This window comes from Streptomyces sp. NRRL WC-3605, assembly GCF_001509795.1.
Taxonomy (GTDB): domain Bacteria; phylum Actinomycetota; class Actinomycetes; order Streptomycetales; family Streptomycetaceae; genus Streptomyces; species Streptomyces viridochromogenes.
Window position 1 is genome coordinate 55,569 of sequence record NZ_LLZN01000064.1, and the last position, 56,685, is coordinate 112,253.

The 56,685-nt window shown below is 71.7% G+C and carries 50 protein-coding genes and 2 pseudogenes (2 of these 52 running past the window's edge); 30 read left to right on the plus strand and 22 right to left on the minus strand.

The features are described 5' to 3' along the window. Window positions 1-94, plus strand: the end of a protein-coding gene (locus ADL34_RS21095) for a class I SAM-dependent methyltransferase (protein ID WP_062671025.1). 698 nt of this gene lie to the left of the window's left edge; the window shows 94 of its 792 coding nt (coding positions 699-792); its start codon lies off the left edge, out of view; it ends in the stop codon at window positions 92-94. 143 nt (window positions 95-237) lie between these two features. Next, a complete protein-coding gene (locus tag ADL34_RS21100) occupies window positions 238-735 on the plus strand; it encodes an Ohr family peroxiredoxin (protein WP_062671027.1) in 498 nt (165 codons plus the stop codon). A gap of 79 nt (window positions 736-814) precedes the next feature. Here the strand turns inward: ADL34_RS21100 and fdxA are convergent. The 4 genes and pseudogenes from fdxA to ADL34_RS21120 all read right to left on the minus strand — a co-directional run. Next, window positions 815-1,126 (minus strand): annotated as a pseudogene (fdxA, locus tag ADL34_RS21105) (ferredoxin); the annotation flags it as partial. Between the two features lie 101 nt (window positions 1,127-1,227). Next, entirely contained in the window at window positions 1,228-2,586 is a 1,359-nt protein-coding gene (locus tag ADL34_RS21110) for an NAD(P)/FAD-dependent oxidoreductase (protein ID WP_062671029.1), read from the minus strand. 110 nt (window positions 2,587-2,696) lie between these two features. Then, window positions 2,697-3,482, minus strand: a complete 786-nt coding sequence (locus ADL34_RS21115) for an SDR family NAD(P)-dependent oxidoreductase (RefSeq protein WP_062671031.1) — start codon at window positions 3,480-3,482, stop codon at window positions 2,697-2,699. A 238-nt stretch (window positions 3,483-3,720) separates the two neighbouring features. Beyond that, window positions 3,721-6,501, minus strand: coding sequence for a helix-turn-helix transcriptional regulator (locus ADL34_RS21120; RefSeq protein ID WP_062671033.1), 2,781 nt, complete (start codon window positions 6,499-6,501; stop codon window positions 3,721-3,723). Window positions 6,502-6,886: 385 nt separating this feature from the next. Here ADL34_RS21120 and ADL34_RS21125 point away from each other — a divergent pair, with 385 nt between their 5' ends. From ADL34_RS21125 to ADL34_RS21135, 3 genes are all read left to right on the plus strand, one after another. Next, a complete protein-coding gene (locus ADL34_RS21125; RefSeq protein ID WP_062671035.1) occupies window positions 6,887-7,630 on the plus strand; it encodes an SDR family oxidoreductase in 744 nt (247 codons plus the stop codon). Window positions 7,631-7,715: 85 nt separating this feature from the next. Further along, window positions 7,716-8,186: a carboxymuconolactone decarboxylase family protein gene (locus ADL34_RS21130; protein ID WP_062671037.1), complete on the plus strand. Its 471-nt coding sequence runs from the start codon at window positions 7,716-7,718 to the stop codon at window positions 8,184-8,186. Window positions 8,187-8,476: 290 nt separating this feature from the next. Next, complete coding sequence (locus tag ADL34_RS21135; RefSeq protein ID WP_062671039.1) at window positions 8,477-10,009, plus strand: MFS transporter; 1,533 nt, start codon at window positions 8,477-8,479, stop codon at window positions 10,007-10,009. A gap of 169 nt (window positions 10,010-10,178) precedes the next feature. Here ADL34_RS21135 and ADL34_RS21140 read toward each other — a convergent pair whose 3' ends face one another. Further along, entirely contained in the window at window positions 10,179-11,324 is a 1,146-nt protein-coding gene (locus ADL34_RS21140) for a PP2C family protein-serine/threonine phosphatase (protein WP_159038956.1), read from the minus strand. Window positions 11,325-11,729: 405 nt separating this feature from the next. Between ADL34_RS21140 and ADL34_RS21145 the strand changes: the two genes are divergently transcribed. Together ADL34_RS21145 and ADL34_RS21150 are read left to right on the plus strand one after the other, a co-directional pair. Then, window positions 11,730-11,987 carry a hypothetical protein gene (locus ADL34_RS21145; RefSeq protein WP_062671043.1) on the plus strand — a complete coding sequence of 86 codons (258 nt, stop codon included), beginning with the start codon at window positions 11,730-11,732 and terminating at the stop codon, window positions 11,985-11,987. Window positions 11,988-12,138: 151 nt separating this feature from the next. Continuing rightward, entirely contained in the window at window positions 12,139-12,372 is a 234-nt protein-coding gene (locus tag ADL34_RS21150; protein ID WP_063892347.1) for a hypothetical protein, read from the plus strand. Window positions 12,373-12,387: 15 nt separating this feature from the next. On the opposite strand, the gene ADL34_RS21155 is transcribed toward ADL34_RS21150, so the two are convergent. Together ADL34_RS21155 and ADL34_RS21160 are read right to left on the minus strand one after the other, a co-directional pair. After that, window positions 12,388-12,822: a VOC family protein gene (locus ADL34_RS21155; RefSeq protein WP_062671184.1), complete on the minus strand. Its 435-nt coding sequence runs from the start codon at window positions 12,820-12,822 to the stop codon at window positions 12,388-12,390. A 547-nt stretch (window positions 12,823-13,369) separates the two neighbouring features. After that, a complete protein-coding gene (locus tag ADL34_RS21160; protein WP_063892342.1) occupies window positions 13,370-14,017 on the minus strand; it encodes a GNAT family N-acetyltransferase in 648 nt (215 codons plus the stop codon). Window positions 14,018-14,251: 234 nt separating this feature from the next. On the opposite strand from ADL34_RS21160, the gene ADL34_RS21165 reads away from it, so the two are divergent. Both ADL34_RS21165 and ADL34_RS21170 read left to right on the plus strand, forming a co-directional pair. Next, complete coding sequence (locus tag ADL34_RS21165; protein ID WP_062671046.1) at window positions 14,252-15,352, plus strand: AMP-binding protein; 1,101 nt, start codon at window positions 14,252-14,254, stop codon at window positions 15,350-15,352. Continuing rightward, window positions 15,352-16,746: an aldehyde dehydrogenase family protein gene (locus ADL34_RS21170; RefSeq protein ID WP_062671048.1), complete on the plus strand. Its 1,395-nt coding sequence runs from the start codon at window positions 15,352-15,354 to the stop codon at window positions 16,744-16,746. Before ADL34_RS21165 ends, ADL34_RS21170 begins: the two co-directional genes overlap by 1 nt. 109 nt (window positions 16,747-16,855) lie before the next feature. Here ADL34_RS21170 and ADL34_RS21175 read toward each other — a convergent pair whose 3' ends face one another. Beyond that, window positions 16,856-17,476 carry a DUF5134 domain-containing protein gene (locus tag ADL34_RS21175; RefSeq protein WP_062671050.1) on the minus strand — a complete coding sequence of 207 codons (621 nt, stop codon included), beginning with the start codon at window positions 17,474-17,476 and terminating at the stop codon, window positions 16,856-16,858. Window positions 17,477-17,498: 22 nt separating this feature from the next. Continuing rightward, on the minus strand, window positions 17,499-17,954 hold the full coding sequence (locus tag ADL34_RS21180; protein WP_062671186.1) for a cupin domain-containing protein: 456 nt from the start codon (window positions 17,952-17,954) through the stop codon (window positions 17,499-17,501). 301 nt (window positions 17,955-18,255) lie between these two features. Between ADL34_RS21180 and ADL34_RS21185 the strand changes: the two genes are divergently transcribed. The 4 genes from ADL34_RS21185 (at window position 18,256) to ADL34_RS21200 (ending at window position 23,016) form a co-directional block, all read left to right on the plus strand. Beyond that, window positions 18,256-19,152 carry an RNA polymerase sigma-70 factor gene (locus ADL34_RS21185; protein ID WP_062671052.1) on the plus strand — a complete coding sequence of 299 codons (897 nt, stop codon included), beginning with the start codon at window positions 18,256-18,258 and terminating at the stop codon, window positions 19,150-19,152. A 70-nt stretch (window positions 19,153-19,222) separates the two neighbouring features. Beyond that, the gene (locus ADL34_RS21190) at window positions 19,223-20,965 is read left to right on the plus strand and encodes an L-aspartate oxidase (protein ID WP_062671054.1); all 1,743 of its coding nucleotides are present in this window, start codon (window positions 19,223-19,225) and stop codon (window positions 20,963-20,965) included. 118 nt (window positions 20,966-21,083) lie between these two features. After that, complete coding sequence (locus tag ADL34_RS21195; RefSeq protein ID WP_062671055.1) at window positions 21,084-21,830, plus strand: SDR family oxidoreductase; 747 nt, start codon at window positions 21,084-21,086, stop codon at window positions 21,828-21,830. Between the two features lie 187 nt (window positions 21,831-22,017). Continuing rightward, window positions 22,018-23,016: an RNA polymerase sigma-70 factor gene (locus ADL34_RS21200; protein WP_079034328.1), complete on the plus strand. Its 999-nt coding sequence runs from the start codon at window positions 22,018-22,020 to the stop codon at window positions 23,014-23,016. Here the strand turns inward: ADL34_RS21200 and ADL34_RS21205 are convergent. Then, a complete protein-coding gene (locus ADL34_RS21205; RefSeq protein ID WP_062671058.1) occupies window positions 22,970-23,689 on the minus strand; it encodes a hypothetical protein in 720 nt (239 codons plus the stop codon). The genes ADL34_RS21200 and ADL34_RS21205 overlap by 47 nt on opposite strands. A 156-nt stretch (window positions 23,690-23,845) precedes the next feature. Then, the gene (locus ADL34_RS21210) at window positions 23,846-24,502 is read right to left on the minus strand and encodes a TetR/AcrR family transcriptional regulator (protein WP_063892343.1); all 657 of its coding nucleotides are present in this window, start codon (window positions 24,500-24,502) and stop codon (window positions 23,846-23,848) included. Between the two features lie 170 nt (window positions 24,503-24,672). On the opposite strand from ADL34_RS21210, the gene ADL34_RS21215 reads away from it, so the two are divergent. Together ADL34_RS21215 and ADL34_RS21220 are read left to right on the plus strand one after the other, a co-directional pair. Next, entirely contained in the window at window positions 24,673-25,410 is a 738-nt protein-coding gene (locus ADL34_RS21215; protein WP_062671062.1) for an SDR family NAD(P)-dependent oxidoreductase, read from the plus strand. A gap of 158 nt (window positions 25,411-25,568) precedes the next feature. Further along, entirely contained in the window at window positions 25,569-25,973 is a 405-nt protein-coding gene (locus ADL34_RS21220) for an OsmC family protein (protein WP_062671064.1), read from the plus strand. 95 nt (window positions 25,974-26,068) lie between these two features. On the opposite strand, the gene ADL34_RS21225 is transcribed toward ADL34_RS21220, so the two are convergent. From ADL34_RS21225 to ADL34_RS21235, 3 genes are all read right to left on the minus strand, one after another. Further along, a complete protein-coding gene (locus ADL34_RS21225) occupies window positions 26,069-26,788 on the minus strand; it encodes an alpha/beta fold hydrolase (protein WP_062671066.1) in 720 nt (239 codons plus the stop codon). A 46-nt stretch (window positions 26,789-26,834) separates the two neighbouring features. Continuing rightward, complete coding sequence (locus tag ADL34_RS21230) at window positions 26,835-27,785, minus strand: alpha/beta hydrolase (RefSeq protein WP_062671068.1); 951 nt, start codon at window positions 27,783-27,785, stop codon at window positions 26,835-26,837. 143 nt (window positions 27,786-27,928) lie between these two features. Continuing rightward, window positions 27,929-28,699 carry a DUF427 domain-containing protein gene (locus ADL34_RS21235; protein ID WP_062671187.1) on the minus strand — a complete coding sequence of 257 codons (771 nt, stop codon included), beginning with the start codon at window positions 28,697-28,699 and terminating at the stop codon, window positions 27,929-27,931. A 396-nt stretch (window positions 28,700-29,095) separates the two neighbouring features. On the opposite strand from ADL34_RS21235, the gene ADL34_RS21240 reads away from it, so the two are divergent. The 7 genes from ADL34_RS21240 (at window position 29,096) to ADL34_RS21270 (ending at window position 39,469) form a co-directional block, all read left to right on the plus strand. Beyond that, window positions 29,096-30,043: an alpha/beta fold hydrolase gene (locus ADL34_RS21240; RefSeq protein WP_062671070.1), complete on the plus strand. Its 948-nt coding sequence runs from the start codon at window positions 29,096-29,098 to the stop codon at window positions 30,041-30,043. Window positions 30,044-30,164: 121 nt separating this feature from the next. Then, window positions 30,165-30,659, plus strand: coding sequence for a cupin domain-containing protein (locus ADL34_RS21245; RefSeq protein WP_062671072.1), 495 nt, complete (start codon window positions 30,165-30,167; stop codon window positions 30,657-30,659). A 248-nt stretch (window positions 30,660-30,907) separates the two neighbouring features. Next, a complete protein-coding gene (gene aceE, locus ADL34_RS21250) occupies window positions 30,908-33,595 on the plus strand; it encodes a pyruvate dehydrogenase (acetyl-transferring), homodimeric type (RefSeq protein WP_062671074.1) in 2,688 nt (895 codons plus the stop codon). 17 nt (window positions 33,596-33,612) lie between these two features. Continuing rightward, window positions 33,613-34,869 carry a 2-oxo acid dehydrogenase subunit E2 gene (locus ADL34_RS21255; RefSeq protein ID WP_062671076.1) on the plus strand — a complete coding sequence of 419 codons (1,257 nt, stop codon included), beginning with the start codon at window positions 33,613-33,615 and terminating at the stop codon, window positions 34,867-34,869. Between the two features lie 124 nt (window positions 34,870-34,993). Then, complete coding sequence (locus ADL34_RS21260) at window positions 34,994-37,759, plus strand: ATP-binding protein (RefSeq protein ID WP_062671189.1); 2,766 nt, start codon at window positions 34,994-34,996, stop codon at window positions 37,757-37,759. 460 nt (window positions 37,760-38,219) lie between these two features. Further along, window positions 38,220-38,951: a sigma-70 family RNA polymerase sigma factor gene (locus ADL34_RS21265; RefSeq protein ID WP_159038957.1), complete on the plus strand. Its 732-nt coding sequence runs from the start codon at window positions 38,220-38,222 to the stop codon at window positions 38,949-38,951. After that, window positions 38,948-39,469, plus strand: coding sequence for a MarR family winged helix-turn-helix transcriptional regulator (locus ADL34_RS21270; protein ID WP_079034329.1), 522 nt, complete (start codon window positions 38,948-38,950; stop codon window positions 39,467-39,469). Before ADL34_RS21265 ends, ADL34_RS21270 begins: the two co-directional genes overlap by 4 nt. Here the strand turns inward: ADL34_RS21270 and ADL34_RS21275 are convergent. Further along, on the minus strand, window positions 39,459-40,385 hold the full coding sequence (locus ADL34_RS21275; protein ID WP_062671082.1) for an alpha/beta fold hydrolase: 927 nt from the start codon (window positions 40,383-40,385) through the stop codon (window positions 39,459-39,461). The genes ADL34_RS21270 and ADL34_RS21275 overlap by 11 nt on opposite strands. Before the next feature lie 161 nt (window positions 40,386-40,546). Here ADL34_RS21275 and ADL34_RS21280 point away from each other — a divergent pair, with 161 nt between their 5' ends. Beyond that, a complete protein-coding gene (locus ADL34_RS21280; protein ID WP_062671084.1) occupies window positions 40,547-40,813 on the plus strand; it encodes a WhiB family transcriptional regulator in 267 nt (88 codons plus the stop codon). 153 nt (window positions 40,814-40,966) lie between these two features. Here the strand turns inward: ADL34_RS21280 and ADL34_RS21285 are convergent, their stop codons facing one another. Together ADL34_RS21285 and ADL34_RS21290 are read right to left on the minus strand one after the other, a co-directional pair. Beyond that, the gene (locus ADL34_RS21285; protein ID WP_062671086.1) at window positions 40,967-42,025 is read right to left on the minus strand and encodes a ferritin-like domain-containing protein; all 1,059 of its coding nucleotides are present in this window, start codon (window positions 42,023-42,025) and stop codon (window positions 40,967-40,969) included. A gap of 122 nt (window positions 42,026-42,147) precedes the next feature. Beyond that, the gene (locus ADL34_RS21290) at window positions 42,148-42,720 is read right to left on the minus strand and encodes a YceI family protein (protein WP_062671088.1); all 573 of its coding nucleotides are present in this window, start codon (window positions 42,718-42,720) and stop codon (window positions 42,148-42,150) included. A gap of 387 nt (window positions 42,721-43,107) precedes the next feature. On the opposite strand from ADL34_RS21290, the gene ADL34_RS21295 reads away from it, so the two are divergent. The 4 genes from ADL34_RS21295 to ADL34_RS21310 all read left to right on the plus strand — a co-directional run bounded on the left by ADL34_RS21295 (window position 43,108) and on the right by ADL34_RS21310 (window position 47,629). Next, window positions 43,108-43,974, plus strand: a complete 867-nt coding sequence (locus ADL34_RS21295; RefSeq protein ID WP_062671191.1) for a sigma factor — start codon at window positions 43,108-43,110, stop codon at window positions 43,972-43,974. Window positions 43,975-44,189: 215 nt separating this feature from the next. Further along, window positions 44,190-44,738, plus strand: a complete 549-nt coding sequence (locus ADL34_RS21300) for a hypothetical protein (RefSeq protein ID WP_062671090.1) — start codon at window positions 44,190-44,192, stop codon at window positions 44,736-44,738. A 493-nt stretch (window positions 44,739-45,231) separates the two neighbouring features. Continuing rightward, complete coding sequence (locus tag ADL34_RS21305; protein ID WP_062671092.1) at window positions 45,232-47,160, plus strand: N-acetylmuramoyl-L-alanine amidase; 1,929 nt, start codon at window positions 45,232-45,234, stop codon at window positions 47,158-47,160. 115 nt (window positions 47,161-47,275) lie between these two features. Then, window positions 47,276-47,629 (plus strand): antibiotic biosynthesis monooxygenase family protein, encoded by a 354-nt coding sequence (locus ADL34_RS21310; RefSeq protein WP_062671093.1) that lies wholly within the window; start codon window positions 47,276-47,278, stop codon window positions 47,627-47,629. A gap of 79 nt (window positions 47,630-47,708) precedes the next feature. Here the strand turns inward: ADL34_RS21310 and ADL34_RS21315 are convergent, their stop codons facing one another. After that, complete coding sequence (locus ADL34_RS21315) at window positions 47,709-49,139, minus strand: endo-1,4-beta-xylanase (RefSeq protein WP_062671095.1); 1,431 nt, start codon at window positions 49,137-49,139, stop codon at window positions 47,709-47,711. Window positions 49,140-49,791: 652 nt separating this feature from the next. Between ADL34_RS21315 and ADL34_RS21320 the strand changes: the two genes are divergently transcribed. Beyond that, window positions 49,792-51,273, plus strand: a complete 1,482-nt coding sequence (locus ADL34_RS21320) for a non-reducing end alpha-L-arabinofuranosidase family hydrolase (protein WP_062671097.1) — start codon at window positions 49,792-49,794, stop codon at window positions 51,271-51,273. 106 nt (window positions 51,274-51,379) lie between these two features. Here the strand turns inward: ADL34_RS21320 and ADL34_RS37120 are convergent. The 4 genes and pseudogenes from ADL34_RS37120 to ADL34_RS21340 all read right to left on the minus strand — a co-directional run. Next, window positions 51,380-51,907 (minus strand): annotated as a pseudogene (locus ADL34_RS37120) (TetR/AcrR family transcriptional regulator); the annotation flags it as partial. A gap of 60 nt (window positions 51,908-51,967) precedes the next feature. Beyond that, window positions 51,968-52,684, minus strand: coding sequence for an ABC transporter ATP-binding protein (locus tag ADL34_RS21330; protein ID WP_062671099.1), 717 nt, complete (start codon window positions 52,682-52,684; stop codon window positions 51,968-51,970). Beyond that, on the minus strand, window positions 52,681-53,808 hold the full coding sequence (locus ADL34_RS21335) for an ABC transporter permease (protein ID WP_062671101.1): 1,128 nt from the start codon (window positions 53,806-53,808) through the stop codon (window positions 52,681-52,683). Before ADL34_RS21335 ends, ADL34_RS21330 begins: the two co-directional genes overlap by 4 nt. A 311-nt stretch (window positions 53,809-54,119) precedes the next feature. Continuing rightward, the gene (locus tag ADL34_RS21340) at window positions 54,120-54,758 is read right to left on the minus strand and encodes a TetR family transcriptional regulator (protein ID WP_062671103.1); all 639 of its coding nucleotides are present in this window, start codon (window positions 54,756-54,758) and stop codon (window positions 54,120-54,122) included. Window positions 54,759-54,967: 209 nt separating this feature from the next. Between ADL34_RS21340 and ADL34_RS21345 the strand changes: the two genes are divergently transcribed. Together ADL34_RS21345 and ADL34_RS21350 are read left to right on the plus strand one after the other, a co-directional pair. Then, the gene (locus tag ADL34_RS21345) at window positions 54,968-56,332 is read left to right on the plus strand and encodes an MFS transporter (protein ID WP_062671105.1); all 1,365 of its coding nucleotides are present in this window, start codon (window positions 54,968-54,970) and stop codon (window positions 56,330-56,332) included. Between the two features lie 37 nt (window positions 56,333-56,369). Beyond that, window positions 56,370-56,685: the 5' portion of a 3-carboxyethylcatechol 2,3-dioxygenase gene (locus ADL34_RS21350; protein WP_062671106.1), read on the plus strand. Its footprint extends 620 nt past the window's final position; only the first 316 of its 936 coding nucleotides appear in the window; it begins with the start codon at window positions 56,370-56,372; the stop codon falls past the right edge of the window.

Sequence of the window (56,685 nt, forward strand, 5' to 3'; positions counted from 1 at the left end):
GTTCGTCCCGCTCCCGGGCTACGAGCAGTCGGAGCTGCTGGCCGTGACACTGCCCGTCGCCCCGCCCCTCCGGCCGGGGACGGGCATCCGGTGAATCGAGGCGAGCGGGCTGACGACGGTGCCGATCTCCGCGAGGCGGCGGACCGTCGTCACAGGAACAGCCGATTCCCGGTCATGCAGTAGTCCGGCCCGTACCGCGCGGCGGACGCCCCCACCACGACGCCCCGGAGCCATGCAGTGACCGATCCGATCCGACCGCCCGCCCTGTCCACCGGGAAGGACTTCACCGGGGACGCCTTCTCGCCCCTCTACACCACGACGGTGACCGTCGACGGCGGTGCGGTCGCGCACGGGCGGGCCTCCGGCCGGGCCCGGTCGTCCGACGGCGCCCTCGACCTGGACCTGCGGATGCCCGAGGAGCTCGGCGGCCCCGGTACGGGGACCAACCCCGAGCAGCTGTTCGCGGCCGGTTTCGCGGCCTGCTTCCATGGCGCGCTGAGTCTCCTGGCGCGCCAGGAGGCCCTTGATCCCGCCGCCGTCTCCGTCCTGGCGACCGTCGCGTTCGGACGTGATCCCGAGGACGGCGGCTATCTGCTCCACGTCGACCTGGTGGTGCGGTGGCCCGGTGTGCCGCGGGAGACGGCCACCCGCCTCATGGAGCGGGCCGACGCGCTGTGTCCGTACGCGCGCATGGCCTGGCGGGGCACGCCGACCACCATCACCCTCGCCCCATGACCGGTCAGAGAGGGAACCACGGGTCCACGTCGGCGGCCTCCTCCCCGCGGACGGCGAACCCGGCGATCTCCTTCTTGCGCACGTGCTGCGGCGGCAGTGCCGCGACCACGGGATGGTCCTCCGGCGCCGGGCGCGGTCCACTCCGGTGCGCCGAATTCCCCTCCGAGAACTCCTCGTTGACGGCCCGGTAGTGCGCCCAGTGCGGCGGCAGCTCCTCCTCGGGAAAGATGGCCTCCACGGGGCACACGGGCTCGCAGGCGTGGCAGTCCACGCATTCGCCGGGGTGGATGTACAGCGTGCGCACGCCCTCGTAGATGCAGTCCACGGGGCATTCGGCCAGGCACGCCCGGTCCTTGATGTCGACACAGGGCTGCGCGATGACGTAGGTCATCCCTTTGCTCCTCTCCGGGTTTCCGGCTCACCCAAGTGACCGACGACACGGCAAAGGTGTGACGGCGGACCGGCGGACCGGCCGCGGACGGTACCGCGGCTTCACCCCGTGAGCCGGTCTCCGGGCTGTGCGGGCTCCTCCGCCCGGCGCGGTTCACCACGGGAGACGAACGCCTCCCTCGGGTGCTGCACCGACGCCAGCGACACGATGTCGCGGCCGTAGAGAAGGGCCGTGGCCCATACGGCGAACACACGCGTCTTGCGTTCCCAGCTCGGGATGGCCAGGACGTGGTAGCCACGGTGCATCAGCCAGGCCGGGAATCCCTTGATGACCAGGCCCCGGTACTGGAAGATGCCACGGCCCAGGCCCAGTGTGGCGACCACGCCGAGACTGCGGTGCACATAGTCCTTGGCGGGACGGCCGCGCAGCGACGCCAGGATGTTCTTCGCCAGCCGCTTGCCCTGGCGGACGGCGTGCTGGGCGTTGGGCACGGTGTGCGCGCCCGGCCTGCCGGCCGCGAGATCGGGCACCGACGCGTCGTCTCCTGCCGCCCAGGCATCGGGGACCACCCCGGTGTCCGTGGTGACCCGCAGATCCGCCCGTACCGTGAGCAGGCCCCGCTCGTCGACGGGCAGGTCGCTGTGATTGTGCACGATCGGATTGGCGGCATTGCCGGCCGTCCACACCAGCAGGCCGGAGTCGTACTCGGTGCCGTCCGACAGTCGCACCCGGCCGTCCTCCGCGGAGACCAGCTGGGTGTTCAGGTGCACCCGCGCTCCCCGCTTCTCCAGTGAACGCACCACCCAGGCGCCCGGCCGGTCCGTGACCTCGGGCAGGATGCGATCCCGTGCCTCGACCAGGTGGAAGGACGGTTCGTCCGCGCCGATCTCCGGGTACTGCTTGAGCAACGCGGTCGCCAGGGCCAGCAGTTCACCGAATCCCTCCACTCCGGAGAATCCGCCGCCGACGACGGTGACGGTGAGCAGTCTGCTGCGTTCGGGCCCGCGCGGCAGACCGGCCGCACGGTCGAAGGAGGTGAGGAGGCGGTCGCGGATCGCCACCGCCTCCTCGACATGCTTGAGGCCGTACGCCTGATCGCTCAGCCCCGGGATGGGGAAGGTCCGGGTGACCGCCCCCGCCGTCACCACCAGTACGTCGTAGTGCAGGTCGAGGGACGGCCCGGACTCCGGGCGGACCGTGACCGTGCGCGCGCTGTGGCGGATCTCCGTCACCGAGCCCGCCACCAGACGCGTGCGGCGCAGGTGGCGGCGGAGGGAGACCGCCGCGTGCCGGGCCTCCACCGAACCGGCCACGACCTCGGGCAGGAAGGGCTGGTACGTCATGTACGGGCGGGGGTCGACCACGGTGACGCGCGCCTCGCCCGGCCGCAGCCTCTTCTCCAGACCCCACGCGGTGTAGAAGCCCGCGTACCCGCCGCCCACGATCAAGATCTCACGCACGGTGTCCCCTGTTCCTCTCGGTGCTCACCCTCTAGACCGGTCGACGACATTCGGTGTGACACGGTGGTCCGCCGCTTCCGCGCGGCCCCAGCGGCTGTGCCGGTACGGGCTCAGATCAGTTCGAGCCCGCCGTCGACCGTGATCACCTGGCCGGTCGCATGACGGCCGGCGGGTTCGGCCAGCCGCAGGACCCAGTGGGCCACCTCCTCCGCCCTGGCGATGTGGTGCGTCGGAATGCGCTCACGCTCGTAGGCGTACACGTCGTTGGCTGCTTCGGGGCTGAGGCCGGCGTGCACCATGACGTCCGTCTGGGTCGGGCCCGGAGCAACCGAGTTGACCCGGATTCCCTCGCCGGCGAGTTCCAGCGCCCAGCTGCGTGTCAGCTGCTCGATGGCCGCCTTCGTGGCCGCGTAGTGCGCACCGCCGGCCATGGGACGGTGCCCGTACGTACTGGACAGGTTGATGATCGTGCCGGAGCTCTCCCTGAGGTGGGGCAGGGCGGCGTGGGCCAGCAGGCTGGGCGCCACGACATTGAGCTCGAGAAGGCGGAGGACGACGTCCTTGTCGGTCTCGGCCAGCGGCATGACCGCAGTCGCTCCGGCGTTGTTGATCAGGTAGTCGAGGCGGCCCCACTTCTGTACGGCGGTGCTGACCACCTCAGCGGGTGCTCCGTCCTGGCAGACGTCGACGGCCAGAACCTCGATGTTCCCGTGAGCGGCCGCCGTCTCCTTCAGCGGCTGTTCACGGCGGCCCACCCCGAGGACATGTACCCCGGCTTCCGCGAACGCGACGGCGATGGCACGTCCGATGCCCGAGCCCGCCCCGGTGACGATCGCCACGTGCTTGCCGCTCCGGGCGGAGAGGTCGGCGTCAGCGTCGTAGAACAACTTGGCCATGGTGATTCCTTCACTCGTGGTCTTGTGGAACGGGGGGAGACCACCCGCCGTCGGGAAATCCAAACAACACTATCTCATCACACGGTGTGATTCGATTGCACTCTACAACGATGGTGTCGGTGGGCCGCACACGAAGCCGACGAAGCCCCGCCGGGTTGCCGGAAGACGCGCCGCTCCCCCCGAAGGCTCACCCGGTCGCGCCGACGCCGTCACCGCCCTGACGTCCGCCGGCTCCGGCTCACCGTGCCCGTGCGCCTTCGAGTACGCCCGGCAGGGCTCGGCGGGAGCTGATGCCGAGCTTCACGTAGACCTTCCGCAGGTGCCATTCCACGGTGTGGGGGCTGATGAACAGCTCGGCGCCGATCCGAGCGTTCGTCATGCCGTCCGCGGCGAGGGCCGCGACCTGCGACTCCTGCGGGGTGAGAGCGTTCGCCGGGGTGGTCTCCCGCGCGGTCACCTGCTCACCGGTGGCGATCAGCTCACGGCGGGCCCGTTCGGCGAACGCGTGCGCCGGCATCGCGTCGAACATGTCGTGGGCCGTGCGGAGATGCTCGCGGGCCTGCGCGCGGTGCCGTGCTCGCCGTAGCCACTCGCCGTACAGCAGGTGGGTGCGTGCCACCTCCACGACGACCCCGCCTCGGCCGAATTCCTCGATCGCCGTGCGGTACAGGCGGTCGGCCGCCTCACCGTCGGCCAGGAGGGCCTCACTGCGAGCGCTCGCGCCGCGTGCCCATCCGGAGTCGGCGGCGCGGGTGAGTTCGGTCAGGCGGGCCGACGAGGCGCGGGCCTGGTCGAGTTCACCGCATCGCGTCGCGGCCTCCACATGTTCGACCAGGGACAGACCGGTGAAGTTGAACCCGTCGTGCTCGATACCGGTGCGGGCGGCCTCCATCGCCTCCTCGTAGCGGGCCAGTCCGTTGAAGAGCACTCCCTGGATGTAGCCCATGGCACCGAGCAGGGACACCTCGCCCCGCTGCACGGCGCGCTCTCTGGCCTCTTCGATGATGCCGGCGGCGACGTCCGCCTCACCCCGCCACGCGGCCAGGACGAGCGTGGCGTACTTGTGCGGGGCGTGCCCGGTCGCGGCGGCGATCGCGTCGGCCTCGTCGATCATCCGGTCCGCCTCGGCGAAGTCGCCGTAGTGGATGTGCACCCCGCCGGCGTAGATCAGAGCCGGCGGCAGGGTGCCGAGCGCTCCGATGTCGCGGGCCAGGCGCACCGCGCGACTCGACAGTGTGTCCCAGGCCTGCAGGTCCCACGCCCAGTGGATGAACGCCTCGAGCGCGACCGGGGCCAGCAGCAGCCAGCGTACGGTCGCCTCCCGCGTGCGGAGCTCTTCGTGTTCGAGCAGGTCGAGCGCCTCGCGCAGCGCCGGGACGCCCGTCTGTGAGCCGTCCGCGAGCAGGGCCGCCACACCGTCCAGGAGAGCGTCGGCGGCCTTGGAACCCGAGGAGGGCGCCCCGGACGCGCGAGCCGCGGTCGCCGCTGCGCGGGCGCCGGTCGGACCATGGACCCGGCCGGCGAAGATCGTCGCGCTGATCGCCTCCAGGTACGTCTCCCGCGCCAGGGGAGATCCCGCCGCGGTGAACTGGGCGGCCGCGTTCAGCAGAAGGGGTGCCGCCTCGTCGCTGCGGCTGCGGGCGAACAGGATCCTGGCCCGCAGCCGGGCCAGGCGGGCCCGGTCCAGGACGCTGAGGGGGTACAGGTCGGCCACCGCCGCAAGTTCCGTGGCCCGTTCGGGCGCGGCGGCCGAGAAGTGCGCCTCGGCCGCCGCGAGGGCCCGGCGCCCGCGCGGCCAGGGATCGGGCGTCACCTCCACCGCCCGTTCCAGCAGAACCGCCTCCGCCGCGATGCCACCGCGCTGCCGGGCTCGGTCGGCGGCCTGTTCCAGTCCGGCGGCGACCTCCTCGTCCGGTCCGTCGGCCGCCTGCGCGGCGTGCCAGGCGCGCCGGTCGGGGTCCAGGAGAGGGTCCGTGGCCTCGGCCAGGGCCCGGTGCACCGCACGCCGTTCCTCCGGGTCGGCTCCGTGGTAGACCGCCGAGCGCACCAGCGGGTGCCGGAACCGTACGGGTTCGCCGAACTCGATCAGGCCGGCCGCCTTGGCCGGTGCGGCGTCCGGAGTGATGCCCAGGGACGCGGCCGCGCGGGTCAACAGGCGTACGTCGCCGACCGGTTCGGCCGCGGCGATCAGCAGCAGGGTGCGGGTCGCGGCCGGCAGCGCGCCGAGCCGCCCGGCGAAGTCACGCTCGACACGGCTGGCCACCGGTCCCTGGACGACCGGGGCGCTCGACGCGTCGACGCCGTAGGCCAGTTCGGCGGCGCTGCGGCCGCGGGAGAACTCCAGCAGCGCCAGCGGGTTGCCGTGCGTCTCGGCGACGAACCGATCCCGGACCCGCTCCTCGAGCCGTCCCCCCACAGCGCTCTCCAGGAGCTCTCCCGCCGCGGCGGCGTCGAGGCCGCTGAGTTGCAGCGCCGGCAGGCCCGCCAGCGCGGACCGCCCCTCGGGGTCGCGGACCGCGAACGCCATGGCGACCGGCTCCGCGAGCAGCCGTCGGGCGACGAACTCGAGTGTCTGCAGCGACACTTGGTCCAGCCACTGGGCGTCGTCGACCAGCACCAGCACCGGACGGGTCTCCGAGGCACGGGTGAGCAGGGTCAGGACGGCGAGGCCGACCAGGAAGCGGTCGGGCGGATCGCCGACCGCCGTTCCGAACGCCACGCGCAGCGCGTCACGCTGGGGTTGTGGCAGTTCCTCGACGCCGTCCATGAACGGCGCGCACACCTGGTGCAGGCTCGCGTAGGGCAGTTCCATGTCGGCCTCGACACCGCGTGCCCAGGTCACCCGCACCCGCGACGCCCGCGCGGCCACGTACTCCAGCAGCACCGACTTGCCGATGCCCGCCTCGCCCCGGACGACCAGGGCGCGGGAACCGCCGTCCCGCAGGCCGGCCAGCAGGTCGTCGAGCGCCGCGCACTCACGCTGCCGACCGACCAGGTCGGGAAGCGGGCTGGCGATCATGCGACTCGGCTCCTCGGCGTGATCCGGGGGAACAGGGCTCCCACAGCGGTGTTCGGAAGGATCCCGGCCACGATACCCGCGAGCCCTCGCCCTCCGGGCTGACGGAGGCTGTGACTACTTCCACGCCTGAAAGCACGCCGAGGCTGTCACAGATCGGCGGCCTGTTCGGTCTGTCCCCACCCGTGGTCCTGTCCGTTCGCTGTCGCCGTCGCAGGCGCCGGGCCCGCCTGCCGTACGTCGTGGTGCGGTCCGCGACGACCGGCGTGCGCCGCCCTGTCACAGATGCCGGGGCCGCCTGGTCAGGAGGGTACGAGCCATCGCGGCCGGTGCCGTGGACCACCACGGCCGGCCCGGGCACCGTGCACCACCAGTGAAGGGAAAGTCCATGAAGGTCGTAGTGATCGGCGGAACCGGACTCATCGGTTCCAAGGTCGTGTCCAAGCTCAACGCACACGGTCACGAGGCGGTTGCGGCCTCCCCGAACACCGGAGTCGACACGGTCACCGGTGAAGGTCTGGCCGACGTCCTGAAGGGCGCTTCCGTCGTCGTCGACGTCTCCAACTCCCCGTCCTTCGAGGACACCGCGGTGATGGAGTTCTTCCGCGCCTCCACCGCCAACCTGCTCGCCGCCGAGGCCGCCGCCGGCGTCACGCACCACGTGGCCCTGTCCGTCGTGGGCACCGACCGCCTCCAGCAGTCCGGCTACTTCCAGGCCAAGCAGGTCCAGGAGGACATGATCCGGGACTCCGGAGTGCCGTTCTCGATCGTCCACGCCACGCAGTTCTTCGAGTTCGCCAAGACCCTCGCGGACTCGGCGACCAGCGGTGACACGGTGTCCGTCGCCCCCATCAAGATCCAGCCCATCTTCTCGGGCGACGTGGCCACGGCCGTGGGCCGCACGGCGGTCGGCACCCCGGTCGACGGAATCGTCGAGGTCGCGGGCCCCGACACCTTCACCCTGGAGGACTTCATCCGCCAGGGACTCGCGGCCCACAACGACCCCCGCACGGTCGTGACGGACCCGAACGGTCTCTACTGGGGCGCCGCCCTCGGCGAGTCCGACCTGCTGCCCGGCCCCGACGCACAGCTCGGCGAGACGCACTTCGCCGACTGGACCAGCCGGCAGTAGCGGCGAGCACGGGGCCCAGGGCTCCGAAATCGCAGCGAATTCGCATCACTTCACCTCACTCTCACTCGACTCTCAGGATTCCGGTATGGACGCGCGCATCAACTACTTCGGCAACGCTCTCGCGGGCAAGGTCATGAAGCACCTCAACTCGGCCGGGGCCGCTGTGCACTCGGCGCTGCCCGTCGCCACCCAGGAACTGGTGAAGATCCGGGCCAGCCAGATCAACGGCTGCGGATTCTGCACCGACATGCACACCAAGGACGCCGTCGCCGCGGGTGAGGACCAGCAGCGGCTGCACCTGGTCGCCGCCTGGCGCGAGGCCACCGTCTTCACCGACGCCGAGCGCGCGGCGCTGGAGATCACCGAGCAGGGGACCCGCATCGCCGACGCGGCGGGCGGGGTGTCGGACGAGGCCTGGGCCGACGCCGCCAAGCACTACGACGAGGACCAGCTCGCGGCGCTGATCTCGTTGATCGCGATCATCAACGCCTACAACCGCATCAACGTCATCAACCAGCAGCCCGCCGGCGGCTACCAGCCGGGCATGTTCGGCTGACCCGAACGCTCCGGCCCGCCGGCCGCCCATCGTCCGTCTCCCGCTCGCCCCGGCACAGCGAGCGGGAGACGGGCCCCCGCACACCGCGCCCACACGACGCCACCACGCGAACCGGGTCCCGCGCGAAGGCCCACCGGCGAACGACCGCACCGGGCCCGCACGACGCGCCCCCCACGCCCCCCACACCCACGCAGCGCACCCGTGCGTCCACGAGACGACCGACCCGCCGCACCCGCTGCCCGGCACGAACGCACCGGCCGCCTCCTGGCCCCCAGTCCCAAGGAGACGACATGCCCCCCTCCCCCGCCCCCAGCGACCCGGCCTACCTGCGCATCGCCGGCGCCCGTGGCCGGTGGACGCTTCTGGCCACCGTGCTCGGCTCCAGCGTGGTGCTGCTCGGCTCGACCGTCACCACCGTCGCGCTGCCGCACATCGGCGACGACTTCGACGCCGACCTCGCGGCACTGCAGTGGACCGTCAACGCCTACATGCTGACCCTGGCGGGACTCATCCTGCTGGGCGGCTCCCTGGGCGACCGCTTCGGCCGACGCCGGATCTTCGTTCTGGGCATCAGCTGGTTCGCCGCGGCGTCGCTGCTGTGCGGACTGGCTCCCGACACGACCACGCTGATAGCCGCCCGCGCTCTCCAGGGCGTCGGCGGAGCGCTGCTCACCCCCGGCTCACTGGCCATCATCGAAGCGTCCTTCCACCCGGACGACCGGCCACGCGCCATCGGTCTGTGGTCCGGTTTCGGCGGCATCGGGGCCGCACTCGGGCCGTTCCTCGGCGGATGGCTCGTCGACGGTCCCGGCTGGCGCTGGACCTTCCTGCTGACGATCCCCCCAGCCCTGCTCTGCGTGCCCCTGGCACTGCGCCACGTCCCGGAGTCCGTCGGCAGGCCTCGGCAGCCCGCCGTCGCCACCAGCGCACACAGCCCGTCCAGGCGGGGCTTCGACCTCGCCGGTGCGGCGCTGGGCGCACTGACACTCGCCCTGGCCACCTACGCGCTGACCGAAGCCCGCGCGGGCGGTCCCGTCGCCCTTGCCGCGGCCGTCGGCAGCATCGCGGCCGGCACGGCGTTCCTGCTGGTGGAGCGGCGCGGCAGCGACCCGATGATGCCCCTGTCGATCTTCTCCTCACGAGCGTTCACGACCATCAACCTGATCACCCTGTGCGTCTACGCCGGGCTGGGCGGGTTCTTCTTCCTGACCGCCCTGCAGCTGCAGATCGTCGCCGGCTACTCGGCGCTGGCGGCGGGCGCCGCCATGTTGCCGAGCACGGTGCTGATGCTGCTGTTCTCCGCCCGCTCCGGCATGCTCGCCCAGCGCCTGGGACCGCGTGTCCCGCTCACCGTCGGGCCCGTGGTGTGCGGGGCGGGCATGCTGATGACGGCGCGGGTGGGTGCGCACGCCTCCTATGTCGCCGACGTTCTTCCCGCCCTGCTGGTGATGGGCACGGGCATGGTCGTCATGGTCGCTCCGCTGAGCGTGACCCTGCTGGCCTCGGTCGAGGCCGCCGACGCGGGTCTGGCCAGCGGGATCAACAACGCGGCCGCGCGCGCGGCCGGGCTGGTCGCCGTGGCCGCGTTGCCGCTGCTGGTCGGCATGGGCCCGGACGCCTACCGCTCCCCCGCCTCCTTCGACGCGGCGTTCGACCGGGCCATGCCCCTGTGCGCGGGCCTGCTCGCCGTCGGCGCGGCTGTGGCCTTCGCTCTCCTGCGCGACACCGCCGGCGCCTCGCACGCACGGCAGGGCCGGGCGCACGGCTGGCTGATGGAACCGCCGCTGGTGTCGCGCTTCGCCCATCACCGGGCTGTCGACTAGGGGGTGTCTTGTCGATCAGGCCGGGTCGGGAGCCCGGCCTGATCGGCAAGATACCCCCCAGGGCGAGTTGCGAGATCCACCGCCGTGGCGCATGGTCCGGCCGGTTCCCGCCCCTTCCCCGGGCGGGAACCGGCTTCGTCCGTGGGTCGCCACCGCGGTCGACGGGCCATCAGGCCCCGCCCTCTCCGTCGCAGGACAGATGAAGCACCGCCACGTCGTCCCGTAGCCCACCGAAGGGAGCGGCCAGCTGCGACACCCCGCGCACCAGGGCGTCGACGAACGTCTGCGCCTCCAGATGCGCGAGCCGGCCGGCCAGCCTCAGCAGGCCTTCCTCCCCGAGCCGTCCGCCGGCCGTACGCCCTTCGTAGAGGCCGTCCGTGAAGAGCACGACGCCGTCCCCGTCCGGCATCGCCATCTCGCTCTCACACCAGTCCCCTTGCCCGGGGAAGAGTCCCAGCGGGAGACCCGGCGGCGGCTCCACCCATCGGACCCCTCCCCCGTGCCGGTGCAGAAACCCCGGGTGGCCGGCGGTGACCGTCCGCAGGGTGCGGCGGCGGGGCGACAGGACCAGGGACACCGCGGTCGCGTAGGTGTCCTCCTCCGTACGTTCCTCGGTCAGGATGCGTTCGAGCAGACGGAGTTGTTCCAGCTGGCTCTGCCCGCACAGCACGGCCGTGCGCCATGCCAGGCGCAGGTGGACACCGAGGGCGGCCGCCGCGGCACCGTGCCCGGACACATCGCCCATGACGACGTGGAGGCTGCCGTCGTCGCCGCGGACCACATCGCAGAAGTCACCGCCCAGCAACGTGTGCGCGCGACCCGGCGCGTAGTGGAAGGCGGTCGTGAAGCCGTCCGCCCTCAGCGTCAGGTGGGGCAGCAGGCCCCGTTCCAGCACGGCGTTGTCCCGGGCGATCTCCTCGCCCGCCACGGTGCGCCCCGCGGCGGCACGTTGCAGAGCGACCCAGATCTTTCGGCGGAACTCGTCGGGAGCGCCGCCGCGGTGATCGGCCCGGCCCTGCACCGAGTCGGCGACGGAGCGGAAGGCGTCGGACGCGTGGGTGCCCTCGAGTACGAGCACGGCCGCGTCCGGAGCGTGACGCCGGACCCGGGTGACGACGTCGGCCAGGGTCCGTCCGGCCGGTGCGCCGCCCACCAGAACGCACAGCGGGCCGTCACCGCCGGACGTGCCGCATCCTTCCTCGACGCTCGTGTGCCGGACCAGCGCATCGGCCAGCCGGTGCGGCAGCAGCCGCCGGACGTGGACCGCGTCCTGTTCGTCCTCGGACAGCAGCACCATTCGGAGGTCGCGGCACAAGGAGATGTCCCCACGCGGACGGGCCTCGCGAGCCCGACGTCCTCCACAGCGATCGGCGGCCGGGACGTCCGGCCGCGGTATGAGGATGCTCATGAGTGGTCTTTCGTGCGCGAGAGGGGATGGCGGCTCCACGCACGAGTGTCGTGGGCCCGCGGAACGCGCACCCTTTTTCTCCTGCCTGGCCCGATCTGTTCGCCCATGAGACAGCGACGCACACGTATCTGTGACACGAGGAGCCCATGCGTGAGCCGTGCCACGGCAGTTGACGGGAGACAGCTGCGACGGGCCCCTTCGCTGTCACGAACCAGGGCGCTGTCCAGTCAATGGAGAAAGGGCGGAACTCCTCACGGAGCCCCACCCGCCATCGCCGCCGACGCTGCCGGCAGAGAACGGAGATGACACCTCATGTTCAGCACACCGAAGGACTCCCGCACCTGGCTGGTCGGGCTGCCGTGCCGGTCCGACGGCTCCCGGATCGTCTGGCAGTACTACGTCGTCGGCGAGGCGCCGGACAGCGCCGAAGCCGTGTGCGCGGCGGTGCGCCGGGCCAACAGCGCCCCCGAGCGCGACGCCCGCGGCCACGTGCCCGTGGAGCCCGATCACGCCGAGGTGCAGCGCATACGACAGCACGTTCTGGGCGACTACGTCCTGGAAGCCTGCTGAGACCCGGGGCGTGCCGGCCGCGGCCCCACCGCGTATCACGGCTCACCACCCGCCCCGTCGCGCGGACGACGCCTCCGGCTGTCACGAGCGCGCCCCCTGTCCGGTCAGTAGGGGGATTGGTGTCCGACACGATCCGAGGAGGACCGGGATGATGTCCCAAGGCGTTGATCTTCAGGCGGACCCCGCCACCGTCGCGGCGTCGCTCACGGCCGAGGCGACCGCTCTCGAAGGGCGGCTGCGGCAGCTCCGTGAGGCCGTGCAGGTCGTGAACGCGCGTATCGCGTCGACAGCCGAGTCCCTCCAGACCCTGCGCGGCACCGCGACGGCACACGGCGGAGATGAGCGTCGATCCGGGTCGCCGGAGGACGCCCACCCCCACCGTTGAGACCGCACGAGCCTCTCAGCCCCGCGCCGGCACCTCCTGGAGCACCCACTCGTTGCCGTCCGGGTCGCTGAACTCGGCGTAGGAGTGATAGTCACGACGCTGCGGGTCGGGTCCCTCGACCCGCTTCTCGTCGTTGCTGCGGTGGAACACACCGCTGGTGTCATGGAAGATTCCGCCGGTCACCACGCCTCTCGCCTCGAGTTCCCGGCAGGCCCGCTCGATGTCGGAGACGACGAGGTGCAGGCCCCGCACCGAGCCCGGGGCGGCCGTGGTGACTCCGGTCCCGAACAGGATCGAGCACGCGGATCCCGGTGGCGTCATGTGCACCACACGGTAGGAGGCGTCGATGGCGTGGTCGGCGTCCAGCCGGAATCCGACGGCCTCGTAGAACGACTTCGCCCGGTCGACGTCCGAGACGGGCAGAACCAGGACGGCCAACTCGAGCCGCATGGCGTCGGTGCTCTCGCCTACGGGCGGCTCGCCCGCCTCGGCCGACGCGACCTCGTCCTCGGCTCGGCCGGCGGCCCGCGCGGCGTGCTCGACCTCCTCGATCTCCACCCGGTACCGGTGGATCCCCGTGCGCGGGCCGTGGGCCACGACGGTCCAGCCGTCCAGCACACGCCACATCGCGTCGGTGCCTCGCAGGTACGTCCCGTCCGGTGCGGCGGCGGCCCGGAGTTCGGCATCCAGTGCCGCGTGCCGTTCGTGCGGCACGTGGAGTTCCAGGGCGAAGCGGCGCGGCGACCGGGCGCCGTGTGCGCCTTCCGGCGCGGGCAGTGGTACGGCGGCTGCCTCGCGGAGCCCGCCGAGCAGGGTGACATGCAGTGTCGTCACGAGACCGTCACCGGTTCCCTTCCGTGCCGGCCCGCGCGATCACGAGCGCTTCTCCCGAACAGCTCGGCCATCACAATCCCCTCGCAGGTAGCCGCCCGCATCGCACCGCGGGGCGACCCCCGGCCGTCGGGCGACCGTCGAAACACTATCTCATGCAATGTTGTCACACCTCTTGCACTGTACAGGTTCGGCACGTAGGCGACGCATCCTCGAAGGAGCGCCGGAGAACCCGCTGAACTGCGGGTTCTTGGGCCCAGAAGCGAACGGAGGACTGAGACACATGGTGTTTTCCAGCACCGCGTCGCCACCATCCTCGGCGCACCGGCGAGCAGGCGAGGGCGAGGCCGATGTCCTGCGTCCGGGCCCGGACCGTCGCCGCACCGCCCGTCTCCGCGACCCTGCGCAGCGGAACGCCGGCGTGGTGCAGCACGGCCGCCATGCGGGCGTCGTCGGGGTGGACGACGCCGTAGACCTCATGTACGCCCGACACGACGGCGAACCGCCCGAGTTCCTCCAGGAGCCGGGTGCCCAGCCCGCTGTTCTGCCAGGTGTCCTCCACCAGCAGCGCGGCCTCGGCGTCACCGTCGTCCGGCAGCAGATGTCCTATGGCGACGAGCCGTTCTCGGGGGGCCTGCACCGCCAGGTGCACGGAGCGGGGCCGGGACAGCAATGGCCCCAGGTAGGTGCCGGGGTCGCCCATGGCCCGGTGGTAGCGGTGCCACAGGGCGTCGGCGGAACACCGGCGGTGCAGAGCGGCCACACGGGGCTCGTCGCCCTGGTCGACGCGCACGATCCGCAGTCCCTGTCGCATGACTTCTCCCTCGGCCTCGGCACACCGCCGGTCGGCTGCGGCCCAGTCATCAGACCGGACGACGGGTGTGGTTGTGACGGTGTGCCGGCGGCGCGGGCGCAGCCGCGTTTCCTGGCTGTCACAGACGTCCGCACCCCTCGGTCTTCTCTGCGGGAGCGGGACGGGCCCGCGGGACCGCCCGGGACGCGCGGCTCTCACGCGTCCGACCTCAGCGACATCGAGAAAGGCACGTCCATGCCGATCGGCTCATCGACCGTTCTGAACGCCGGCCCCTTCGACGGGGTGGACCCCGACGACTACGTGAGGGCGGCCATGCAGTGGCATTTCACTCCCGAGACGGGGTCCCGGTACTGGCTGGAGCGGGTCGACCGGCTCGGTTTCGACCCCCGCCACGACGTCAAGAGCGTGGCGGACCTGGCGCTGTTTCCCGATCTGACGGACGAGCTGCGCGATGTGCGGGTGTCCGATCTCGTCCCACGCGGCTACGGGCCCCAGGCCAGGCCGCTGCACGTATTCGAGAGCGGCGGCACGACCGGGGCGCCGAAGCGGGTCGTGCAGATGGACGACTGGGCGCGGCACGGCGGCGAGCAGGTGAGCCGCCGGCTCCGCGACCACGGACTGCCCGTCGGCGCACTGTGGCTGACCGTGGCGCCGACCGGCCCGCACCTCGTGGGCGATGTGCTGCGACGGGCCGCGGCAAGTCTCGCCAGCCCCGGGCTGGGTGTCGACATGGATCCCCGCTGGGTCAAGAAGCTCGTCGCCGCGGGCCGTCGCGACGAGGCCGACGCCTACACCGACCATCTTGTGGACCAGTGCCGGAGCATCCTGCTCGGGCAGGACATCGCTGTCATAGCCGCCACCACGCCGATGCTGGAGCGCTTCGCCCGGGACAGCGACCTGGTGGAGGTCATCAACGGCAAAGCCCAGGCGATCATCTGGGGCGGCACCCACATGGATCCCGACACCCGGGACCTGTTGCGGACCGAGGTGTTTCCCGACGTGCCGGTGATCGGCATGTACGGCAACACCATGATGCTCACCGCGCTCGTGGAGCGCGTCGGACTCGCGGCGTCGGAACCGTGTGTGTTCGACCCGGTCTCGCCGTACGTCTTCCTGAGCGTCGTGGATCCCGGCACCGGGCAGCCGGTGGCGGAGGGCGAGCGCGGCCAGGTGGTGGTGAGCCACGTCAGCAAGTCCATGCTGATCCCCAACAACAGGGAGCGGGACACCGCGGTGCGGGTCCGCCCGGCCGGGGGCCACGCCGGGGACGCCGTCGCCGACGTCGCGCCGGTTCCCGCGGTCGAGGGCGGGACCGTCATCGAGGGTGTCTACTGATGACCCCCGCAGCGACCACCGCGCCGCCGCACCTCGACGCCCTGGGCCCGCGGGGCACCTACCGCACACGTGTACCGAGCACGGTGACCGACGTGTCCGGCGCGCCGATCGCACGGCTGAGTCTGGTGCCCCCGCTGTACGTGGCTCGGGCGATCGGTGCGCTGCGCCAGGCGCCGCCGATCGCCGCGGCCGGCCTGGAGACCGTGTTCGCCGCCGCCGGGGAGGCCTTCGCCGCGGGCACGGTGGCAGGCTTGAGCGTCCGCGAGTACGAACGCCTCGTCAGCCGGACCTCGGGCACGCCGCTCGCCGTGGTGCGCGCCACGACCCGGGGCACCGCGCACTTCGTACGGCACGCCGTCTCGTCCGCCGACCGCGGCAGGCCGCGCGGCGCCGCCCATGACCTCGGCGACCCCGTCCTGCATGAGACGCACACGGTGTGGGCGCGTCAAGGCGACGTGTTCGCCGTCAACGCGTCCGGCAACCATCCCGGCGTACACCGTGTGTGGCTGGAGGCGCTGGCGCTGGGTTACCGCGTCGCCGTGCGCCCGTCCCGGCGTGAGCCCTTCACCCCCCACCGTCTCGTCGCCGCGCTGCGTCAGGCGGGTATCCGGGACGACCAGCTCATGCTGCTGCCCACCGACCACGCGACCGCCGACACGCTCGTCCACGGCGCGGACCGGGCCGTGGTGTACGGCGGCGACGACGTGGTGACCAAGTACGCGCACGACGCGCGGATCCTGCCGCAGGGGCCGGGGCGGTCGAAGATCCTCATCACGGCGGACACCGACTGGCGCGACCACCTGGACGCCCTCGTCGCGTCCGTCGCCGGCGAGAGCGGCACCGCGTGCGTCAATGCCACCGCCATCCTCGTCGAGGGCGACCCGGCCCCGATCGCCGAGGCCCTCGCGGCACGTCTGGCCGTCCTGCCCAGCCTTCCCCCGCAGGACGAGAGGGCCCGTCTGCCGGTGTGCCCGCGGGAGCGGGCCCGAGCCCTCAGCTCGTATCTGAGAACGGTGGCGACCGGGACACACGCTTGGCTCGGCGGCGACGGGATCGCCGACGACCTCGGAGACGGCAGCGCCGTACTGCGCCCCGCCGTGCACCAGACCACGAGCGCCCGAGCCCCTCAACTGCGTACCGAACTGCCCTTCCCCTGCGTGTGGGTCGCCCCCTGGAACCGCGCGGACGGCATGGCGCCGCTGCGCGACACGCTCGTGCTGTCGGCGCTGACCCGGGACCGCGGCCTCTGGAAGGCCCTGGTCGCGGAACCCAGCATCGCCAACGTGTACTTCGGCGATCAGCCGACCCACTGGATGGCGCCGGGTGTCCCCCACGACAGCTATCTCTCCGACTTCCTGATGCGGAGCAAGGCGGTGTACGAGGGCCCGTCCTGACCGGCGCCCGCCTCGTCCGGCGCGGTGGATCCGTGGTCATGAGCCGATTGACCGCGGACCACCGCGCCCTCGCGGTGCCCGGGCGCCCGCCCGCCCGTTCGTCCCGCGCTCAGTGGGGCAGGAGCAGCATCACGGCCGTCCCGAGCGCCATCGCCCCCTCACCCACGTGCCGTGACGGCGCCGCCGCCGCGGCCCGGCGCGCCGGGCTCACGCCGGAGAGCAGCGGGGGCATGGGGCGGGTCAGCGACCACAGCGCGTACGACAGCAGACAGAGCGCCAGCGACAGCGTGATCGCGGATCCGCCTAGAGGGACGCCGGCACCCGGAGCGCCGGGCCCGGCCGGATGGACGGCGGGCCAGGGGTGGGCGTGCGCCGTTCCGGCTGCCGGATGGGGCACGCGCAGCATCCAGGCCATCGCGGCCATACCTGCCGCGTGCGCCAGCCGGTGGGTCGTCGCCGTCGTCCCCCCGGCTTCCCGCCGGCGGACCGGCAGGAGAAACCACACCGCGCCGGCGGTGAAGGCACCGCCGGCGACGGCAGCGGGCCCCGCGCGGACGTCGATCCAGGGCATCGCCGCCATGGACAGGGCCATGGCGGCGGCCAGCAGCCGGTCCACCCGGTCACCGCACCCGGTCCTGGGCGATCGCACACCCAGCGCCACCCCGTGCAGAAGCACCGCCACGAACAGCAGCGTCAACAGGCAGTGCACCAGGACGACGGGCGTGCCCATGCCGGGTCCGTGCCGTGCCCGCTCAGGCGGTCGGGCGCGGTGCCCGCAGGTGGGCGCGCTCCGCCAGTTCCTTCTCGTCGACGAGTTCGAGCATGGGCTTGCCCGGAGCGCACATCATGGTCACCACGAACCGGGTCCGCGCGTCGGAGAGCGCGTTGCCGTCCTGGTAGTGGATGGCGTCGCCGCCGGGCTCCCAGAAGGTGCCGCCCGCCTCCACCACCCGCTCGGGCTCGCCCTCGAGCTCGAAACGGACGGCGCCCTCGACGACGTAGCCGAAGGCGGGGCCGGAGTGTCGGTGCGGGGGCGTGCCCGGGTCGCCCGGCTCCCACTCGACGAGAATGGTCATGGCCGACGCCCCCTCCGGGACGGTGAACGGTGCGGCGTCCTGGAGCACCTTCGCCGCCGTCATCCAGCCGGCGGTCCCCTCCTGATCGCCGTGCCCGTGGTGGCCGTGGGCGGAGTGGTCGTGCGCTGTCATGTTGTCCGACACTGTGTTGCACCTTCCGTGGACGTGGACATCGTTCGTCACTGGTGACCGGGGACCGGGCTCGTCTGTGACAACCGGCCCCTTCGAGCGGTCCTTTCACCCGTCGACGACGGTCTTCCGGAGCAGGGGGCGGGCAGCGGGGGCGAGGGACGGATCCAGCGGATCACGCACGGCGATTGCCACCGTGTGACCGGTGCGCGCGAAGGCGATAGCGTGGGCGGATGCGGCCCGCAGCGCGTACCCCTCCCCCTCGCGCGTAGCATGTAGGGCGCAAGGCCAGAAGGGACGACCCATGCGCGCTGGCGCCCACCCCGACACATCCGACAGCGGTCTCGACGAGTTCCTCTCGGCCAGACCCCGGTTGTTCGGCATCGCGTACCGCATCCTCGGCAGTGCCGTCGAGGCCGAGGACATCGTCCAGGACGCCTGGCTGCGATGGCAGAACACCGACCGCGCGCAGATCCATGAGCCGGCCGCCTTCCTGACCACGGTCACCACCCGGCTCGCGATCAACCTGGCCCAGTCCGCGCGGGTACGCAGGGAGTCCTACGTCGGACCCTGGCTCCCCGAGCCGGTCGACACCACCCAGGACCCGCACCTGGGGGCGGAGCGCGCCGAGGCCGTCGAGCTGGCCGTGCTGTTGGTGATGGAGAAGCTCAACCCGACCGAACGCGCCGCCTACGTGCTGCGGGAGGCGTTCGACTACCCCTACCGGCGGGTCGCCGACATCCTGGAGACCAGCGAGGCGAACGCCCGGCAGCTGGTCAGCAGGGCACGCAAGCACCTGGGTGCCGAACGCAAGGAGCGCGTCAGCGCCGCGGCCCACCGGCGTCTGCTCGAAGGCTTCCTCTCCGCCGCACGCACGGGAGACCTCTCCACGCTGGAGGAACTGCTGACCTCGGACGTCGTCAGCTACTCGGACGGCGGCGGCATCCGCGGCGCGTCCAGGATCCCGGTCATCGGCCGCGATCACGTCTCGCGCTACCTGGCCGCCTTCGCCCCGCGGTTCTGGCCGGACGCCGAGACCCGGTTCGTCGAGGCCAACGGCCGGCCCGCCGTTCTCGTCGCACGGGACGACGCCCCGGTGGCCCTGTTGTGCGTGGACGCGTCCGAGGCCGGCATCGAGCGCATCATGTGGGTGATGAACCCGGTCAAGCTGGACCCCTACGTGCTGTCCCTGGGGGCCTGACCCGCACGCGGGCACACCGTTGTCACAAACCCTCGCTCCATCCGGTCGTACCTGGTGACCACCCCGAGCGATGGGAGCAATCGTGGTTGCCACCGAACAACGTCTTTCCACCACGGTGCTGGTGATCGGCACCGGCGGAGCGGGCCTGCGCGCGGCCATCGAGCTGGCCGAGGCCGGCGTCGATGTCCTGGCCGTCGGCAAGCGTCCCAAGGAGGACACCCACACCTCTCTCGCCGCCGGCGGGATCAACGCGGCCCTGGCCACGATGGACCCCGAGGACACCTGGCAGCAGCACGCCGCCGACACCCTCAAGGAGAGCTACCTCCTCGGCGACCCCCGCACCGCCGAGATCGTCACCAGGGGTGCCGCTCTCGGCATCGACGACCTGGAGCGCTACGGCATGGCCTTCGCCCGGGAGGAGGACGGCAGGATCTCCCAGCGCTTCTTCGGCGCCCACAAGTTCCGCCGCACCGCCTTCGCGGGCGACTACACGGGCCTGGAGATCCAGCGCACGCTCATCCGGCGCGCGAACCAGCTGGACATACCGGTGCTCGACAACGTCTACATCACCCGCCTCCTGGTCCACGACGGCGCGGTGTTCGGCGCCTACGGCTTCGGCCTCGCCGACGGCAGGCGCTACCTCGTGCACGCGGACGCAGTCATCCTCGCGGCCGGCGGCCACACCCGGATCTGGCGGCGCACCTCCTCCCGGCGCGACGAGAACACCGGCGACTCGTTCCGGCTGGCCGTGGAGGCCGGAGCCCGGCTGCGCGACCCTGAACTCGTCCAGTTCCACCCCTCCGGCATCATCGAGCCGGAGAACGCGGCCGGGACCCTGGTGAGCGAGGCGGCCCGCGGCGAGGGCGGCATCCTGCGCAACGCGCTCGGCGAGCGGTACATGAGCCGCTACGACCCCGTACGCATGGAGCTGTCCACCCGCGACCGGGTCGCCCTCGCCTCCTACACCGAGATCAAGGAGGGCCGCGGCACACCCAACGGCGGGGTGTGGCTCGACGTCTCCCATCTGCCCCGGCAGACGATCATGAACCGGCTGCCACGCGTCTACCAGACGCTGCTCGACCTGCAGATGCTGGACATCACCCGCGATCCGATCGAGGTCGCGCCCACCGCGCACTACTCGATGGGCGGGGTGTGGGTCCGCCCCGAGGACCACAGCACGGACGTGCGGGGCCTGTACGCCATCGGCGAGGCCTCCAGCGGACTGCACGGCGCCAACCGGCTCGGCGGCAACAGCCTCATCGAGCTGCTGGTGTACGGCCGGATCACCGGACAGGCGGCCGCCGCCTACTCGGAGTCACTGACCGCGCAGCCGCGCTCGGCCGCCGCGGTGGCACAGGCGCGGGCGGACGTCGACGACCTGCTCGCCGCGGACGGACCCGAGAACGTTCGCGCCCTGCAGCGGGCGATCCGCAACACGATGACCGAGCACGCGGGCGTGGTCCGTGACGAGGAAGGGCTGCGCACGGGTCTGGCGGAGCTGGACGCCATCGAGAAGCGCATGGAGAACGTCGGCGTCCATCCGGACATCGCGGGCTTCCAGGACCTCGCCCACGCCTTCGACCTCAAGTCGTCGGCACTGGCGGCGAGGGCCACCCTGGAGGCGGCGCTGGAGCGGCGCGAGACGCGCGGATGCCACAACCGCAGCGACTACCCCGACATGGACCCCGCGCTTCAGGTGAACCTCGTCTGGTCCCCGGCCCAGGGCGTCACCCGCGAGCCGGTCGGTCCCGTCCCCGACGAGATCGCGGCCCTGATGGAGGACGTGTCGGTGGACGGAAAGCTCGTCGAATAGGACAGCCCGCGGCCCGGGGAGGTTTTCCCGGAATGCGAGCAATGTGTCACAGCGCCGGCCGCTGCCCGGTCATATCTCGTGCAGGCAGCACGTGAGAACGAGTGAAAGGAACGTCCCCATGAAGGTCGTAGTGATCGGCGGCACCGGACTGATCGGCTCGAAGGTCGTCAGCAGGCTCAACGAACACGGCCACGAGGCGGTGGCGGCCGCCCCGAACACCGGTGTCAACACGCTGACGGGCGAGGGCCTGGCCGAGGTGCTGGAGGGTGCGGCCGTCGTGATCGACGTCTCCAACTCGCCCTCCTTCGCGGACGACGCCGTCATGGAGTTCTTCCGTACCTCCACCACCAACCTCCTCAAGGCGGAGGCGAACGCGGGTGTCACCCACCACGTCGCCCTGTCGGTGGTGGGTACGGAACGGCTCCAGGAGAGCGGCTACTTCCGTGCCAAGCAGGCGCAGGAGGAACTGATCAAGGCCTCCGGCATCCCGTGGTCGATCGTGCACGCCACGCAGTTCTTCGAGTTCATGAAGGGCATCGCCGAGTCGGCGACCGAGGGTGACACCGTCAGGCTGGCCCCGGTGAAGATCCAGCCCGTCCATTCGGACGACGTCGCCGCCACCGTGGGCCGCACCGCCGTGGGCACGCCGGTCAACGGTGTGGTCGAGGTGGCCGGTCCCGACACCTTCCAGCTGGACGAGCTGATCCGCAAGGGCCTGGCCGCCAAGAACGACCCGCGCACGGTCGTCGCGGATGTGCACGCGCCGTACTTCGGCGCCGAGCTGCAGGAGACCACGCTGCTTCCCGGCCCGGACGCCCGCATCGGCGAGACCCGTTTCGTCGACTGGCTCGCCCAGCAGCGGTAGGCGCGTCCGCATGGGCCTGTCGTTCCACGCACCGTGGAACGACAGGCCCATTTTTTTGAGCTTCGAAAAGCACTGTCACAGCGTCCTCGGGCCCTCGGTCGTTGAGGGGGAGACGATCGCCGGGTCTGTGAGCGCCTCGTGGCCGCATTCCGAGCACCCGGGCCCCGGAGGAATGGAGTCAAGGGACATGTGTCCAAAGGCATCCCCCACAGAGGCACCCGTCGCCGAAAGGAACCTCGCCGAGGCCGTCACCACCTTCGTGGAACTGCGGCCCCGGCTCTTCGGCATCGCCTACCGCGTCCTGGGCAGCGCGACGGAGGCCGAGGACGTCGTGCAGGAGGCGTGGGTGCGCTGGCAGCGGACCGACCGTTCGGCGGTGGTCAGCCCCGTGGCGTTCCTGTCGAGCACGACGACGAGGCTCGCCATCAACGTGGCGCGGTCCGCCCGCGTGCGCCGCGAGACCTACATCGGGCCCTGGCTGCCCGAACCCGTCGACACCAGCGTCGACCCGGCGGCCGGCGCCGAACGCGCCGAGGCCCTGGAACTCGCCCTGCTGCTCGTCCTGCAGAAGCTCACACCCACCGAACGGGCCGCCTACGTGCTGCGGGAGGCCTTCGCGTACGGCTACGCGGAGATCGCGGAGATCCTGCGCCTCACGCCGGTCAACGCCAGGAAGATCGTGAGCAGGGCGCGCATGCACCTCACGCACGACGAGCGGGACAGTGTCGACGTCCAGGAGCACCGCAGGCTGCTCGACGCCTTCGTCGCGGCCGCGCAGGAAGGGGACGTCGCCTCGCTGGAGGCGCTTCTGACGCCCGACGCGGTCAGTCTGTCCGACGGGAACGGGCTGCGCGGCGCCGCCCGGGTACCCGTGGTCGGGCGCGCCCGCGTGGCGAACCTGTCGACGGCCGCGTCACGGTTCTGGCCGACGGCCGAGATCGCGCCCGTACAGGCCAACGGGCGCGCGGGGGTCCTGCTGTACCGGGACGGCCGGCCCGCCGCCTTCCTGACCGTCGCCGCCACACGACGCGGGATCCACCGGGTTCTGTGGGTGTTCAACCCCGACAAGATCGCGGCCTTCCTCGGGTCCCGCCGCGCGTCCCTGGACACGCGTCCCGGGGACGCCGTGGCGCGTGAGTTCACCGGGGAAGAGAACGGTTCCAGTTACGCAGCTTGTCGGGATTGAGGACCGCCCAGACCCGAAGGACCAGCGAGTCCGCGACGTCGAGGGTCAGCACCGCGGCGACCCGGCCGTCGCACCGGGCGACGAGGCCGGTGCGCCCGTTGACCGATCCGGTGCACAGGGTGACGCGCCGCTGTCCGGCCAGCAGGACCAACAGGCTGCGGGCGACCTGCTCGCAGCCGTGGACGGGCCGGGTCAGCGCGCGGATCTTGCCGCCGCTGTCGAAGAAGGCCGTCGCATCGGGGGCCAGCAGCGAGCGCAGCCGGGAGCCGTCCTGATCGCCGCACGCCTGCCGCACGGCAACGGTGATCTCATGCTCGCGACGCGCCGGCACAGGCCGTGCACGTCGCGCTCGCAGGCTCGACCGGGCCCGCTCGAGCGGTTCCACGTCCTCGCCGTACAACTCCCCCACCGCCGGGATCGCGCGCTCCCGCGCACCGGGCCGGGGCGGCACCGGCCGCGTCAGACACGCCTCGTCCACGACCTGGGTGAGCCAGACGCGGGGGGACGTCATCCCGACCCGCTCCGGATCGGTGAGCCGGTACCACCGCCGATAGGCCTCGTCGACGACGCGTTCGGCGGCGACGCGGTCGCCCAGCGCGCGGCAGGCGACGTCCAGCAGGTGCCGCCGTTCGTCGAGCGACTCGGCGAGCGGTACACCGACGACATGATCCATGGAGCGCCCCCACGCCGACGAGTCCGGAGCCGCGGCCGCCGCGACGGCATGACTCCGACGTTACCCGCCCCAGTTCGTACCGGCTGGTCGGCCGGTCTGATCGAGACGGAAGCTGCGGCATGATGTCACAACACACCGATGATGTGCCACTTAGTGTCACGTCTTCGCCGATGCGGGGACGCCGGACGGATCCGCCATCCGCAGCCGGGCGGGGGGCGGATGCGGCAGGGCCGCGCGGTCGCGGGCCCGAAGTCCGTCGAACGCGATCTCCAGGAAGCGTTCCCACGCCCGCGGTTCACGGTCCAGCAGCGGCTGGGCGGTCTGGTGGACACCGCCGAGGAGCAGCACGATGTCGGTGCCGGTGATGTCGCCGCGGACGGCTCCTTGTGCTCTGGCCCGGGCGGTGAGGTCCTCGACCGCGTCGCAGAGCCGGTCGATCGCCTCGCGCACGTCGGCGTGCTGGAGCGAGGGCCGGCCGATGACGTCGCAGAACGCGCGGTCGGCGGCGAGCAGGCCGATCCCGTGTGCCATGAATTCCTTGAGCGCACCGCCGGCGTCGTCCGCGCGCCGGAGCCGAACCGCCGTCCCGAGCAGCCGGTCGAGCAACTGCATCATGATCGCCGCGAGGAGGTCGTCCTTCGTCGGGAAGTGCCGGAACACCGTGCCCTTGGCGACGCCGGCCCGCTGGGCGATCGTGTGCATCGGCACATCCACCCCGCATTCGGCGAAGGCCTCGGTGGCGGCTCGCAGGAGCAGCCGCCGATTGCGCACGCTGTCGGCCCTGGCCTGCACCGCCCCTGCTGTCCCGGTCATGACGCCTCCCTCTGCGTGTCACAACATTAACACTGAACATGACTTGCGGGTCATGTTCAGTGTTACGCTGGCACAACATGACCCTTCGGTCACCTTCTCGGGCCGCCGTGTCCTGTCCTCGCACACGACACCCCCTGCCCGTCCACCCCACCACCTCGTTCGGAGATGACATGAGTTCCGTTCTCGACCCCAAGGTCGTCCTCGTCACCGGCGCCTCGTCCGGCATCGGCAGGGCGACCGCACTGGCGCTGTCCAAGGCGGGGGCCACCGTGGCCGTCGGTGGCCGCAGGACCGACCGGCTCGAAGCACTGGCGCAGGAGGCGCCCGGGGAGATCCTCGTCCTGGACATGGACGTCAGCGACCCCGAGTCGGTACGCAGAGCAGTCGACCGGACCGTCGAACGCTTCGGCGCCCTCGACATCGTGGTGAACAATGCCGGCCTCATGCTCACCGGCCCCGTCCTGGGCGCGGACCTCGCGGAATGGACCCGCATGGTGGAGACCAACCTGCTGGGCTCCATGTACACGGTGCACGCCGCGCTGCCCCACCTGCTGCGTTCCCGCGGGGCGGTGGTCCAGATCTCCTCGACCTCGGGCCGTATCTCCTCGGCCGGTGCCGCGGTCTACTCCGCCACCAAGTTCGGGGTCAACGCCTTCGCCGAGGCGCTGCGCCAGGAGGTGACGGAGCAGGGGGTCCGCGTCGTCGTCGTGGAACCGGGCTTCGTCTCGACCGAGTTGGCCGACCACATCGCCGACCCGGCCCATCGTGCCGCGGTCAAGGCCATGGCCGAGTCGATGCGGACCCTTCAGCCGGAGGACATCGCGGCCGCGGTGGTCTACGCCGTCACACAGCCCGACCACGTCGCGGTCAACGAGATCCTCGTACGCCCCACCGACCAGTCCCGCTGATCGCTCGCTGATCGCTCGCGGGGCGGTGACCGCCGCCCCGCACACCCTGCTCGCAGCCGGGTACGGGCGCGCGGCCGTCACAGGCGCGCGCCCCGCGCGGTCTGAGCTTCGGGAGGCACAAGGCGTGCCTCTGCCCGTACGCCGGCTGAGAGGCAAGCATGAACACGCGCATCGTTACCGTGGCCGAAGGAAAGCAGCTCGCGCGCTCCGTGGCGGTCGGTACCCACCGCCTGACGGCCGACGAGCCGGAACCCGCCGGCACCGACACCGGCCCCACTCCCGGCGAGCTTCTGCTGGCCGCGCTCGGAGCGTGCACGTCCATGGCGGTGCGGGCCTACGCGCAGCGCCACGCATGGCCGCTGGACCGGGTGGACGTCGCGGTCCGCTTCGACGCCCAGGGGCAGGTGGTCAAGAACATCGGGCTCGTCGGGGAGTTGACCCCCGAGCAGCGGGACCGGCTCCTCGCGGTCGCGGGTCGCTGTCCTGTCCACCGGCTGCTCACCAAGGACGTCACGATCATCACGGTGCCCACGCTGCTCGCGGAGCCCGCGCCGCTGCCGTGACGCGTCGGGGCCCCCACACAGGAACGCGGGGTGCGGGATCGGGCTGTGAAGCCGGACCCCGCACCCCGCGTCCGTCAGGCGCGGGCCTCCGGCGCTCAGGCCGTCGCCTGCGCCGCCTCGTCGATCAGACGGGCCACGTCACCGGGGCGCGAGACGCTGGCCGCGTGGGAGGCGGAGACCTTCATGACGGAGGCCCCGGCCCGCTCCGCCATGTAGGTCTGCGCCTGCGCGGGGATGTTCCGGTCCCCGTCCGCCACCAGCACCCAGGAGGGAATGTCCCGCCACGCGGGCGCCGACGCGCCCTCCGTCAGCGCGGCTTCGGCCACCGGCCGCTGGGTCGCGGCCATGACGGCCGTGGTCTCCTCGGGGACGTCGGCGGCGAACTGCTCGTGGAACTTGGCCTGTTCGATGTACAGGTCCGTGACCTGGCTGCCGTCGGGCAGCGTCACGGGTACGGGCCGGAGCGTGTCGCCGAGGGTGCTGCCGGGGAACTTGCCCGACAGGGTGACGGCGCTCTCGCCCTCCTCCGGCAGGAACGCCGCGACGAAGACGAGCGCCTTGACCTCGGGGAGCCCCTTGGCCGCGTTGCTGATGACGGACCCGCCGTAGGAATGACCGACGAGGACGACGGGGCCCTCGACGGACCGGACGATCTGCCGGACGTAGTCGGAGTCGGCCGACAGTCCGCGCAGCGGATTGGCGACGGCGATCACCGGATAGTCGTGCGCGAGCAGCCTGTCGACGACGCCGTTCCAACTGGAGGAGTCCGCGAACGCGCCGTGAACGAGGACGATGGTGGGCTTGTGTGCACTCATGAGAAGGGCCTTTCGACGTGCGGGGAGTGGGGTCGGGTGTGCGGTGTCAGTCGGTTCCGAGCGCCTTGCGCAGCACGTGGACGGCCTGCTCGACCGCGGCGGTCGACGCCTGGGTGCCGCGGACCGTGTTCAGCATCATGAAGTCGTGCAGGGAGGCGTTGTAGCGGATGCTGGTCGTCGGCACACCCGCCTGGACGAGCTTGCGGGCGTAGGCCTCGCCCTCGTCGCGGAGCACGTCGTTCTCGTCCACGACGACGAACGCCGGCGGCAGGTCCCGCAGGTCCTCCAGGGTCGCCCGCAGCGGCGAGGCGGTGATCTGGGCGCGCTCGGCGGGGTCGGTGGTGTAGGCGTCCCAGAACCATTCCATGGCCTTGGCCGTCAGATGCGGGCCGTGTGCGAAGGTCCGGTAGCTCTCGGTGTCCTGGGCCGCGTCGGTGACGGGGTAGTACAGCGACTGGTGCACGAAGGCCACGTCGCCCCGCTGCTTGGCCATGTGGGTCAGGGCGGCGGTCATGTTGCCGCCGACCGAGTCACCGGCGACGGCCAGGCGGGAGGCGTCGAGCCCTTCGCCGGCGCCCTCGGTGATGATCCACCGGGCGGTCGCGTAGGCCTGCTCGATGGCGACCGGGTACTTGGCCTCCGGCGAGCGGTCGTACTCGACGAAGACCAGGGCGGCGTTCACCCCGACGGTCAGCTCGCGCACGAGCCGGTCGTGCGTGCCGGCGTTGCCGAGGATCCAGCCGCCGCCGTGCACGTAGAGGATGACGGGCAGGGGGCCGGTGGCGCCGACGGGCTTGAGGATGCGTACCCGCACGTCGCCGACCGAGGCCGGAACGGTGATCCACTTCTCGTCCACGTCGGGCTTCTCGACGGGCTGCGCCTGCACGTCGTCGAGCAGCCTGCGCGCGCCCTCGACCCCGAGCTCGTACAGCAGCGGCGGCTTGGCGGTCGCGTCGGCGAAGTCCTGCGCGGCGGGCTCGAGAACGATGTCGCTCATGGTGGATTCCCTCTCTGTCGATTAAGGAGGACTTTTCACACCATGGGACCAGATCCGGCGCAGATGTGTGACACGAAAGGTCCCGGGCCGTCGGGATCGACCCGGGACCTGACCCCGGAGCGGGGACTGGGGCGGAACGCGCCTCAGGGGGTGCCGGGCTTCGGCAGCGGCTCGCCGTCCACGAAGAGGTCGACGTGCTCGTTGTAGAAGGCCGTCAGGCCCGCGATGCGGTTGGCGTGGATGGTCGGGAAGTCGTAGGCCCAGGCGATGTCCTCGTGGACGGCGGTGGGACCGTCGAACGACCAGTAGCCGCTCGTCGTTCCCTTGTACGGGCAGCGGGTCACCGTGTCGGTCCGCCGCAGCCGGGTCCAGTCGACGTGCGCGCGGTCGAGGTAGTAGCGCGTCGGCAGGCCGGTCTCGAAGAGTTTGACGCAGGCCGGCGCCTCCGCCAGGACCACGCCCTCCAGCTCCACACGGACGCTGCTGGAGGAACGCACGGCGTCCACGCGTGAGTAGGGGCTCCTGGGGTGGACGAAGACGGGTTCGTCCTCCTCGAACCAGTAGTCGATGGCCGGCCACTCGAAGCGCACCGTGCCCTGCAGCGGCGCCGGAGCGTCCTTCCCCCACACCCAGGCCGCACCGGGACGGGTGTCCCCGCCCACGGACAGGGTGTGCCGGTGCGCCGTCCCCGCACCGTGCTCCTCGGCGACCCCTTCGTCGTCGAGGACACCGTCGACGAGGTCCCGCACCGGGATGCTGAACTGCGGATAGGCCTGCCACTCCCAGACGTACAGGGCGCGCCGCGTGTCGAAGACGGTGCGACCGCCGATCACGCCCCTGATGCGGCGGGGCACCGGCTCCACGTGCCCCACGGGCACGAGGAAGGCGGGATGCAGAACACTTTCGGTTTCCATGATCATCACCTGATTCGGTCGGATGGTCCGCGCCCGTTCCGGCCGGACTCGGAGGGGGTGTGCGCCCGGGACGCCCGCGCCCTGGCGCCGTGACGGCCGGCGGGGTCCGTCCGGCGCCGACGCGAAGGGCCCTGAGCAGGGCTTGTTTCGCTGTCACAGCAGGTGGCGGAGGCCGGTCTGTGCGGGGAGACAGTCCCCCGTGGTGAGGAGATCACTCCGTGCACACGCGCAGCCGTTGCGACGCCAACACTCTTGACACTAACAAGGCAATCGTCTCATGCACACTGTGCACAGTGTCGCCGAGGGCCGGACCCGGCCACGACACCCGGCACACCAGCCGCGCCCGACCGGAACCGCGGCTCCCCTCCCCCACCGCTCCCTCGTCGGAGGATTCGCATGTCAGCCCTGCCCCTGCTAGCCCCGCTGCGACGCGTCACGACCGACGTGCTCGAAGTCGCCTACTACGAGACGGGCTCCCCCGACGGTGACACCGTCGTCCTTCTGCACGGTTTCCCCTACGACATCCACAGTTACGTGGATGTGGCCCCCCTGCTCGCCGAAGGCGGATTCCGTGTCGTCGTCCCCCACCTGCGAGGGCACGGGCCGACCCGATTCCTGTCCGACTCCCTTCCCCGTTCCGGCCAGCAGGCGGCCCTGGGGGCCGACGTCGTCGCGCTCCTGGACGCCCTCGGCGTCGAGCGGGCCTACCTCGCCGGCTACGACTGGGGCGGTCGCGCGGCCACGGTGGCCGCGGCACTGTGGCCCGAACGGGTCCTCGGCCTGGTCTGCGTCAACGGCTACCTGATCCAGGACATCGGCGCCGCCATGAACCCCATCTCCCCCGAACTGGAGGCGGGCTTCTGGTACTTCTACTACTTCCTCACCGAGCGCGGCCGCACCGGACTGGCAGCCGATCCGCGGGGCGTCGCCCGGGTCATCTGGAAGCGCAACTCCCCCGTGTGGGCCTTCGGCGAAGCCGAACTGGAACGGGCCGCGGAGGCCTTCACCAATCCGGACTACGTCGACGTCGTCATCCACTCCTACCGGCACCGGCTCGGCCTGGCACCGGGCGCGGACGCGTACGCCGATCTGGAAGCCCGCCTCGCCGGCCTTCCTCCGGTCACCGTCCCCACGGTCACCCTGGACGGCACCGCCGACGGCAACTTCCCGGCGACCGACGGGTCCTCGACCGCTCACCACTTCACCGGGCCCCGCCTGCACCTTCAGGTCGCGGACGCCGGTCACAACATGCCGCAGGAACGCCCAGAGGCGTTCGCCGCGGCGGTGCGGGACGTACGGGCCCTACGGCGGGGACACCCCCACCACGACTGCCTCACCGGCTGACACCCGAGTGCGTGGCACCGTGGCCGGACGCCGCTTCGACGTCACACCGGACCATGCCCACCGGTCACATCGAGTACGGGCCGCACACGGCCGCCTGGCCGCCCCAAGAAGGGAACGCAGCATGTCGTACCCCTACCCGGAACAGAAGTACTTCGGAGAAGACGGCGAGGTCAGCGCCGTGTTCCGGCCGGCCGACACCCCACCCGACCTCGGCGGGGGCGGGCCGGGCGAGGACGCCACCCACTATCTGGCCACCACCGCCACCACCCGTGGCGAGTTCGGTCTGTACCGGGTGGAGATGAGGCCGCGGGCCGGCGGCCCGAAGACGCACTTCCACAAGCGGATCTCGGAGTCGTTCTACATCCTGGACGGCACCGTGCGCGTCTTCGACGGGGTGCGGTGGGTGGACGCCCGCAAGGGCGACTTCCTGCACGTGCCGCAGGGCGGGCTGCACGCCTTCCGCAACGACTCCGACGCACCGGCGGACATGCTTCTGCTGTTCACACCGGGCGCGCCGCGCGAGGAGTACTTCGAGCAGGTGTCGACGCTGGCGCACGCGTCGGAGGAGGAGCGCTCCGCGTTCTTCGACCGGCACGACTCCTACTTCGTGGAGTAGGTCCGCCCCTCGGGTGTCCCGCGGTGCCCGTGCCCTCCCCGCGGTCGTCGTCGCGGGACACCCGCCGTCGAAGGCCCCGGCCGGCGTATCGGGCGGCTTGTCACAACAACACCTTTCGTCCGGTCAACGAGGCAGGACGCGGGCACGTCCGGAATCGCGGCAGCCCCCTCAGCACGGGTTCGAGACCGGTCACCCGCTTCCACCACCCCCTCCCGTCTCCCCGCCCCATGCCTCGAGGAAGGCCGCCCATGAGTGACCCGTCCCGGCCCACCGCGTCCCCGTCGAGCAGCGAGCTCGACCAGCTTCCCGACCGTGACCGCGAGGAGACCGCCGAGTGGCAGGCCTCCCTCGACGCCGTCATACGCAACGCCGGACCCGATCGGGCGGTGTACCTCATCCGGCGCGTGCACGAGTACGCGGCCCGCGCCGGCCTGTCCGTGCCGGGGCTGCTCACCACGGACTACGTCAACACCGTCCCGGCCGCAGCGCAGCCGGACTTCGACGGCGACATCGCCATGGAGACCAGGATCACCGCCCTGAACCGCTGGAACGCCGCCGCCATGGTCACTCGCGGCTCCCGGCTCGGCCTGGGCGGGCACATCTCCACCTACGCGTCGGCGGCCTGGCTCTACGAGATCGGCTTCAACCACTTCTTCCGCGGCAAGGAACGGGACGGCTCGGGCGACCAGTTGTTCCTCCAGGGACACGCCTCCCCGGGCATCTACGCCCGGGTCTTCCTCGAAGGCCGCCTGAGCGAGCAGCAGTTGGACGGCTTCCGGCGTGAGGCCGGCGGTCACGGCATCCCGTCCTACCCGCACCCCAGGCGCCTGCCGTGGCTGTGGGAGTTCCCGACGGTCTCCATGGGGCTCGGCCCGCTCGGCGCCGTCTACCAGGCCCGCTTCAACCGCTATCTGCACGCACGCGGCATCAAGGACACCTCCGCCTCCCGCGTGTGGGCGTTCCTCGGCGACGGGGAGACGGACGAGCCGGAGTCACTGGCCGCCCTGACGCTCGCCTCCCGCGAGGGCCTGGACAACCTCACCTTCGTGATCAACTGCAACCTGCAACGCCTCGACGGGCCGGTACGGTCCAACTCCAAGATCGTGCAGGAGCTGGAGGCCCGTTTCCGCGGGGCGGGCTGGAACGTGGTCAAGACCCTGTGGGGCGCTGCCTGGGATCCGCTGCTGGCCCAGGACACCACCGGCGACCTGGTGCGTCGCCTGGGCGAGGAGCCCGACGCCCAGATGCAGACCCTCGCCGCGCGGGACGCCGCCTACATCCGTGAGAACTTCTTCGTCGGAGACGCCCTGTCCGCACTCTCCGCCACCCTCAGCGACGCGCAGGTGGTGGAGCTCTTCGAGAACTCCCGCGGCGGGCACGAGCCGTTGAAGGTGTACGCCGCCTACCGGGCCGCCGTCGAACACCGGGGGGCGCCGACGGTGATCCTCGCCCAGACGGTCAAGGGGCACACCCTCGGGTCGGCGTTCGAGTCCCGCAACGCCAACCACCAGATGAAGAAGCTGACCATGGCGCAGTTCCGCGAGCTGCGCGACACACTCGACCTGCCCATCCCCGACAGCGCCCTCGCCGGTGACGTCGTCCCCTTCTGGCACCCGGGGGAGAACGCGCCCGAGGTGCGGTACCTGCGCGAGCGGCGCGCCGCTCTGGGCGGTCCCGCCCCCGCGCGCCGGGTGATCGCCAAGCCGCTGCCGGAGCCCGCCCCGCAGCCGTTCGAGGCGCTGCTCAAGGGCTTCGGACACCAGGAGGTCGCCACCACCATGGCGCTGGTCCGCCTGGTGAGGGACCTGATGCGCGACGGCCGCACCGGCGCCCGCTGGGTGCCGATCATCCCCGACGAGGCGCGCACCTTCGGCATGGAGTCGATGTTCCCCACGGCCGGTATCTACTCGCCGCTCGGCCAGACCTACGACCCCGTCGACGCCGACCAGTTGCTGCACTACAGGGAGAGCGAGACCGGGCAGCTCCTCATCGAGGGCATCACCGAGGCCGGTTCCATGGCCGAGTTCACCGCCGCCGCGACCTCGTACGCCACCCACGGCGAGCCGATGATCCCGTTCTACATCTTCTACGCCATGTTCGGCTTCCAGCGCACCGGCGACCAGTTCTGGGCCCTCGCCGACCAGATGGGCCGCGGATTCGTCGTCGGCGGCACCGCCGGGCGCACCACCATGACCGGCGAAGGGCTCCAGCACGGCGACGGCCACTCGCACCTCCTGGCCGCCACCAACCCGGCGGCCGTCAGCTACGACCCGGCCTTCGCCTACGAGATCGCGGTCATCGTCCGGGACGGCCTGCGCCGGATGTACGGCGAGCACCCCGAGAACGTCTTCTACTACCTCACGGTCTACAACGAGCCGAAGCCCCAGCCGCCCATGCCGGCGCTGCCCGGCATCGAGGAGGGCATCGTCCGCGGCCTGTACCCGTTCCGCCCGGGCGACAGCGCCGTGTCCGGCCCCCGGCTGCAGCTCCTGGCCTCCGGCACCGCCGTCCACTGGGCACTGCGGGCGCAGGAACTGCTCGCCGCCGACTGGGGCGTGCGTGCCGACGTGTGGTCGGTGACGTCGTGGACGGAGCTGCGCCGGGACGCGATGGACGCCGACACCGCCCGCACGCGCGGGGAGACACGGGTGCCCTTCGTGACCGAGGCGCTCGCCGGTGCGCCCGGCCCGGTCGTGGCCGTCAGCGACTGGATGCGCCAGGTCCCCGACCAGATCGGCCAGTGGATCGAGCAGGACTACTACTCACTGGGCACCGACGGATTCGGCCTGTCCGACACCCGCGAGGACGTACGGCGCTACTTCCGCGTGGACGCCGAATCGATCGCGGTGACGGCCCTGGACCGGCTGGCACTGGCCGGCCACGTGGACCCCGGGACCGTCGACCGCGCCCGCAAGCACTACGGCCTGGACACCTGAAGGAGCCATACGCCGCCATGACGATTTCCGTGACCCTTCCCGCGCTCGGTGAGTCCGTCACCGAGGGCACCGTGACCCGTTGGCTGAAGCAGCCCGGTGAGCACGTCCAGGAGGACGAACCGCTGCTGGAGGTGTCGACCGACAAGGTCGACACCGAGATCCCCGCTCCCGCCTCGGGAGTCCTGCTGACCGTCGTCGTCGGCGAGGACGAGACGGTCGAGGTGGGCGCCGAGCTCGCCGTCATCGGGCCGTCCGAGGCCGAGCCCTCGGCGGCGAGCGCGGCACCCGCCGCGCCGGTGGACGCGCCGCAGCCGGCCCCCTCACCGGCGCCGGTCACGCGGCCACCCTCCGCGCCGCCCGCCGTCTCACCCGACCGGCGCCCGTCCGCTCCCGCACCCGTACCGACGCCGTCGCCGCGACCCGCACCTGCCGCGGCACCTGTCCCGGCACCGGTGCCGCAACCCGCGCCCGTCCCGGCACCGGTGCCCCAACCCGTGCCCGCGCCGGCACCCGCGACCCCTCCGGCGCCGCACCCGATGCCGGCAGCGGCGACGGCGGCCCCGCGCGGGCACACCGCCGCCGTCCCGCGGCTGCGCAAGGCCGTCGGCGACAGTCTCAAGCAGGCGCTGCTGGAGCAGGCGCAGCTGACCTCGACGGTCGAGGCCGACGCCACCGGCCTCCTGCGGCTGTGGCGGCGGACAGCGGACGGCTTCATCGCACGCGAGGGCTTCGCTCTGACACCGTTGCCGTTCTTCGTCCTGGCCGCCGCCCAGGCGCTCAAGGCCCATCCCGTCATCAACGCCAGGATCGACACGGGCGGCGCGACCATCACGTACCACGACACCGAGAACGTGGGCATCACGGTCGACACGGACCAAGGGCCGGTGACTCCGGTGGTACGGGGCGCGGGCGATCTCACCGTCAGCGGCATCGCCCGCGCCGTCCACGACCTCACCCTCCACGCCCTAGCGGGCCGGCTCACGCCCGCCGACGTGGCCGGAGCCACCTTCGCGGTCTCCGACACCGGAGCGCGCGGCGCCCTCTTCGACACCCTCATCGTCCCGCCGCACCAGGTGGCGATCCTGGGCGTGGGCGCCGCCGTCAGACGGCCCGCGGTCGTACAGGACGGTGACGAGGAGTTCATCGGTGTCCGTGAGCTGGTCCACCTCTCGCTCTCCTACGACCACCGGTTGGTGGACGGAGCGGACGCCGCCCGCTACCTGACCGCCGTGAAGAAGATCGTCGAGGCCGCGGCGTTCGAGGACATACGCTGAGGCGGAGGCGGTGGCCACGGAGACTCCGGACCCGACCGCCGACGGTCCGGCACCGGGTGACCAGCGGCGCGGACGAGTTGTGAGGCCGAAGACCAGGGATCTACGCTCGCAGCCGGGGGTGTACATGAAAGGCAAGAATCCGGGCTCCCTGCACGGACGGCAGAGCGAACGCGCCGTGCTGGACCGGCATCTGGCCAAGGTGCGCGACGGGCACAGCGCGGTCCTCGTGCTGCGCGGCGAGGCCGGTATCGGCAAGTCCGCCCTGCTGGAGTACGTGGCCGAGACCGCCGAGGACTGCACCGTGGTACGCGCGGCGGGGGTCGAGGCCGAGATGGAGCTGGCCTTCGGAGGTCTGCACCAGCTGTGCGCACCGTTCCTCGATCGCCTCGGGCACCTCCCCGACCCGCAGCGGACGGCGCTGGAGACCGCCTTCGGGCTCAGCGCGGGCACTCCCCCGGACCGGTTCCTCGTGGGGCTGGCGGTCCTCAGCCTGCTCGCCGACGTCGCCGAGGAGACGCCGCTGATCTGCCTCGTCGACGACGTGCAGTGGCTCGACCGCGTCTCGGCCCAGATCGTCGGGTTCGTCGCACGGCGTCTGATGGCGGAGCGCGTGGGGCTGATCTTCGGCGTCCGCGAGGCGGACGGCGAACGCGCCCTGCAAGGGCTGCCCGAGCTCACCCTCGGGGGGCTGAGCGAGCCCGACGCCCGCGCGCTGCTGACCTCGGTGCTTCCCGGCCGGTTCGACGAGCCGGTCCGCAGCAGGATCCTCTCCGAGGCGCGCGGCAATCCGCTGGCCCTGCTGGAACTGCCCCGCAGCACCTCCGCGGCCGAACTGGCGGGCGGCTACGCCTCGCCGTCGACGGGTCCGCTCATCGGCAGGCTCGAGCACAACTTCAGCCTGCGCGTCGAGGAGCTGCCCACGCAGACGCGACGGCTGCTGCTGCTGGCGGCGGCCGAACCGGTCGGCGATGTCTCACTGCTCCGCCGTGCCGCCGGCATCATCGGTGTGTCCATGAGCGAGGCCTCCCCCGCGGTGGCCGCGAATCTGCTGGAGGTGCGCACCCGGGTCCAGTTCCGGCACCCTCTGGTGCGCTCGGCGGTCTACCGCATGGCGGCACCGGCCGAGCGCCGGGAGGCTCACCGGGCACTGGCCGAGGCCACGGACGCGCGGTCCGACCCCGACCGCCGCGCCTGGCACCTGGCCCGGGCCGCGGCGGAGCCCGACGAGGCCGTGGCGGACGAACTGGTCCGCTCGGCCGACCGCGCGCAGGCACGTGGCGGCATCGCCGCGTCGGCGGCCTTCCTGGAACGCGCGGCCGAGCTGACGCCCGATCCCGCCCGCCGCCGCGGCAGAGCGCTGGCGGCGGCCCGGGGCAAGTACCTGGCCGGAGCGTTCGACGCCGCGCTCGAGCTGCTGAACGTGGCCGAGATGGGCGCGCTCGACGATCTGCAACACGCCCGCGCCACGCTGCTGCGCGGGCAGATCACCTTCGGATCCCGTAGTGCCGGTGCCACGGTGCCGCTGCTGCTGACGGCGGCACGCGAATTCGAACCGCTCGACGCCGGCGTCGCGCGCGAGACCTACCGGGACGCGTTCTACGCGGCCCTCACCGCGGGCCGTGTGTCCGACGGCCCCGGCCTCGAGGAGGTCGCCCGGGCCGCACGCACCGCGCCCCCGACGGATCACCCCGGGCCCACCGATCTCTTCCTGGACGGCCTGGCCCTGGCCACCACGGACGGCTACGCGGCGGGCGCCCCACTTCTGCGCCGCGCGCTGAACACTCTGCGGTGCAACGGTTTCACGGTGGAGCAGTCGCTGGGCTGGCTCCCGTTCGCCTGCCGCATGGCCCACGGCGTGTGGGACTTCGACAGCTGGAGCACCCTGTCGGGCGAGCTCGTCCGTCTGGCACGGGAGACCGGAACCCTGTCCGTGCTGCCCTCGGCGCTCCTGCTGCGGCTGTCGAACCGGGTCTTCGCCGGTGATCTCGACGACGCGGACTCGCTCGCCGCGGAGGCGGTGACGATCGGCGAGGCCACCGGCAGCCATGTCCTCGCGCACTACGGGGCGTTGGTGATCGAGCCCTGGCGCGGCCGCGAGACCGAGACGCTGCGGGCGATCGGGACGATCACCGGCGACCGGACCCTCAGCGGTGAGGGAAAGGCCCTCACGGCCCCCCAGTGGGCGCTGGCCGTGCTGTACAACGGCCTCGGGCGGTACGAGGAGGCCTGTGCCGCCGCCGCCAAGGGCTGCGAGTACCCGCAGGAGCTGGGGCTCGCGCTCTCCTCCCTGGTGGAGCTGGTGGAGGCGGCTGCACGCAGCGGGCGCCGGGACCTCGCCGTCGAGGCCGCCGGCCGCCTGGCGACCATCTGCCAGGCCAGTGGCACGGCCTGGGCGACGGGCACCTCCGCGGCGGCGCGCGCCCTGATCAGTGACGGGGACACGGCCGACGCCCTGTACCGGGAGTCGATCGCCCGGCTGGAGAGCACCTCGGTGCGGACGGCGCTCGCACGTACCCGGCTGCTGTACGGCGAGTGGCTCAGCCGCGAGAACCGTCGCGCCGAGGCCCGGGACCAGCTGGCACGCGCCCACGAGATCCTCGACCGCGCCGGCGCGGAGGCCTTCGCCGAGCGCGCCCGCCGGGAGCTGGAGGCCGCCGGCGAGACCGTGCGCAGGCGCGCCACCGGCGCCGACGAAGCGCTCACGCCGCAGGAGGCCCAGATCGCCCGGCTGGCCGGCGAAGGGCTGACCAACCTCGAGATCGGCGCGCAGCTGTTCCTCAGCCCGCACACCATCGAGTGGCATCTGCGGAAGGTGTTCTCCAAGCTCGGGATCCGGTCCCGCAAACAGCTGGGCGCCGTGCTGCCGGGCAGGGCGGCGACCCCCGCCTGACGTCACGGGGCGACGCCGTCGGCCGGGTGCCGAACGCCTCTCGCGCCGTGCCGTCGTCGGGAGCCCGCGCGGGCCGCGGAGACACCTTGACCGCGCCGCGGTGTGCCCGCGGATCTCCTCTGCCATGACCGCTGGCGCCAGGCCGTCCATGGCCGGTCCCGTCGCGATCCGGTCCCCTCGAGGTCCCGTCGCGGTCCGATCCCGTGGCCCGTGGGCGTGCGAGGCCAGGGGGTGACTCCCCCGGAGTCCGTGGGCCCGGGGGTGACCGGCCCCCGGGCCCACGGGCCAGGGGGTGGGAGGCCCTGGCCACGTGGGTGGGAGGCCCTGGCCACGTGGCGGCCACGGTACGACCCCGGGGTGCCCCACGGTCCATCAGGGGCGCGGCAGTGCCCCTGCCGGCGCGACGTTGGTGTCGGCGGCGAGGGAAGCCGCCGATCCCCAGCCAGCAGAGGAACCCGTCGTGGACACATCTGTGATCGCAAACCGGCAGAGCCGGCAGCCGGTGATGGTGACCATCACCGCCGCGCCCGTCGAACTCGACGACGCGGCCTTCGTGTTCGGCCGAGTCCGGCCAGGACTGCTCAAGATCGCCAACCGGATCCTGCGAGATCCGGGCGAGGCCGAGGACGTCATCCAGGAGGCGTGGCTGCGCTGGCAGGGCACCGACCGCACGGTCGTCGCCGACCCCGGTGCGCTGCTCCGCACGACGACCGTCCGGCTCGCCATCAACGTGCTGCAGTCGGCGCGCCGACGCCGTGAGTCCAGTGCCACCCCCTGGCTGCCGGAGTCCACGGACACCGGGACGACACCGGAGGTTCTGGCCGAGCGCCGGGACTCGGTGGAGCATGCCGTGCTGCTGCTTCTGCAGACCCTGACCCCCAACCAGCGGGCGGCATACGTGCTGCGCGAGGCGTTCGGCTACTCCTACGCCCAGATCGGCGACCTGCTCCACCTGTCCGTGGGGAACGCGCGGCAGCAGGTCTCCCGCGCGCAGGACAGACTGAACAACCGGCGGCACCGGCAGCACGTGGACGCGGCCACCCACCGGCGGCTCGTTCAGGCGATCTTCACCGCCGCCCGCACCGGAGACCTCGGTCGCCTGGAGGACGTGCTGACCGGCCAGGAGGCGCCGTACTCCGGCGAGGGGACGGCCGTAGGCGACAGCGCGTCCTCCTACCGGGCCGCCGCATGACCGGGACGTCGCACGGGGACGTGGTGTGCGAGCTGCGCACCGGCCCCGCGGACGACCGTACGCCGTCCTGTGCGGCCGGCCGGTGGGACGCTCTCGACCGTCTCCACCGTCTGCTCCGGGGGACGGTGGAGCGGCGACTGCGCGAGGAGACCGCGTTCGGGGTGAGCGACGTCCAGGCCCTGCGCCACGCGGGGAGCGGGTTCGGCGCGGGCGCCCGCGCCGAACCCGTGCGGCTCGGCGAGGTCGCCGACGGGCTCGGTCTGAGTCAGTCCGCCACGAGCAGGCTGATGGCACGCCTGCGCGGGCAGGGCCTGATCGTCGCGAGCGCCGTCGACGACGACCGGCGCGTCGTGCGGATGCATCTGACCCCGGAGGGGCACGCCGCGCTGCGCCGTGCCACGGCCCGCTACGAACGGATCGTCCGCGACGCGGTCGCCGGTCTCGGCTCGCAGGACGTGGATCCCCTCCTGTGGCATTTCCTCACCGGCGACGGCGACGCCCGCGCGGTCAGCCGCTGAGGAAGTCGCGCACCGCCGCCGTGAACCGATCGGGGCGCTCGATGTGCCCGAGATGGCCCGTCTCCTCGAGAATCACCAGCCGGGCGCCGGGAAGGGCCTGGTGCAGCATGTGCGCCCATCGCGGCCCGCATATGAAGTCGTCCCCGCCGACCAGGACCAGGGCCGGGACGGTGAGCCGGGGCAGTTCCTCGCGGACGTCGAACGGGGGCTCCTCCCCCCAGGCGGGTGCGGCGAACATCCGCAGGGACGCCCGCCCCGCGGCGAACTTCTCCTCGCGGCCCCAGTAGTCGTGGAAGTAGGCGGGCGAGATGAGACGCAGCACCTTCGTCGCGCCCTCGTCGTCGGACCGGTCGACCCGTGTGGTGAGACCCGCGACGTAGGTGGCCACCTCCGGCCGCTCGTCGGCGTGCCGCCGGACGAAGCCCTCCATGTTGGACACGGCGGCCGCCCAGAACTCGTCTCCCGTCATCGGTGAGGTGTCGTACAGGACGAGCGACGCCAGGCGCTCGGGGTGGTCGAGAGCGTAGCGCTGCGCGACGAACCCGCCGTGTGAATGGCCCAGCAGGGCCACCTCGGCGAGGCCCAGGTGTTCGATCACCGCGTGCAGGAAGTGGGTGTAGGTGGCGAGGGTGTAGTCACGTGGGTCGGCCAGCCGGCCGGAATCGCCCGTGCCGACCGGCTCGAGGTAGACGACGGTCATGCCGCGCTCCAGTTCGGGCATGCGCAGGTACTCCCAGCCGATGCCCGGCCCTCCGGAGTGTGCGACGCACACCGGGCCGGTTCCGGCGACGTGGTAGCGCTGGTCGACGGCGGCCGTGCCGAACTGGACGACGAGGGTGTGGGTGCCCGGGGAGAGGGGGTCCCGGGGATCGGCGGCTGGGCTGGGAAGGGGCCTCGGGCCCTGTGTGGCGTTCACAACTCCCAGATGGTGCGACGACCAGGCGACCCGCTCAAGACATTGTGCTTGTTGTCACACTGTTTTTCACACCTTCGCTCTTCGCCATGGAATGTCACAGGACCTCCCTTCGGACGGTCAGCTACGTGAGAGGCATCCGCGACGAGTGAGGAGGCGCTGCCATGAGTTGGCGCGAGAGAGCGGCCTGCCGGGATGTCGACCCCGACCTGTTCTTCCCGATCGGCACCGCGGGTCTGGCGCTGGTCCAGATCGCCGAGGCGAAGGCCGTGTGCGCCCGGTGCCCCGTGCGGGACCAATGTCTGCGGTGGGCCGTGGACGTCGGGCAGGTCGAGGGCATCTGGGGCGGTACGACGGAGAGCGAGCGCCGCGCGAGGCGACGACGCTCGGCGCGCGAGGAGGCCGAGCGGATCGGCGCGGCGGCCTCCTGACCGCGTCCTTGTCGTTCCGGCGCCGATGCCCGGACCGTGCGCCGACCCACCAGTGCCGCGGGTCAGGGGGCGTGGACATGCTCCGCCCCCTGACCCGCACCGACATGGTGGCCCCCTGGACCGAGGTCCAGGGGGCCACCATGTGAACGGAGGTCAGCCGCGATCTTCCGGAGCGACGTAGTCGAAGGTCGGGCCCGCGGTAAGGCCCTCGCCGTCGGGCATCGACATCAGGCTCTGTGCCTGCCCCTTGAGCGCGTACATCGTGCCCACCGACACCCCGAGCATCGCGGGATTGCCGTTGAACGCCTGCTCCAGGAGCTGCAGCAGCTTGCCGTACGCGATGTTGAACGCCTCCTGCGCGATACGGATCGGGCTGCCCTCCGGATGGTCCTCCAGTCGCGGGTTGGGCCGCATCGGGCGCACCCCGGCGGGGTCGACGGTGAGCGCCTCTCCGGTGGGCCCTGTCTCCGGGGTGTCCCCCGGCTGGTAGCGCCGGCCCTGTGCGAGCTCCTGGAAGCGGTAGTAGTGCGAGACCGCCTTGGAATGCGGGTGGAACATGTCCATGTCCCCGTCCCAGACGTCGACGCGTGCCGCGCCCTCGCCCTGCTCCACGATCTCCTCCAGGGCGGAGAGCGCCGAGGCGAGGTCGGTGACCGGGCTCAGCCGCCCGCCGGTGTGCCCGAAGGGTCCCGCGGCCACCTGGCGGGCGGGATCACCGGTGAAGACCTCGTCCTCGCCGAGTTCGGCGCACAGGTGTCGCAGGCCCTTCTCGATCGCGTCGTAGAACTGACCGATGGTCAGGTAGGCGTCGCCCTCGGCCGGGTCGCCCGGGTGGGCGGGTTGTTCGAGGCGGAGGAACATGGTGACCGCCTCCTGACCGAACGGCAGCAGGGACAGCTGCATGGAGGGGTCGGCGTGCGGCATGGGCCGAGGATGCGGGGAAAGGATGCGCGGGGTGTCGACGCGAGGTCGTCCGCCGACCGCGTTGAGGAGGTTGGCCGCCAGCGCGAGGTGGATCATCTCCTCCACGAAGACGCTGCTGACCACTTCGGCGGCGTGGGCGTTCCGCTCGGGGTCGAGCGAGTAGAGGGCCGTGAGGTAGGGCGGCAGGGTGGCGTGCTCCAGCTCGATGGCCCACTGCAGGTGCTCGCGCAGGTCCTCCATCGTCGTGATCGGACGGAACCGGGTCTGGGTGGGGTCTTGATGATTCATGGGGGGGTCTCACCTGGGTTGTGTGCGTACGGTTCGGCCGCGGCCGCGGACCGACCTGTGGTCACCGGCATCGCTGCCGGCGGGGACCGCGCGGGGCGGTCGGTGTCGTGGCGCGGGGCCGGTCATGCGGCGTCCGCGCGGGAGAGGCGGACGGCGGAGATGTCGAAGCTGAGCCTGACCTTGTCGCTGATGAGGGCACCGCCGGTCTCCATGGACGTGTTCCAGCCGAGACCCCAGTCGGAGCGGCGCACCAGGGCGGTGCCGGAGAAGCCGACACGGTCCTCTCCGCTCTCGTCCCGCGCGGCGCCGTCGAAGGCGAGGTGGATGTGGAGAGGGAGTTCGACGTCCTTGATCCTGAGGTGGCCCGTGAGACGGAACTGGCCGTCTCCGCGGTCGGCGAGGCCGGCGGAGCGGAAGGCCATCAGCGGGTAGGTGGCGGCGTCGAGGAAGTCCGGACCCGCGAGATGGGCGTCCCGCTCGGGGCTGCCGGTGTCGATACTGCCGGTCTGGACACTCATGTAGGCCTCGGAGCGGCTGGGCTGGTACCCGTCCAGCTTGACCAGTCCCTCGAACGCGCCGAACCGCCCGCGCACGTTCGCGATCATGGCGTGCCGGAGGGAGAAGCCGAGGGTGCTGTGTGCCGGGTCGATGGTGTAGACACCGGTCAGCTGTGTGTACGGGACGACGGTCGACATAGATGGGTCCTTGCGGTCGCTGGTCACGACGATCAGTCGTTGCGAGCCGTCGCCGTGTGCCTGCCGATGAGGGAGGCGGACCGTGGCCGAAGGGCCGGGCAAGTCCGCAGAAGGACAGACAGGTGAGGGCCCGCGCCTGTGACACCGGGACCGCCGCCCGGATGAGCACGCCGCCGGGGGCGTCGCCCTGGCCCCGCGACGCGGGCGGACGCCCCAGCGTGCGGTCGGGAAACCGTGTCACACGATCTGCCCCTGTCCGGTCAGGAGTGCGTCGGTACGACCCGCCGGACGACAGCGGACCGCCCCCTTCCCGGGAGCCGTGGCGGGCATGAGCCGGAATCAGGGGTGGCACCGCCTTGTCGGGTGCTGTGCTGAGGGGTGATGCGGATGGACCGGGAGCTGGACGACGAGACGGTACCGATCGCGGAACTGCTCGACGAGCGGCGCCGGCTGCTCAACGTGGCGTACTGGATGCTGGGCCGGAGCCAGGACGCCGACGACGCCGTGGCGGAGACCTACCGACGCTGGTACGGCCTGCCCGACGACGACAGGATCCGCATCGCCGAGCCCCGGTCCTGGCTGGTGAAGACCGTCGGCGGCATCTGTCTGGGGCGTCTGGCGCCGACCGGACGGACGCAGCCGGGCACGATCGGCGCCGCGCCCCCTCAGGACCTGGACGAAGAGGTGAGCCAGGCCCTTCTCGAGGCGCTGGACACGCTGTCACCGGCCGAGCGGGCCGCATTCGTCCTCAACGACGTGTTCGGGATGGCCCCGGGGACGGTCGCCGCCATCGTCGGACAGACGGAGCAAGACTGCGGCGAGCTCGCCGCCCGGGCCCGGCACAGCCTTCGGACCAGGCGGGCACACCCCACGCCGCCGTGGCAGCACGACCGTGTGGTGCTGGCGGTCCGGCAGGCCTGCGCGGCGGAGAACCCCGCCCGCCTGATGTCACTCCTGGCACCGGACGCCACGGTGTTCTTCGACGGTGGCGGCAAGGTCAGAACCCTCACACGGCCCGTCCACGGTGCGCGGCGCGCCACCCACAGCCTCCTGACCCTTCTGGCCGGCCGCCCCCGCACCACGCTGCACTGCCGGTCCGTCAACGGCCGCACCGGGATCGTGGTGCGCTACGGCGACGAGGTCGCCGCGGTCATCAGCCTGGACGTCGCGGGCGACCACGTCGTGCAGATCTGGGCGGTCCTCAACCCCGACAAGCTCCGCTACTGGAACCGGGCGGCCACGCAGGAGACATGAGGGCGACGCGGGCGCCCCGCCGACGGCAGCCGACGGACAGTGGCAGGCATCTCGCCCGACAGGGGCCGTCCCCTTACCACCTTGCATCTTCCGGGTCCGGAACTCGTACGCTGTGACATACGATGCACCCACATACATCCCCGGGTCCGAGCCGAGCGGCACCGCAGCTGACCTCAGCGAGGCGCGGCACGGAGGGTTGAGGATGAGAGGAAGACATGGACTCGGCGACTCGCGCAACGCATGAGATCGAGGTCACCGCGGAGAGCCTCCAGGAGGACCTGGCCCGCCTGGAGATCCAGAAGCGGGCACTGGAGAGGGAACTGGCCGCCGTGGCCGCCCACCTCGACTCGGTCCAGCGCGCCCTGAGTGCCCTCACGGTCCTCATGGCCGAGCCGTCCGGCGGCCGCACCGCCGAGCAGCCCGAGCAGGCGAAGGCCGGCCCTCCGGCCGCCGCGCCCGCCCGCCCGGCCCGGAAGCAGTCCGCGCCGCGGCAGGCGGAGCCCAAGCAGAAGGAGAAGCCGGCGCCCTCCTCGCGTGCGGAGGCCGACGAACCGCGCGGCTACGGCGCGCTCACCGAGCAGATCCTGGAGTACTTCGCGCGCGCCGGTGACGCGGAGGTCCGCGCCCGCGACGTGGCGGCGGCGCTCGGCCGGGACACCGACTCCGGGAGCATCAACGCGGTGCGGAGCACGCTCGACCGTCTGGTCGGCACCTCCCGCGTGCGCCGGGCCGGGCGCGGTCTCTACCGCGCCCAGAAGCCCTGACCGGTTTTCTCCCTGCTCCGCGCACGCACCGTCACGCGGCTGCCTCGGGCGCCTGCTCGCGGGGGATCGCACAGGCGCCCGAGGCGCACACCCGCAGACGGTAGGCCGACGGGTGGGCGAGCGCTCCCGCACCAGCCACTAAGCATGTCACACAGTGTCGGAGTCGCTGTGAAGAGTGTATAGCACTCACATTGTCTTCGATTCCAACACCCCGGTACGCCCAGCGCCTCGCCTGCCCCCTCCCGTCCGGAGCAGCCGCCTCTTCACCTGAAAGCACCGGCAACTCGCCTTCCCGTGAGGGCCGTTATGCCCCTTGCACACAGCTCCGCCACAACACACGTGTGACGGATGCGGCTACTCTTTCCGTGGCCACTGCAAGAAACATGGCCCTATAGTCATCCGCGCATCGAGTTGTCGCCCGGGCTTCCCCCACGCGCGGCCTCGCCGCGTCGCACCTCGATGCCCGTGTTTCTTCCTCTTGAGGAGCATCCCCTTGCACAGAAGAAAGAAGGCCTTCGGCGTGCCCGTCGGCATCGCCGTGAGCGCGCTGGTGGTGGGCTCCCTGCTCACCCTGCCCGGCCATGCGCGGGCCGACGACCCGGGCGCGAGCGCGGACTCGCGCCAGGAAGCTCTGCTGGCCGCCGCCGAGGAGTTCGACATCCCGTCGAGCGTGCTGCTCGCCCTCTCCCACCAGGAGTCGGCCTGGGAGGGGCACGGCGCCCTGCCGAGCACCGACGGTGGTTACGGACCGATGAACCTCACGGACGTCAGCCCCGCCATGCTGGCGGGTGGCGCCGCGGGCGCGGCGGGCCGAGCCGACCTCGACTCCCTCGCCGCCGACCCCGCCCTGCACACGCTGGGCAAGGCGGCCGAGTTGACCGGATTGTCCGTCAAGTCCCTGCGTGAGGACGACACCGCGAACATCCGCGGGGGTGCCGCCCTGCTCGCCGCGTACGAGAAGGAGCTGGTCGGGTCGACCCCCGCGGACCCCTCCCAGTGGTACGGGGCGGTGGCCCGGTACAGCCAGGCCGGGCAGAAGGAGGTGGCCGCATCCTTCGCCGACCGCGTCTTCCGCACGATCCGCAGCGGCGCCTCGGCGACGACCCAGGACGGCCGGCGTGTACGTCTGGCCGCCGACCCTTCCGTCGATCCCGCCCGGGAGCAGATCGACTCCCTGCGCCTGAAGTCCTCGTCGTCGAGGGCCGCCACGGAATGCCCCACGACCGTCGACTGCACGTTCGTCGCCGGATCACCGGTCGGCCGTCAGGTCGCCGACCGGCCGGCCAACGGCGTCCGCGTCGACACGATCGTCATCCACGACCTGGAGTCCACCTACGACGCCGGCGTGACGGGTCTGGCCAACCCCACGAATCCCACCGCGACCCACTACGTGATGTCCTCGGCCGGCGCGGTCACCCAGATGGTGCCCACCAAGGACATCGCCTTCCACGCGGGGAACTACTCGACCAACCTGCACTCGATCGGCATCGAGCACGAGGGGTACGCCGTGCACGGCGCCGCCTGGTACACGGAGGCGCAGTACCAGGCCACGGCCGACCTGGTGAAATACCTGGCCGGACGTTTCGGCATTCCACTGGACCGGCAGCACGTCATCGGCCATGACAACGTTGCCGGACCCAACTCCGCCCTGGTCTCGGGGATGCACTGGGACCCGGGCCACGCCTGGGACTGGAACCACTTCATGAGCCTGCTCGGCGCCCCTGTCAGCGGTGTGTCCGAGGTGCCGCAGCCCGGCTCCGTCGTGTCGGTCAAGCCGTCGTTCGCGGACAACGTGCAGACCCTCCAGATCTGCCCCTCCGACGACCCGACGGGCCAGACGACCTCCTGCACGGAGCAGCGGCACCCGGCCAACTTCGTCTACCTGCACACCGCCCCGAGCGAGACGGCACCGCTCTTCGGCGACCAGGCGATCCACGGCACCGCGCCCGGCACCGACCGGGTGAACGACTGGGGCAGCACGGCCCAGGCCGGGCAGCAGTTCGTCGTCGCGGACGTCCAGGACGACTGGACCGCGATCTGGTTCAGCGGTGCGAAGGTGTGGTTCCACAACCCCGGCGGCGTCAACACCCGCACCAGCTACGGAGTGAAGATCATCAAGCCCGCGGGCACCACTTCCGTGTCCCTCTACGGCTCCAGCTACCCCGACAAGGCCGAGTACCCGGCCGGCCTGGGCGCCTCGACGCAGGCACCGCTGAGCATGTACGCCATACCGGGTGGACAGGCGTACGTGGCCACGCGTGGAGCGACCGCCACCGACGACTACTTCCCCTCCAGCGGGGCCGTCGTCATCGGAGGCAGGAAGATGTACACCATCCAGTACAACCACCGTGTCGCCCTCGTCTACGCGGACGACGTCACCGCGACCACGGCCGTCCACCACTGGGAGAACGACAGCGACTGAGCGGCACCGAGCGGTAGCCGGGCAGTACAGCGGGTCCTCATGCGAAGTGCCGGCAGGCACACGGCATGAGGACCCGCCCCGTCACAACCGCGGGGCGTCGTCGGTCAGTGGGGACATGAGCCATTCCCTCGCGTCGAAGACCGGCACCGACGAGCCGGTCACCGTCATCAAGAGCTACACCGTGCCGACGGACGAAGCAGACCACTTCACGCTCGTGTACCAGGAGAACGCCCGCATCATGGCGGCCCAGCCAGGTTTCGTCCGCTCCCGCCTGCACCGCCCCCTCGGCGAGGGCCCCAAGACCCGCTTCCTCCACATCGCGGAGTGGACGTCGGGGACCGCCCTCGACCGAGCCACCGACAATCCCGAGTGGCATGCCTCGCTGCGGCGCATGTTCGCCGATCCCGGCCTCCACATCACCTCGGAACCGGCGAGCTACCGCGTCGTCGTCGAACTCCACCCCTCCTGACGACGCGCCGTACGCCACGGTGCACGAGTCAGGGCCGCCGTCGTCACGACGGCGGCCCTCACACCGGGTGCGGTGTGCCTCAGGTGCGGGTCCAGCGCTGGTTGGAGCCGCCCGAGCAGGAGTAGAGCTGGATCCTGGCGCCGTTGCCGGTGCCGGCCGCGTCCAGGCAGCGGCCGGACTGGACGCCGACGATCGAACCGTCGGAGTTCAGGCGCCACTTCTGGTTGTCGCCGCCCCAGCAGCTGTAGATCTGGACCGGGGCGCCGTTGCCGGTGCCGGCGGCGTCCAGGCACTTGTCGCCGTAGACCCGGATCTCACCGGAGTCGGTCACGGCCCACTGCTGGTTGCTGTTGGAGTGGCAGTCGTACAGCTGGATCTGGGTGCCGTCGGTGGTGGAGGCGTTGGGGACGTCCAGGCAGCGGCCCGAGGCGACGCCCTTGATCTGGCCGCCGTCACCGGTCGGCGGGGGCGTGGTCGTGCCGCCGTTGAGCGCGTTCAGGACGGCGGAGTACGCGGCCTTCTTGCTGCCGTCGTTGTTGAACAGCAGCGGCGTGTCACTGGCGCGCCAGGAGTCGCTGTCGCGGACGCCCCAGACGGTGACGCCGAGGCAGCGGGAGACGGCCAGGCAGTCGTTGACCACGGCGGCGTACGTCGAGGACGAGGCGCCCTGGATGTCCAGTTCGGTGACGGCGACGTCGACGCCGAGGGCCGCGAAGTTCTGCAGGGTGGTGCGGAAGTTGCTGTTGTAGGGGCTGCCGCTGTTGAAGTGCGACTGGAAGCCGACGCAGTCGATCGGCACGCCGCGCGACTTGAAGTCCTTGACCATGTTGTACATGGCCTGGGTCTTCGCCCAGGTCCAGTTCTCGACGTTGTAGTCGTTGTAGCAGAGCTTGGCCGACGGGTCGGCGGCGCGCGCGGTGCGGAAGGCGACCTCGATCCAGTCGTTGCCGGTGCGCTGGAGGTTGGAGTCGCGGCGGGCGCCCGAACTGCCGTCGGCGAACGCCTCGTTCACGACGTCCCACTGGGCGATCTTGCCCTTGTAGTGGGCCATCACGCCGTTGATGTGGTCGATCATGGCCTGGCGCAGCGAGCTGCCGCTGAGACTCTGCATCCAGCCGGGCTGCTGGGAGTGCCAGGCGAGCGTGTGGCCGCGCACCTGCTTGCCGTTCTGCACGGCCCAGTTGTAGACGCGGTCGGCCGAACTGAAGTTGAACTGGCCCCGGTTCGGCTCGGTGGCGTCGATCTTCATCTCGTTCTCGGCGGTCACCGAGTTGAACTCGCGGTTCGCGATCGAGGTGTACGTCGAGTCGCCCAGCTTGCCCGAGGCGATGGCGACGCCGAAGTAGCGGCCGCTCTGCGCCGCCGCGGCGCCGAGGGTGCTCTCGGCGGCGTCCGCGTTCGTGGGCGGGACGAGTGCGGCCGTCAGCCCGAGGACGCCGGCGGCCAGCGCCAGCAGCGGGGTTCGGAGCTTCTGACGGACGGCGGCTCTGGGAAGGGCTTGGATGCCCATGGGGGGTGCCTCCTTAGCGGTTCTCACGGAACGACCGAAGAGCAGGGGAAACCGGGGGACGGACGTGCGGGGCGGGCGCCTGAGCGGCCTCGGGCCGGTCGGGCAGGGGTGGTCCACGGTGTGCCGTGCGGGGATCCGGTGGTGCGGCTCTGGGACAGCGAGACCGAGGCGGTTCGGTATTTCGCACCTCGGCCGGTTTCCCAGACAGATCATTGAGGGCTTGACAGTGAATCGTCAACCCGTGCGGCACTGATTTTTTCCGACTGCCTCACGAAAGTTTCGACAGCGGTTTTCCCGTCGGTCGCCGCGGTTGCCCACACACGGTCGACGGGCCTCGCCCCCATGACGGCGAGGTGCGGGCGGAGCTCACATACGCCCTGGTCAGGTGAGGCAACTCCCCTACTGGCGCGGGAGGTTCGGTGGCATGCGGCGATCTCGGCGCGCGGTCGCACCGAAGCCGTCAGGAACCCCTGACGCGGCAGCGTTTTGCAGCCAGATCGGCGAAAGACCTTGACCGCGGAGCTTCGCATTCCTAGCTTGTGGCGCCGGAGATCCTGGGCGCGCTCGAAAGTTTCGAAACGTTCACGCGCTCCTGTACGGCCACCGGCGGTTCGCCGGCGGTACCCCCACTCCCCCTCAAGGAGGCTCTCCGATGTGGCTACGCATCCCGCCCGCCGTGCGCCCGAGACGCCTGCTCGGCGTCCTGGCGCCCTTGTTGCTGCTGACGGCCTTCCTCGGCGCTCAGCCGGCCGCGGCCGCTACCGTCGACCCGAACGCCTGGTACGTGCTGGTCAACCGCAACAGCGGCAAGGCGCTCGACGTGTACAACCTGGCCACGAACGACGGCGCCCGGATCACGCAGTGGACGAGGAACGACCAGAGCCAGCAGCAGTGGCGCTTCATCGACTCCGGGAACGGCTCCTACCGCATCGCGTCACGCCACTCCGGGAAGGTGCTGGACGTCTACAACTGGTCGACCGCGAACGGCGGTTCGATCGTCCAGTGGTCCGACCTCAACGCCGCCAACCAGCAGTGGGCGCTGGCCGACAGCTCGGACGGCTACGTACGCCTCGTCTCGCGCCACAGCGGCAAGGCCCTCGAGGTCCAGGGCGCCTCCACCGCCGACGGCGCGAACATCGTCCAGTACGACGACTGGGGCGGGGCCAACCAGCAGTGGCGGCTCGTCAAGGTCGGCGCTGACGGCGGGGATCCCGGCGATCCCGACTCCTGCGACCTGCCGTCGAGCTACCGCTGGGACTCGACCGGCGCACTGGCCCAGCCCCGGCAGGGATGGGTCTCGCTGAAGGACTTCACCGTCGCCCCCTACAACGGCAAGCAGCTCGTCTACGCGACCACGCACGACACCGGGACCCGCTGGGGCTCGATGAACTTCTCTCCGTTCGGGTCCTGGTCGGAGATGGGCTCGGCGAGCCAGAACGCGATGAACAGCTCGACGGTGGCGCCCTCCCTCTTCTACTTCGCGCCGAAGAACATCTGGGTGCTGGCCTACCAGTGGGGCGGCACCGCCTTCTCCTACCGGACGTCGACGGACCCCACCAACCCGAACGGCTGGTCGTCCGAGCAGGTGCTCTTCTCCGGGAGCATCTCCGGCTCCGGCACGGGACCCATCGACCAGACGCTCATCGGTGACGGCACGAACATGTACCTGTTCTTCGCCGGCGACAACGGCAAGATCTACCGGGCGAGCATGCCGATCGGGAACTTCCCCGGCAGCTTCGGCTCGTCCTCGACCGTGGTCATGAGCGACACGACGAACAACCTGTTCGAGGCTCCGCAGGTGTACAAGCTGAAGGGCCAGAACCGCTACCTCATGATCGTCGAGGCGATCGGCTCACAGGGCCGGTACTTCCGGTCCTTCACCGCCACCAGTCTCAACGGTTCCTGGACCCCGCAGGCCGCCTCCGAGAGCAACCCCTTCGCCGGCAAGGCCAACAGCGGCGCCACCTGGACGAACGACATCAGCCACGGCGAGCTGCTGCGCACCAGCGCCGACCAGACGATGACCGTCGACCCCTGCAACCTGCAGCTGCTCTACCAGGGCCGCAGCCCGAACTCCGGAGGTGACTACGGCCTGCTGCCCTACCGCCCGGGCCTGCTGACCCTGCGGCGCTGAGAAGCCCTTCTCCGAGGGGGAGGCGGTGCGGCGGGGGCCGGGGGGGGGCGGGCCCCCCCCCCCCCCCCCCCCGGGGGGGGGGGGGGGGGCCCCCGGGCCCCCCGCCCGTGCCGAGGGAGGCGCCGCCCTCGACGGCGGCCAGCGCCGTGTGGAGCATGCCGGCGATCAGGTCCGCCGTGAGGGCGGGTTCGGGGGCGCCGAGCTCCCGGACCGCCGCGCGGAACGGCTCCACCTGGCGCAGGTGGAGCTCCACCAGGCGCTCCTGGCAGGCGGGCGGAAGCCCCGCGTTCATGAGCGCGGCGGCGGGCCGGTGGGCGCCTTCGGCGCCGAGGCGCAGGCTCTCCCGGAAGAACGCCTCGACCCGTTCCAGCGGGCCCTCCGCGTCGGCCAGGGCGCGCCCGAGCGCCTCGTCGGAGCGCCGGAACGCCTCCTCGGTGACGGTGGCCAGCAGGGCCGCCGATGAGTCGAAGTACTGGTACACGCTGGAGCGGGCGAGGCCGGCCCGGGCGCCGACGGCCGCCGGGGTGACGGCCGCGGCGCCCTCGTGCACCAGGATGTCGATCGCCGCCCCGATCAGCGCCTCGCGCTGCTGCGCGCGGTGTTCGGCGACGGAGGAGGCGTTGATCTTCGGCATACGGGCTGGGCTCCTGGGTGACGGACGGGACCGGGGCCGGGCGCCGGCCCGCCGTCCACGTCAGGACAGCCGGCCGTCGACCATCTCGTACACCCGGTCGGCGGCGTCCATTATCGCCGTGTCGTGGGTGACCATGACCGTCGCGGTGCCGTGCCGGTGGGTCTGCTCGGCGATCAGCCGTACCGCCTCCGCCGATCGCTCGCGGTCCAGGGCCGAGGTGGGCTCGTCGACCAGCAGGACGGCGGGCGAGGTCATCAGGGCGCGGGCGAGCCCCGCGCGCTGGCGTTCGCCGCCGGACAGCTGGTGCGGGCGGGAGCCGGCGCGGTGTGCGAGGCCGACCGCCTCGATGAGTTCGCCGGCCCGGGTCCGGCCCGCCGCGCCGAGGCGTCCGTCGATGTGCAGGGGCAGCAGGAGCTGTTCCCGGACGGTCAGGGACGCGAGCAGGTTCGACTGCTGGAAGACGAAGCCGATGTGGCGCCGGCGGGCGGCCGTGCGGTCCTTGTCCGACAGGGCGGTCAGCTCGGTGCCGGCGATGTGGACCGTGCCCGAGGTGGGCCGCTGGAGTCCTCCGGCGACGGCGAGCAGGCTGGACTTGCCGGACCCCGAGGGGCCGACCACGGCGACGAACTCGCCGGGGGCGACGGTGAGTTCGACGTGGTCGAGGGCGGTGACGGCGGTGTCGCCGTCACCGAGGGTCAGGCTGACGTCCCGCAGCCGCAGTCCGCCGGAGCCGGTGGTGTCCTGGGCGGCCGGATCGTCGGTGCTGGTGGTGGTCATCGGGTGGCTCCCAGGGCGGTCAGGGGGTCGACGGCGGTGATGCGGCGGACGGCGACGACGGCGCCGATGGTTCCGAGGCCGATGAGCAGGCCGGCGGACGTGGCGATGGCCGGGGCGGACAGGGAGAACGGGGCCTTGCCGATCATCGCGCTGCCGAGGGCGAGGCCGACCGCGGTGCCGACGGCCGTGGCGGTGACGAGGACGGCGACGACCTGGGCGAGGGCGTCGCGCAGGATGTAGCGGGTGGGGGCGCCGAGCGCCTTCAGCAGGGCGATCTCGGGCTTGCGCTGCACGGTCCACACGGTGAAGAAGGCGCCGACGACGAGGGCGGAGATGGCGTACAGGAAGCCCTTGATCAGGGCCATGGTGCTGGACTCCGCCGTGTAGCCGGGGGACGCGCCGTAGCTGGTCTCCTTGCTGTCGGCGCGGGTGCCCGTGGCCTTCTCGACGGCGGTGACGCCGGCGCCGTCCTCCAGGGTCAGGGCGACGGCGGTGGCCTGCCGGAGCGCGGCCTCGGGCAGCTCGCCCGGCAGCCCGTAGTGCAGGTGGCGCCAGGTGTCGAGGTCGGCGTAGGCGACGCCGATGTGGCCGTACGAGACGGGGTCGTCGACCAGGCCGACCACCTTCAGCCGGACCTCGCTCTTGTCGGCGGTCAGGACGTCACCGACGCGCACGCCGAGGTCGGCGATCTCCTGGGTGATGACGATGCCGCCGCCCGCGTCCTCGATGCCCTCGCCCTCGGTCGGTTTCGGAGCCAGGGGCGAGTCGGGTGCCATGCCGAAGACGGCGAGGTTGACCTGCTCGCCCTTCTCGGCGCCCTCGGTCACCTGGGCGTTGGTGAGGGTGTTGCCGAACGGCTCGGCCCTGTTCACCCCGGGCGCCTTCGACCACGCCTCCCAGTCCTCCTGCTCCACGGTGGACCGGGAGAACTGCTCGCTGGTCGCCTCCTCGTCGAAGGCGATGTGGGTCACGGGCAGCGCGCGCAGCCCGGAGATGCCGGCGTCGGCCAGTCCGGAGGCGAGCCCGGAGAGGAGGACGCCGAGGACGGCGATGAGGGCGACGACGGCGCCCATGAGGACGAAGCGGCCGCGGGCGAAGCGCAGATCGCGTAGGGCGAGGAACACGGGGACTCCGGACGAGGAGGACGGGTTGACGTCGCGGGTGCAGGAACTTTACTCGCACTTGACGACGTGACTGTCGGCATCCTAGCCGATGTTGCCGACGCCCCTGTCGGGATGTGGGTAGCGCCCCTGTCGGGACGCGGGGAGGTTCGCCTACGAGGCCGCCCCGCGCGGGAGTCGAGGTGCCGGGGAAGCGGGGGAACGAAGGCGCGACGGACCGGCCCGACGGCGGGCGCCGCAGGGTGCCCCAGCGCCGGCGGAGCCGTCGGGGTCGGACCGTGCGGTGCGGCGGACGTCAGTCCCTCCGGCCGCCGTCAGGCGCTCTGCGCCTGCTCCCGGAGCCGGGTGGAGATCAGCGACTCGAGCGCGTCGGCCGCGAGCCCGGCGTACCGGTCGAAGTCGGTGTCGTCGCCGGCGGCCGCGGCCGCGCGGAAGCCGTCGGTGAGCGCACGGCCCATGACGGCGATGTCGTGCGCGAGCTCCGCCGCCACCTCGTCCGGCACCCCCTGGAGGGAGGAGCGCAAGCGGGACGCCATGAACGCGAACATCTCCTTGCGGATCGCGAGATAACGCTGCCGGGCGAGGTTGTCCTCCAGGCGGCGCTCGAAGGCGAAGACGAGCCCGATGCTCCAGAAGGCGGCGGCCGGGTCGGCGAGGCCCCCGGACGCCGCCGCCGAGCCGCTGATCGTGCGGCGCAGCAGTTCCCGCAGGTCACCGACGGACTCGTGGGTCTTCCGCCAGACGTCGAAGCAGTAGTCGAGCAGCTCGACGAAGAGCTGTTCCTTGTTCTGGAAGTGCCAGTAGACGGAGCCGATCGGCAGGCCGGAGACGCGGGCGACGTCGGCCATGGTCGTCCCCTCGTACCCGGCCTCGACCGCACGGGCGAGCACGGCCCCGAGGATCGCCTGCTTCGACACCTCGGACGCCCGGTGCGTCTTGCGCCTCGTGGCCATCGGCCCCCCTCACCGCTCTCGGACTGCAGTTCTACCAAATCCACGCCGACTCTTGACACCGCCCGCCGACGCTCGTCATCGTAATGACGATTCTAGAACGTAACTTCTAGTCTTCGTCGATGGAACGCGACTCGGTGCGCGGTCCACCTCATCCCTGCGGGCCGCCGCGAAGGCGCGGGTCCGCTCTGTCCCGGAACAGGGAGCACCTCATGAGGATCACCGACCACATTCCGCAGGAGAGAATGAGCGGTCTGCAGGTCCGCGCCATCGTCATCGCGATCGCCCTGGTCGTGCTCGACGGCTACGACGTCTCGCTGACCTCGTTCTCCGCCCCGTACATCGAGAGGGGCTTCGGCGTCTCCAAGGCCGAGCTCGGACTCGTGATGTCCGGCGCCCTGATCGGCATGCTCGTGGGGTCGATCATCGTCGCGCCGCTCGCCGACCGGTTCGGCAGACGCAGAATGGGGGTCATGGCGACCGTGACGATCGCGGCCGGCATGTTCATCGGCCCGTTCGCGTCGCAGGACACCGGGACCTGGCCCCTGGTCGTCAGCCGTATCGTCACCGGCGTCGGGGTCGGCTGCCTGGTGGCCGTGGTCGGCGTCATCCTCTCCGAGTACACGGGCAAGCGGGTGTACGCCCTGGTCATGGCCGTCTACGCCGCCGCGATCAACATCGGCGGACTGCTCGGCTCCATGATCGTCGGGCCGATGCTGGACTCGCGCGGCTGGCAGTTCGGCTGGTGGATCGGCTTCGCGCTGAGCGCGGTCGCCGCGGTCGCCACGTATGCCCTGCTGCCCGAGTCGCTCGTCTGGCTCTCCGAAGGCCGTCGCGCGGACTCGCTCCAGCGGCTGAACGCACTCCTGGCCAAGATGCGCCGCCCGGCGCTCACCGCGCTCCCGGAGACGGACTCGACGGGCGTCCGGGCGAAGGGCACCCTGCGCACCGTGTTCACCGGCCGGACCGGGTTCTACACGCTGCTGATGAGCGTCGGCTACGTCGCCTACATGCTCAGCTTCTACTTCATGACGAACTGGGCGCCCAGCAGCGTGGCGTCCGCCAACGACAACCCGGCGCTGGCCCCGCAGCTCGTCACCGCCTTCAGCATCGGCGGCATCCTCGGCAACGTCCTCTTCGGGTTCCTCGGCGGCCGGATCAACATCCGCTTCCTCGCCCCGGTCTTCCTGGTCCTGGCCACCGTCACCCTGTCGCTGTTCGGCATCGTGGGTTCGGGCATGCCGACCGCCTGGTGGACCCTGTTCCTCGCCTCCTTCTTCGTCTGCTCGGGCACCGCCGCCTTCTACGCGATCGTCCCGACGCTCTACCCGACCCTGGCCCGTTCGACCGGCTTCGGCGTCGTCATCGGCATAGGCCGGTTCGGAGGCATCGCGGCGCCGGTCGTCGGCGGCGCCGCCTTCGACGCGGACATGGGGATGGGCACGGCCTTCACGGTCTTCTCGCTGCCGATGCTCCTCGCCGGCGCCAGCATCCTCGTCCTCCACCTGACCCGGCGCCGCACCGAGACGTCGCCCGAGGCCCGGCCCGAGCCCGCACTCTCCGGTACGTCCGCGTAACGGCCGTCCACCCCCCGTCCGAGAAAGGAACCGTTCCATGCCGCTGGCCGTCGCCGCGCTCTCCCACGCGCCGTCCTTCGGCAACGTCGACCCCGGAGGGGAGACGTTCGCCGAGATCAATGCCGCCATCGACGAGGTCAGGGAGTTCGTCGCGGCGTACGACCCCGATCTGGTCGTGGTGTTCGGCCCCGACCACTTCAACGGGCAGCTCTACTCGCTCATCACCCCCTGGGCGATCGGCGCCGTCGCCGAGGGCATCGGGGACTACGGCACCACCGCGGGGCCGCTCCCCGTCGACGCCGACGCCGCCCGGGACCTGCACGCCGCCGTCCTGGCCGAGGGCGTCGACATCG

Coding starts and splice junctions, on each gene's coding strand:
- ADL34_RS21115 (WP_062671031.1), bottom strand. CDS start 3,482: ATGGCCAAGTTGTTCTACGACGCTGACGCCGACCTCTCCGCCCGGAGC.
- ADL34_RS21120 (WP_062671033.1), bottom strand. CDS start 6,501: ATGATCGCCAGCCCGCTTCCCGACCTGGTCGGTCGGCAGCGTGAGTGC.
- ADL34_RS21125 (WP_062671035.1), top strand. CDS start 6,887: ATGAAGGTCGTAGTGATCGGCGGAACCGGACTCATCGGTTCCAAGGTC.
- ADL34_RS21130 (WP_062671037.1), top strand. CDS start 7,716: ATGGACGCGCGCATCAACTACTTCGGCAACGCTCTCGCGGGCAAGGTC.
- ADL34_RS21135 (WP_062671039.1), top strand. CDS start 8,477: ATGCCCCCCTCCCCCGCCCCCAGCGACCCGGCCTACCTGCGCATCGCC.
- ADL34_RS21145 (WP_062671043.1), top strand. CDS start 11,730: ATGTTCAGCACACCGAAGGACTCCCGCACCTGGCTGGTCGGGCTGCCG.
- ADL34_RS21150 (WP_063892347.1), top strand. CDS start 12,139: ATGTCCCAAGGCGTTGATCTTCAGGCGGACCCCGCCACCGTCGCGGCG.
- ADL34_RS21155 (WP_062671184.1), bottom strand. CDS start 12,822: ATGCGGCTCGAGTTGGCCGTCCTGGTTCTGCCCGTCTCGGACGTCGAC.
- ADL34_RS21160 (WP_063892342.1), bottom strand. CDS start 14,017: ATGCGACAGGGACTGCGGATCGTGCGCGTCGACCAGGGCGACGAGCCC.
- ADL34_RS21165 (WP_062671046.1), top strand. CDS start 14,252: ATGCCGATCGGCTCATCGACCGTTCTGAACGCCGGCCCCTTCGACGGG.
- ADL34_RS21170 (WP_062671048.1), top strand. CDS start 15,352: ATGACCCCCGCAGCGACCACCGCGCCGCCGCACCTCGACGCCCTGGGC.
- ADL34_RS21175 (WP_062671050.1), bottom strand. CDS start 17,476: ATGGGCACGCCCGTCGTCCTGGTGCACTGCCTGTTGACGCTGCTGTTC.
- ADL34_RS21180 (WP_062671186.1), bottom strand. CDS start 17,954: ATGACAGCGCACGACCACTCCGCCCACGGCCACCACGGGCACGGCGAT.
- ADL34_RS21185 (WP_062671052.1), top strand. CDS start 18,256: ATGCGCGCTGGCGCCCACCCCGACACATCCGACAGCGGTCTCGACGAG.
- ADL34_RS21190 (WP_062671054.1), top strand. CDS start 19,223: ATGGGAGCAATCGTGGTTGCCACCGAACAACGTCTTTCCACCACGGTG.
- ADL34_RS21195 (WP_062671055.1), top strand. CDS start 21,084: ATGAAGGTCGTAGTGATCGGCGGCACCGGACTGATCGGCTCGAAGGTC.
- ADL34_RS21200 (WP_079034328.1), top strand. CDS start 22,018: ATGTGTCCAAAGGCATCCCCCACAGAGGCACCCGTCGCCGAAAGGAAC.
- ADL34_RS21205 (WP_062671058.1), bottom strand. CDS start 23,689: ATGGATCATGTCGTCGGTGTACCGCTCGCCGAGTCGCTCGACGAACGG.
- ADL34_RS21210 (WP_063892343.1), bottom strand. CDS start 24,502: ATGACCGGGACAGCAGGGGCGGTGCAGGCCAGGGCCGACAGCGTGCGC.
- ADL34_RS21215 (WP_062671062.1), top strand. CDS start 24,673: ATGAGTTCCGTTCTCGACCCCAAGGTCGTCCTCGTCACCGGCGCCTCG.
- ADL34_RS21220 (WP_062671064.1), top strand. CDS start 25,569: ATGAACACGCGCATCGTTACCGTGGCCGAAGGAAAGCAGCTCGCGCGC.
- ADL34_RS21225 (WP_062671066.1), bottom strand. CDS start 26,788: ATGAGTGCACACAAGCCCACCATCGTCCTCGTTCACGGCGCGTTCGCG.
- ADL34_RS21230 (WP_062671068.1), bottom strand. CDS start 27,785: ATGAGCGACATCGTTCTCGAGCCCGCCGCGCAGGACTTCGCCGACGCG.
- ADL34_RS21235 (WP_062671187.1), bottom strand. CDS start 28,699: ATGGAAACCGAAAGTGTTCTGCATCCCGCCTTCCTCGTGCCCGTGGGG.
- ADL34_RS21240 (WP_062671070.1), top strand. CDS start 29,096: ATGTCAGCCCTGCCCCTGCTAGCCCCGCTGCGACGCGTCACGACCGAC.
- ADL34_RS21245 (WP_062671072.1), top strand. CDS start 30,165: ATGTCGTACCCCTACCCGGAACAGAAGTACTTCGGAGAAGACGGCGAG.
- aceE (WP_062671074.1), top strand. CDS start 30,908: ATGAGTGACCCGTCCCGGCCCACCGCGTCCCCGTCGAGCAGCGAGCTC.
- ADL34_RS21255 (WP_062671076.1), top strand. CDS start 33,613: ATGACGATTTCCGTGACCCTTCCCGCGCTCGGTGAGTCCGTCACCGAG.
- ADL34_RS21260 (WP_062671189.1), top strand. CDS start 34,994: ATGAAAGGCAAGAATCCGGGCTCCCTGCACGGACGGCAGAGCGAACGC.
- ADL34_RS21270 (WP_079034329.1), top strand. CDS start 38,948: ATGACCGGGACGTCGCACGGGGACGTGGTGTGCGAGCTGCGCACCGGC.
- ADL34_RS21280 (WP_062671084.1), top strand. CDS start 40,547: ATGAGTTGGCGCGAGAGAGCGGCCTGCCGGGATGTCGACCCCGACCTG.
- ADL34_RS21285 (WP_062671086.1), bottom strand. CDS start 42,025: ATGAATCATCAAGACCCCACCCAGACCCGGTTCCGTCCGATCACGACG.
- ADL34_RS21290 (WP_062671088.1), bottom strand. CDS start 42,720: ATGTCGACCGTCGTCCCGTACACACAGCTGACCGGTGTCTACACCATC.
- ADL34_RS21295 (WP_062671191.1), top strand. CDS start 43,108: ATGGACCGGGAGCTGGACGACGAGACGGTACCGATCGCGGAACTGCTC.
- ADL34_RS21300 (WP_062671090.1), top strand. CDS start 44,190: ATGGACTCGGCGACTCGCGCAACGCATGAGATCGAGGTCACCGCGGAG.
- ADL34_RS21310 (WP_062671093.1), top strand. CDS start 47,276: ATGAGCCATTCCCTCGCGTCGAAGACCGGCACCGACGAGCCGGTCACC.
- ADL34_RS21315 (WP_062671095.1), bottom strand. CDS start 49,139: ATGGGCATCCAAGCCCTTCCCAGAGCCGCCGTCCGTCAGAAGCTCCGA.
- ADL34_RS21320 (WP_062671097.1), top strand. CDS start 49,792: ATGTGGCTACGCATCCCGCCCGCCGTGCGCCCGAGACGCCTGCTCGGC.
- ADL34_RS21330 (WP_062671099.1), bottom strand. CDS start 52,684: ATGACCACCACCAGCACCGACGATCCGGCCGCCCAGGACACCACCGGC.
- ADL34_RS21340 (WP_062671103.1), bottom strand. CDS start 54,758: ATGGCCACGAGGCGCAAGACGCACCGGGCGTCCGAGGTGTCGAAGCAG.
- ADL34_RS21345 (WP_062671105.1), top strand. CDS start 54,968: ATGAGGATCACCGACCACATTCCGCAGGAGAGAATGAGCGGTCTGCAG.